General features: G+C 66.9%; 52 protein-coding genes and 1 riboswitch (1 of these 53 only partly in view). Of the genes, 33 read left to right on the forward strand and 19 right to left on the reverse strand.

All coding sequences use genetic code 11. From position 1 onward, the window contains the following. Positions 1–861: 861 nt before the first annotated feature. Entirely contained in the window at positions 862–1,890 is a 1,029-nt protein-coding gene (locus CSC94_RS13660; protein WP_099306916.1) for a LacI family DNA-binding transcriptional regulator, read from the reverse strand. 210 nt (positions 1,891–2,100) lie between these two features. Between CSC94_RS13660 and CSC94_RS13665 the strand changes: the two genes are divergently transcribed. From CSC94_RS13665 to CSC94_RS13710, 10 genes are all read left to right on the forward strand, one after another. After that, positions 2,101–3,336, forward strand: a complete 1,236-nt coding sequence (locus tag CSC94_RS13665) for an ABC transporter substrate-binding protein (RefSeq protein WP_099307076.1) — start codon at positions 2,101–2,103, stop codon at positions 3,334–3,336. Positions 3,337–3,423: 87 nt separating this feature from the next. Next, the gene (locus CSC94_RS13670; protein ID WP_099306917.1) at positions 3,424–4,314 is read left to right on the forward strand and encodes a carbohydrate ABC transporter permease; all 891 of its coding nucleotides are present in this window, start codon (positions 3,424–3,426) and stop codon (positions 4,312–4,314) included. Positions 4,315–4,330: 16 nt separating this feature from the next. After that, a complete protein-coding gene (locus CSC94_RS13675) occupies positions 4,331–5,248 on the forward strand; it encodes a carbohydrate ABC transporter permease (RefSeq protein ID WP_099306918.1) in 918 nt (305 codons plus the stop codon). A gap of 6 nt (positions 5,249–5,254) precedes the next feature. Beyond that, positions 5,255–6,343, forward strand: a complete 1,089-nt coding sequence (locus CSC94_RS13680; RefSeq protein WP_099306919.1) for an ABC transporter ATP-binding protein — start codon at positions 5,255–5,257, stop codon at positions 6,341–6,343. Between the two features lie 40 nt (positions 6,344–6,383). After that, complete coding sequence (locus tag CSC94_RS13685; RefSeq protein ID WP_099306920.1) at positions 6,384–7,139, forward strand: sugar phosphate isomerase/epimerase family protein; 756 nt, start codon at positions 6,384–6,386, stop codon at positions 7,137–7,139. Between the two features lie 5 nt (positions 7,140–7,144). After that, positions 7,145–8,290 carry a Gfo/Idh/MocA family protein gene (locus CSC94_RS13690; protein WP_099306921.1) on the forward strand — a complete coding sequence of 382 codons (1,146 nt, stop codon included), beginning with the start codon at positions 7,145–7,147 and terminating at the stop codon, positions 8,288–8,290. A 28-nt stretch (positions 8,291–8,318) separates the two neighbouring features. Then, on the forward strand, positions 8,319–9,356 hold the full coding sequence (mgrA, locus tag CSC94_RS13695) for an L-glyceraldehyde 3-phosphate reductase (RefSeq protein ID WP_099306922.1): 1,038 nt from the start codon (positions 8,319–8,321) through the stop codon (positions 9,354–9,356). Positions 9,357–9,417: 61 nt separating this feature from the next. Then, complete coding sequence (locus CSC94_RS13700; protein ID WP_099306923.1) at positions 9,418–10,476, forward strand: sugar phosphate isomerase/epimerase family protein; 1,059 nt, start codon at positions 9,418–9,420, stop codon at positions 10,474–10,476. 9 nt (positions 10,477–10,485) lie between these two features. Continuing rightward, positions 10,486–11,673, forward strand: coding sequence for a Gfo/Idh/MocA family protein (locus tag CSC94_RS13705; RefSeq protein ID WP_099306924.1), 1,188 nt, complete (start codon positions 10,486–10,488; stop codon positions 11,671–11,673). A gap of 157 nt (positions 11,674–11,830) precedes the next feature. Further along, positions 11,831–13,003, forward strand: coding sequence for an MFS transporter (locus tag CSC94_RS13710; protein ID WP_099306925.1), 1,173 nt, complete (start codon positions 11,831–11,833; stop codon positions 13,001–13,003). Between the two features lie 23 nt (positions 13,004–13,026). On the opposite strand, the gene CSC94_RS13715 is transcribed toward CSC94_RS13710, so the two are convergent. The 7 genes from CSC94_RS13715 to CSC94_RS13745 all read right to left on the reverse strand — a co-directional run bounded on the left by CSC94_RS13715 (position 13,027) and on the right by CSC94_RS13745 (position 22,252). Next, positions 13,027–15,423 (reverse strand): TRAP transporter permease, encoded by a 2,397-nt coding sequence (locus tag CSC94_RS13715; RefSeq protein WP_099306926.1) that lies wholly within the window; start codon positions 15,421–15,423, stop codon positions 13,027–13,029. Between the two features lie 107 nt (positions 15,424–15,530). Continuing rightward, on the reverse strand, positions 15,531–16,592 hold the full coding sequence (locus CSC94_RS13720) for a TAXI family TRAP transporter solute-binding subunit (protein ID WP_099306927.1): 1,062 nt from the start codon (positions 16,590–16,592) through the stop codon (positions 15,531–15,533). Between the two features lie 47 nt (positions 16,593–16,639). Next, positions 16,640–18,328 (reverse strand): sulfatase-like hydrolase/transferase, encoded by a 1,689-nt coding sequence (locus tag CSC94_RS13725; RefSeq protein WP_099307077.1) that lies wholly within the window; start codon positions 18,326–18,328, stop codon positions 16,640–16,642. A gap of 212 nt (positions 18,329–18,540) precedes the next feature. After that, the gene (locus CSC94_RS13730) at positions 18,541–19,461 is read right to left on the reverse strand and encodes a LysR substrate-binding domain-containing protein (RefSeq protein ID WP_205853309.1); all 921 of its coding nucleotides are present in this window, start codon (positions 19,459–19,461) and stop codon (positions 18,541–18,543) included. Positions 19,462–19,480: 19 nt separating this feature from the next. After that, positions 19,481–20,884, reverse strand: a complete 1,404-nt coding sequence (locus tag CSC94_RS25175; protein ID WP_099306928.1) for an FAD/NAD(P)-dependent oxidoreductase — start codon at positions 20,882–20,884, stop codon at positions 19,481–19,483. Then, a complete protein-coding gene (locus CSC94_RS13740; protein WP_425356520.1) occupies positions 20,881–21,177 on the reverse strand; it encodes a (2Fe-2S)-binding protein in 297 nt (98 codons plus the stop codon). Before CSC94_RS13740 ends, CSC94_RS25175 begins: the two co-directional genes overlap by 4 nt. Next, on the reverse strand, positions 21,152–22,252 hold the full coding sequence (locus CSC94_RS13745) for an NAD(P)/FAD-dependent oxidoreductase (protein ID WP_099306930.1): 1,101 nt from the start codon (positions 22,250–22,252) through the stop codon (positions 21,152–21,154). The genes CSC94_RS13740 and CSC94_RS13745 overlap by 26 nt, the downstream gene beginning before the upstream one ends. Before the next feature lie 209 nt (positions 22,253–22,461). Between CSC94_RS13745 and purU the strand changes: the two genes are divergently transcribed. The 5 genes from purU (at position 22,462) to CSC94_RS13770 (ending at position 27,987) form a co-directional block, all read left to right on the forward strand. Next, positions 22,462–23,310, forward strand: coding sequence for a formyltetrahydrofolate deformylase (gene purU, locus CSC94_RS13750; RefSeq protein ID WP_099306931.1), 849 nt, complete (start codon positions 22,462–22,464; stop codon positions 23,308–23,310). 55 nt (positions 23,311–23,365) lie between these two features. Then, a riboswitch (FMN riboswitch) is annotated at positions 23,366–23,495 on the forward strand. Between the two features lie 88 nt (positions 23,496–23,583). After that, complete coding sequence (locus CSC94_RS13755; RefSeq protein ID WP_205853317.1) at positions 23,584–24,054, forward strand: 6,7-dimethyl-8-ribityllumazine synthase; 471 nt, start codon at positions 23,584–23,586, stop codon at positions 24,052–24,054. Positions 24,055–24,323: 269 nt separating this feature from the next. Next, positions 24,324–25,841: a glycerol-3-phosphate dehydrogenase gene (locus CSC94_RS13760; protein WP_099306933.1), complete on the forward strand. Its 1,518-nt coding sequence runs from the start codon at positions 24,324–24,326 to the stop codon at positions 25,839–25,841. A 13-nt stretch (positions 25,842–25,854) separates the two neighbouring features. Then, a complete protein-coding gene (locus CSC94_RS13765; RefSeq protein ID WP_099306934.1) occupies positions 25,855–26,787 on the forward strand; it encodes a sugar phosphate isomerase/epimerase family protein in 933 nt (310 codons plus the stop codon). A 42-nt stretch (positions 26,788–26,829) separates the two neighbouring features. Then, positions 26,830–27,987: an iron-containing alcohol dehydrogenase gene (locus tag CSC94_RS13770; RefSeq protein WP_099306935.1), complete on the forward strand. Its 1,158-nt coding sequence runs from the start codon at positions 26,830–26,832 to the stop codon at positions 27,985–27,987. A gap of 52 nt (positions 27,988–28,039) precedes the next feature. Here the strand turns inward: CSC94_RS13770 and fsa are convergent, their stop codons facing one another. Beyond that, on the reverse strand, positions 28,040–28,693 hold the full coding sequence (gene fsa, locus CSC94_RS13775) for a fructose-6-phosphate aldolase (RefSeq protein WP_099306936.1): 654 nt from the start codon (positions 28,691–28,693) through the stop codon (positions 28,040–28,042). A 212-nt stretch (positions 28,694–28,905) separates the two neighbouring features. Here fsa and CSC94_RS13780 point away from each other — a divergent pair, with 212 nt between their 5' ends. Genes CSC94_RS13780 through derI form a run of 3 tightly spaced genes read left to right on the forward strand, consistent with a single transcriptional unit; the run spans position 28,906 to position 30,917 of the window. Next, positions 28,906–29,679 (forward strand): DeoR/GlpR family DNA-binding transcription regulator, encoded by a 774-nt coding sequence (locus tag CSC94_RS13780; protein WP_099306937.1) that lies wholly within the window; start codon positions 28,906–28,908, stop codon positions 29,677–29,679. Then, a complete protein-coding gene (locus CSC94_RS13785) occupies positions 29,676–30,446 on the forward strand; it encodes a triose-phosphate isomerase (RefSeq protein WP_099306938.1) in 771 nt (256 codons plus the stop codon). The genes CSC94_RS13780 and CSC94_RS13785 overlap by 4 nt, the downstream gene beginning before the upstream one ends. A gap of 15 nt (positions 30,447–30,461) precedes the next feature. Further along, complete coding sequence (derI, locus tag CSC94_RS13790; RefSeq protein WP_099306939.1) at positions 30,462–30,917, forward strand: D-erythrulose-4-phosphate isomerase; 456 nt, start codon at positions 30,462–30,464, stop codon at positions 30,915–30,917. A gap of 79 nt (positions 30,918–30,996) precedes the next feature. On the opposite strand, the gene CSC94_RS13795 is transcribed toward derI, so the two are convergent. Genes CSC94_RS13795 through CSC94_RS13820 form a run of 6 tightly spaced genes read right to left on the reverse strand, consistent with a single transcriptional unit; the run spans position 30,997 to position 34,830 of the window. Beyond that, positions 30,997–31,821 (reverse strand): IclR family transcriptional regulator, encoded by an 825-nt coding sequence (locus CSC94_RS13795; protein WP_099306940.1) that lies wholly within the window; start codon positions 31,819–31,821, stop codon positions 30,997–30,999. Positions 31,822–31,831: 10 nt separating this feature from the next. Beyond that, positions 31,832–32,788 (reverse strand): PDR/VanB family oxidoreductase, encoded by a 957-nt coding sequence (locus CSC94_RS13800; protein WP_099306941.1) that lies wholly within the window; start codon positions 32,786–32,788, stop codon positions 31,832–31,834. A gap of 5 nt (positions 32,789–32,793) precedes the next feature. Then, positions 32,794–33,204 carry a RidA family protein gene (locus CSC94_RS13805; RefSeq protein ID WP_099306942.1) on the reverse strand — a complete coding sequence of 137 codons (411 nt, stop codon included), beginning with the start codon at positions 33,202–33,204 and terminating at the stop codon, positions 32,794–32,796. After that, a complete protein-coding gene (locus tag CSC94_RS13810) occupies positions 33,204–34,256 on the reverse strand; it encodes an aromatic ring-hydroxylating oxygenase subunit alpha (protein ID WP_099306943.1) in 1,053 nt (350 codons plus the stop codon). The genes CSC94_RS13805 and CSC94_RS13810 overlap by 1 nt, the downstream gene beginning before the upstream one ends. Positions 34,257–34,273: 17 nt before the next feature. Then, entirely contained in the window at positions 34,274–34,492 is a 219-nt protein-coding gene (locus tag CSC94_RS13815) for a recombinase-like helix-turn-helix domain-containing protein (protein ID WP_099306944.1), read from the reverse strand. Beyond that, positions 34,492–34,830, reverse strand: a complete 339-nt coding sequence (locus tag CSC94_RS13820) for a hypothetical protein (protein ID WP_099306945.1) — start codon at positions 34,828–34,830, stop codon at positions 34,492–34,494. Before CSC94_RS13820 ends, CSC94_RS13815 begins: the two co-directional genes overlap by 1 nt. Positions 34,831–35,136: 306 nt before the next feature. On the opposite strand from CSC94_RS13820, the gene CSC94_RS13825 reads away from it, so the two are divergent. From CSC94_RS13825 to CSC94_RS13895, 15 genes are all read left to right on the forward strand, one after another. Beyond that, positions 35,137–35,916 carry an ABC transporter ATP-binding protein gene (locus tag CSC94_RS13825; protein WP_099306946.1) on the forward strand — a complete coding sequence of 260 codons (780 nt, stop codon included), beginning with the start codon at positions 35,137–35,139 and terminating at the stop codon, positions 35,914–35,916. Between the two features lie 32 nt (positions 35,917–35,948). Further along, positions 35,949–36,923: an ABC transporter substrate-binding protein gene (locus tag CSC94_RS13830; RefSeq protein ID WP_099306947.1), complete on the forward strand. Its 975-nt coding sequence runs from the start codon at positions 35,949–35,951 to the stop codon at positions 36,921–36,923. Between the two features lie 86 nt (positions 36,924–37,009). Further along, on the forward strand, positions 37,010–37,771 hold the full coding sequence (locus tag CSC94_RS13835) for an ABC transporter permease (RefSeq protein ID WP_099306948.1): 762 nt from the start codon (positions 37,010–37,012) through the stop codon (positions 37,769–37,771). 3 nt (positions 37,772–37,774) lie between these two features. Further along, positions 37,775–39,037 (forward strand): FAD-dependent monooxygenase, encoded by a 1,263-nt coding sequence (locus CSC94_RS13840; RefSeq protein WP_099306949.1) that lies wholly within the window; start codon positions 37,775–37,777, stop codon positions 39,035–39,037. Beyond that, entirely contained in the window at positions 39,034–39,579 is a 546-nt protein-coding gene (locus CSC94_RS13845) for a cupin domain-containing protein (RefSeq protein WP_342585960.1), read from the forward strand. The genes CSC94_RS13840 and CSC94_RS13845 overlap by 4 nt, the downstream gene beginning before the upstream one ends. 14 nt (positions 39,580–39,593) lie before the next feature. Beyond that, positions 39,594–40,346 (forward strand): SDR family oxidoreductase, encoded by a 753-nt coding sequence (locus CSC94_RS13850; RefSeq protein ID WP_245408348.1) that lies wholly within the window; start codon positions 39,594–39,596, stop codon positions 40,344–40,346. Then, positions 40,343–41,188 carry an alpha/beta fold hydrolase gene (locus tag CSC94_RS13855; protein ID WP_099306952.1) on the forward strand — a complete coding sequence of 282 codons (846 nt, stop codon included), beginning with the start codon at positions 40,343–40,345 and terminating at the stop codon, positions 41,186–41,188. The genes CSC94_RS13850 and CSC94_RS13855 overlap by 4 nt, the downstream gene beginning before the upstream one ends. Next, positions 41,185–42,009 (forward strand): IclR family transcriptional regulator, encoded by an 825-nt coding sequence (locus tag CSC94_RS13860; protein ID WP_099306953.1) that lies wholly within the window; start codon positions 41,185–41,187, stop codon positions 42,007–42,009. The genes CSC94_RS13855 and CSC94_RS13860 overlap by 4 nt, the downstream gene beginning before the upstream one ends. Then, positions 42,002–42,919, forward strand: a complete 918-nt coding sequence (locus CSC94_RS13865) for a VOC family protein (RefSeq protein ID WP_099306954.1) — start codon at positions 42,002–42,004, stop codon at positions 42,917–42,919. Before CSC94_RS13860 ends, CSC94_RS13865 begins: the two co-directional genes overlap by 8 nt. Beyond that, positions 42,920–43,711 (forward strand): SDR family oxidoreductase, encoded by a 792-nt coding sequence (locus tag CSC94_RS13870; RefSeq protein ID WP_099306955.1) that lies wholly within the window; start codon positions 42,920–42,922, stop codon positions 43,709–43,711. A 10-nt stretch (positions 43,712–43,721) separates the two neighbouring features. Beyond that, complete coding sequence (locus tag CSC94_RS13875) at positions 43,722–45,395, forward strand: thiamine pyrophosphate-binding protein (protein WP_099307079.1); 1,674 nt, start codon at positions 43,722–43,724, stop codon at positions 45,393–45,395. After that, positions 45,395–46,225: an aspartate dehydrogenase gene (locus tag CSC94_RS13880; protein WP_099306956.1), complete on the forward strand. Its 831-nt coding sequence runs from the start codon at positions 45,395–45,397 to the stop codon at positions 46,223–46,225. The genes CSC94_RS13875 and CSC94_RS13880 overlap by 1 nt, the downstream gene beginning before the upstream one ends. Positions 46,226–46,236: 11 nt before the next feature. Continuing rightward, on the forward strand, positions 46,237–47,736 hold the full coding sequence (locus CSC94_RS13885; RefSeq protein WP_099306957.1) for an aldehyde dehydrogenase: 1,500 nt from the start codon (positions 46,237–46,239) through the stop codon (positions 47,734–47,736). A gap of 11 nt (positions 47,737–47,747) precedes the next feature. Continuing rightward, positions 47,748–48,878 carry an FAD-dependent monooxygenase gene (locus CSC94_RS13890; RefSeq protein ID WP_099306958.1) on the forward strand — a complete coding sequence of 377 codons (1,131 nt, stop codon included), beginning with the start codon at positions 47,748–47,750 and terminating at the stop codon, positions 48,876–48,878. A 117-nt stretch (positions 48,879–48,995) separates the two neighbouring features. Beyond that, positions 48,996–52,409: an acyl-[ACP]--phospholipid O-acyltransferase gene (locus CSC94_RS13895; protein ID WP_099306959.1), complete on the forward strand. Its 3,414-nt coding sequence runs from the start codon at positions 48,996–48,998 to the stop codon at positions 52,407–52,409. An 18-nt stretch (positions 52,410–52,427) separates the two neighbouring features. On the opposite strand, the gene CSC94_RS13900 is transcribed toward CSC94_RS13895, so the two are convergent. The 4 genes in view from CSC94_RS13900 to CSC94_RS13915 are tightly spaced (at most 25 nt apart) and all read right to left on the reverse strand, a layout consistent with a single transcriptional unit that may run on beyond the window. Then, positions 52,428–53,531 (reverse strand): DUF1513 domain-containing protein, encoded by a 1,104-nt coding sequence (locus CSC94_RS13900; RefSeq protein WP_245408349.1) that lies wholly within the window; start codon positions 53,529–53,531, stop codon positions 52,428–52,430. A 2-nt stretch (positions 53,532–53,533) separates the two neighbouring features. Continuing rightward, positions 53,534–54,622, reverse strand: coding sequence for an imelysin family protein (locus CSC94_RS13905; RefSeq protein ID WP_099306960.1), 1,089 nt, complete (start codon positions 54,620–54,622; stop codon positions 53,534–53,536). After that, on the reverse strand, positions 54,622–56,184 hold the full coding sequence (locus tag CSC94_RS13910; RefSeq protein WP_245408350.1) for a di-heme oxidoreductase family protein: 1,563 nt from the start codon (positions 56,182–56,184) through the stop codon (positions 54,622–54,624). The genes CSC94_RS13905 and CSC94_RS13910 overlap by 1 nt, the downstream gene beginning before the upstream one ends. A gap of 25 nt (positions 56,185–56,209) precedes the next feature. Then, on the reverse strand, positions 56,210–56,667 hold the end of the coding sequence (locus tag CSC94_RS13915; protein WP_425356521.1) for an imelysin family protein. The gene runs 817 nt beyond the window's last position; 458 of the gene's 1,275 nt are visible here — the last part of the coding sequence; its start codon lies beyond the right edge, outside the window; it ends in the stop codon at positions 56,210–56,212.

Genomic DNA, 56,667 nt, shown 5'->3' on the forward strand with positions numbered 1-56,667 from the left:
CTCGTCGTCCTGCGGACCATAACCCGACCGTCGCAGGTTCAAATCCTGCCCCCGCAACCAACCAAAACGCCGCCGCAAGGCGGCTTTTTTGTTGGTCACGGGTCCAGGACGAGACCCTCTCCAGGGGCCCGCAAGCCGGCAAACCCGGCGCAGCGGGACATAAACCGCAAATCCTGCCCCCGCAACCAACCAACTCCCGAGATCCGCACCGTCGCCGGCGCGAAAGCTTCGCTTCCGCTGGCGAGGTCGCTCGTCGTCCTGCGGACCATAACCCGACCGTCGCAGGGTCCAAGCCTGCCCCCGCAACCAACCAACTTCCGACATCCGCACCGTCGCCGGCGCGAAAGCTTCGCTTCCGCTGGCGAGGTCGCTCGTCGTCCCGCGGACCATAACCGGACCGACTCAGGGTCCAAGCCTGCCCCCGCAACCAACCAGAACGCCGCCGCAAGGCGGCATTTTTGTTGGTCACGGGTCCAGGACGAAAATCTCGTCTGGGGCCCGCAAGCCGGCAAACCCGGCGCAGCGGGACATAAACCGCAAATTCTGCTTAATAGGCATAGGCGGCTCGATATCAGGCTACCATGGATCGCCGCCATACCTCGTCGAGCCGGTCGCCTGTCACCAACCTCCCAAAGAAGCGCTCCGGTGATCGATAGGCTGGTCCATGGCGCGGGTTGCCGTGAAACCTGCATCGGTGCCAATTTCAATCATCCGGGGGGCAATATCAGGCGCATTCTTGCCGGAGGGATGAGGATGCCGGGCTGGCCTCGAGGCCGGCTATGGTTCCGCGCACGGGCCGGACCTCTGCGGCTGGAGCCGTGTCCGTGGGAGTGGAACCGCGAATGTCGGCCGAAAGCGGGTTCAGGCTGCCGGCGCGGCGGTGGACGCGCGAACTATGAGGTCGACCGGGAGGGTTTCGATGCCGCTGGACGGGGCCGTGCCGGGGTGCTCCAGGAGACGGAGAAGAAGGTCGGCCGCAGCGGCGCCAAGGTCGGACCGCGGTTGGCGGATGGTGGTCAGCGGCGGGATGTAAAAGCGCGCCGTCTCGATGTCATCGAAGCCAACGACCGATACGTCCTGCGGCACCCTTATCCCGGCTTCATGCAGGCCGGAAATGAAACCGAATGCCAGTTCGTCGCTGGCGCAGAACATGGCGGTCGGGCGGTGCTCCATCGCCAGCCAGGTTTTCGCGGCACGAAGACCGCCGGCAATCGAGAAATCGGCCTGCAGGAACCAGTCCGGATTGACCACCAATCCGCGGGCTTCCAGTTCGCCGATCGCGCCGTTCATGCGCTCTCCGGTCAGCACGTTGTCGCGCGGACCGAGAATGTGCCCGATGCGGACGTGACCCAGGCCGGCCAGGTGCGCGATCGCCTGGGCGGCGCCCGCCCGGTTGTCGACGCGGACGCCGGGCAGGGAGGCGGTCTCGTTCCATTCGCAGGCGTAGATGAGGGGCGGCAGGGCGCGTGTTCCGCCACTATCACCCGGCAAGACCAGCGTGTCGGGCAGGGAGCCATCGAGGGAAATGATCCCGTCGGCGCGTCCGCTGCTGAGATAGTCGACCAACAGGCTGGCGGGAACGTCGGGATGCCTCGTGTCCGCAACAAGCACGCTCAGGCCGGACTTCGCGAGGGTGGCCTCGATGCCCGAGAGGATCTCGGAAAAGAAGGGGTTGCCGAGGTTGGGCACCAGCACCATCGCTGCGCCGGTGCGCCCGCGGCGCAGGTTCTGTGCGGTGAAATTGATGCGGTAGCCGGTGCGGGCCGCCGCTTCCATGACGGCCTGGCGCGTGTCTTCGGCAACCGTATCCGGCCGGTTCAGGGCACGGCTGACCGTCGCGGTCGAAACGCCCGCCACGCGGGCCACATCGGTGATCTTGGCTGAGGCCATGCTTTCAAACGTCTGCCGGGAAACAGCTTTTCGGATCGGTTCTTTTTATCATTGACTCGGAAGAAATTCGGCGTCAACCTTTCATGTAATCGATTTCACAACATTGGGAGTGTTCATGTAATCGATTACATCGGTGGAGGCCGATGGAGAAGGAGAATGGCGCCGGCCGAGGAGATCATCGCCGGCCATTGGATCAAACGGGAGGAACTCATGAAATTCGTCAAGACAATGCTTGCCGGCGCCAGCATGCTCGGCCTTTCCATGGCTGCGGCCCAGGCCGCCGACTGCGAGGTGACGCACTGGTGGACTTCGGGCGGTGAAGCGGCTGCCGTCAGCGAACTCGCCAAGGCCTATGACGCAACGGGCAACCACTGGGTCGACGGTGCGATCGCCGGTTCCGGCAACACCGCGCGACCGATCATGATCAGCCGCATCACCGGCGGCGACCCGATGTGCGCGACGCAGTTCAACCACGGCCGCCAGGCGGAGGAACTGGTCGAGGCCGGGCTGATGCGCGACATCACCGACATCGCGGAAGCGGGCAAGTGGCGCGACGTCATCAACCCGCCGTCCATCCTCGATGCCTGCACGGTGGACGGGAAGGTCTATTGCGCTCCGCTCAACATCCACTCGCAGCAGTGGCTCTGGCTCAGCAACGCTGCCTACGAGAAGGCGGGGATCCCGGTTCCGGCCAACTGGAACGATTTCGTCGAGACAGCGCCCAAGCTGATGGATGCCGGCATCGTGCCGCTGGCGATGGGACAGCAGGGATGGCAGCAGAACCTGGCATTCCAGGTGCTCCTTCTCTCGCTCCTGCCGAACGACGTCTACCTGGAGGTGTTCAAGGACAAGAAGGCGGACGTGGCGGGCGGCGCCGAGGTTGCCAAGGTCTTCCAGGCAGCGAGCACGGCGCGCGACCTGTCGGCCGATTCCAATGTCCAGAACTGGAACGATGCGACCAACATGGTCATCACGGGCAAGGCCGGCGGCCAGATCATGGGCGACTGGGCGCAGGGCGAATTCGCCATCGCCAAGCAGGTGGCCGGCAAGGACTACAGTTGCCTGCCCGGGCTGGGCCTGAAGGACGTCCTGCTGGCTGGCGGCGATGCCTTCTACTTCCCGGTCCTGTCCGATCCGGAAAAGACCAAAGCACAGGGCGACCTGGCGGCCATGCTGCTGCAGCCCGAGGTCCAGGTTGCCTTCAACCTGAAGAAGGGCTCCCTGCCGGTCCGCGGCGACATCGACCTGTCGGCGGCCAACGACTGCATGAAGAAGGGCCTCGAGATCCTCGCCAAGGGGTCGACGGTTCCTGCCGTCAACCAGCTGATCACGTCGGATACGCGCACGCAGATGGAAGACCTCTTCGTGGAGTTCTTCGCCAACAAGGACATGACCCCCGACGCTGCCCAGAAGCGCTTCGCCGACATCATCTCCCAGGCGGAGTGATGCCGCACTGACCGCAAGGCGCCGGCCTGCCCTGGTGCAGGCCGGTGTCCGACAGTCCGTATCCGTTCGAGCGCGAGGGAGGCGACCATGGCAACAGGTCGGCCAAGGCAGCTGTTTCGAAACATCCCGTCGAAGATCGCGGCAATCCCGATGATCCTGACCGCCTCGGTGGTCTTTCTCGGCGGGACACTGTGGACGATTGCCTACAGTTTCACCAATTCCAAGCTGCTGCCGCGATGGAAGCTCGTCGGCCTCGACCAGTACGAGCGGCTCTGGGCCACCAAGCGCTGGATCGTCTCCTTCGAGAACCTGTTCATCTACGGCGTCTGCTCACTCGTCTTCAGCCTGGTGATCGGATTCGTCCTCGCCGCGCTGATGGACCAGAAGATCCGCTTCGAGAACACGTTCCGCACTATCATCCTCTATCCCTTCGCGCTGTCGTTCATCGTGACCGGGCTGGTCTGGCAATGGATCCTCAACCCGGATTTCGGCCTGCAGGGCATCGTGCGCGGGCTCGGCTGGGACAGTTTCAGCTTTGATCCGCTCTATAATCCCGACATCGCCATCTTCGGCATCCTGATTGCCGGGCTGTGGCAGGGAACGGGCCTGGTCATGGTGCTCATGCTGGCCGGTCTTCGCGGCATCGACGAGGACATCTGGAAGGCGGCGCGCGTCGACGGTATCCCGATGTGGAAGACCTATCTCTTCGTCGTCATCCCGATGATGCGGCCGGTGTTCATCACCACGATCGTGCTGATCGCGGCCGGCATCGTGCGCCTCTACGACCTGGTGGTCGCACAGACCGGCGGCGGACCGGGCATCGCCACCGAGATGCCGGCGAAATACGTCTACGACTACATGTTCGGCGGCCAGAATCTGGGCCAGGGCTTCGCGGCATCGACGATGATGCTGCTTTCGGTGCTCGTTGTGCTCATTCCCTGGGCCTACCTGGAATTCGGAGGCAAGAAACGTGTCTGATCCATCGTCTGTCGCCATGGCCGGCGCGGCCGCGGATGCCGTTCGCCCGGTTCTCTCCGGACCCTCGGGCCGCCGCCCGAAACGGGCCATCTCGCCGCGCAACATCGTCATCTACGGGACGCTCGGCCTGATCTCGATCTACTACCTGCTGCCGCTCTACGTGATGGTGGTCACCTCGCTGAAAGGCATGCCCGAGATCCGTCTCGGCAACGTGTTCTCGCCGCCGGTCGAAATCACCTTCCAGCCCTGGGTCAAGGCCTGGGCGGAAGCCTGCACCGGCCTCAACTGCGATGGCCTGTCGCGCGGCTTCTGGAACTCGGTGCGCATCACCGTGCCATCCGTCATCGTCTCGATCGCGATCGCGTCGATCAACGGCTACGCCCTGGCGAACTGGCGGTTCAAGGGCGCCAACTTCTTCTTCTCGGTGCTGATCTTCGGCGCCTTCATTCCCTACCAGGTCATGCTCTACCCGATCGTGATCATGATGCGGGAAATCGGCCTCTACGGTTCGCTCTGGGGCCTCGTCATCGTGCACACGATCTTCGGCATGCCGATCCTGACGCTGCTTTTCCGCAACTATTTCACGTCGCTTCCGGAGGAACTGTTCAAGGCCGCGCGCGTCGACGGGGCCGGGTTCTGGGGCATCTATTTCCGGATCATGGTGCCGATGAGCATGCCGATCTTCGTGGTCGCGATGATCCTGCAGGTCACCGGCATCTGGAACGACTTCCTGTTCGGCGTGATCTACACCAAGCCGGACCTCTACCCGATGACCGTGCAGCTCAACAACATCGTCAATTCGACCCAGGGCGTGAAGGAATACAACGTCAACATGGCCGCGACCATTCTCACCGGGCTGGTGCCGCTGGTCATCTATTTCGTCTCGGGAAAACTGTTCGTGCGCGGCATCGCGGCCGGCGCCGTGAAGGGGTAAGGCACCATGGCATCGGTATCGGTCAAGAATCTCGACCTCGCCTTCGGCAGCGTGAAGGTGCTGCAGGACCTCAACCTCGATATCCAGGAGGGCGAGTTCCTCGTGCTGCTCGGCTCGTCGGGATGCGGCAAGTCGACCCTGCTCAACTGCATCGCGGGCCTGCTGGACATCACCGGGGGGCAGGTCTTCATCAACGACCGCAACGTCACCTGGGAGGAGCCGAAAGACCGCGGCATCGGCATGGTGTTCCAGTCCTACGCGCTCTACCCGCAGATGACGGTGGAAGGAAACCTGTCCTTCGGCCTGAAGAACGCCGGCATGGGCCGGGACGAGATCGCGCGGCGCATCGCGCGGGCTGCCGAAATCCTCCACATCGAGCCGCTGCTCAAACGCAAGCCGGCGCAGCTGTCCGGCGGGCAGCGGCAGCGCGTGGCGATCGGGCGGGCGCTGGTGCGCGACGTCGACGTCTTCCTGTTCGACGAGCCGCTCTCCAACCTGGATGCAAAGCTGCGCGCCGAGCTTCGCGTCGAGATCAAGCGGCTGCATCACCAGCTGAAGAGCACGACGATGATCTATGTCACGCACGACCAGATCGAGGCGCTGACCCTGGCCGACCGGATCGCCATCATGCGCGGCGGCTCGATCCAGCAGCTGGCCGATCCGCTGACGATCTACAACAAGCCGGTCAACAAGTATGTCGCCGGGTTCATCGGGTCGCCGGCGATCAACTTCTTCGAGGGCGACCTCTCCGGCAGTGATGCCCCGCACTTCGGATTCGAGGGCCAGCGCGTGCCGCTGCAGCGCTATGCCTTCGGCACCGGGTCAGCGCGGCCGGAACGCGCCGTTCTCGGCATCCGGCCGGAACACGTGGTCGCCGGCGAAGCCGCCGCGGCGCAAGAGTTCCGCGCCGAGGTCGCTGTCGAGGTGGTGGAACCGATGGGCGCCGACACGCTCGTCTGGTCGCGCCTTGGCGGCAGCGAGTTGCGCTTCCGCGTCGACGGCCATTCAACGCTGCGACCCGGAGACCGGATCCCGATCGGTTTCGACCCGGAACGGGCCTCCCTTTTCGACACGCAGACCGAACTGCGGGTCTGACCCTTTCAGCCCGCCCGCGGGCCACTTCAAGAGGACTACGATGACCATCTCTTTCCAACTCTACAGCGCCCGCAATTTCCAGCCATGGGACGATGTCATCGCGACGCTGTCGGACCTCGGTTACAAGAACGTCGAGGGGTTCGGGGGCAATTACGCTGACGCCCGGGCCTTTCGCGACCTGCTCGACCGGCACGGCATGGCGATGCCGACCGGCCACTTTTTCCCCATCGGCACGTTCGAGGACGGGATCGACGCGACGCTTGCGACCGCCAGGACCCTCGGGATGGAACGCCTGTTCTGCCCGGCGCCGGAAGACGCGTTGCGCGGCCCGGCCAATGCCGCGGACTGGATCGCGCTCGCCCGCCGCCTGGAAGATGCGGCCAAGCGCGTCCAGGACGCGGGTTTCCGGTTCGGATGGCACAATCACCACTGGGAATTCATGACCTGCGCGACCGGCGAAACCCCGATGGCGCTGATCCTGGAACATGCGCCGTCGATCGAATGGGAGGCCGACATCGCCTGGATCGTGCGCGGTGGCGCTGATCCGCTCGACTGGATCGGCCGTCACGGCGACCGCATGACCACGGCCCACGTCAAGGACCTTGCTCCGCAGGGCGAATGCGCCGACGAGGACGGCTGGGCGGACGTCGGCCACGGCGTGCTCGACTGGCCCGCGATCATGGATGCCCTTCGCGGCGCCGGGGTCGATCTCTTCGTGGCCGAGCATGACAATCCCAATGACCTCAAGCGCTTCGCGGGCCGCACGCTGGCGACGCTGCGCGATCTCGGGGAGTGACGGAAATGGCGAAGGAGCTTGGCGTCGGCATCATCGGATGCGGCAACATTTCGGCGGCGTACATGCGGCTTGCCCCGCTGTTCCGCGGAATCGAGGTTCGCGCCTGTGCCGACCTCGACCGACAAGCGGCAGAGGCGCGCGCGAAGGAATTCGGCCTGCGTGCGGAGACGGTGGAGGGGCTGCTTGGCGCCGATGACATCGACATCATCGTCAACCTCACCATTCCGGCAGCGCATTACGCCGTGTCACGGGCGATCCTGGACGCCGGCAAGCACGTCTATTCCGAAAAGCCTTTCGTGCTTTCGCTGGAGGAGGGCAAGGCGCTGGCCGCCCTTGCCGACGCGAAGGGGCTGCGGGTCGGCTCCGCACCCGACACCTTTCTCGGCGGCGCGCACCAGCGTGCGCGTTCGCTGATCGAGAGCGGCGCCATCGGCAAGGTGACGGGCGGCACGGCCCACGTGCTCAGCCACGGCATGGAGCACTGGCATCCCAACCCGGACTTCTTCTTCAAGCCGGGGGCCGGGCCGATGCTGGACCTTGGCCCCTATTACGTGACCAACCTGATCCAGCTTGTCGGTCCGGTGAAGCGGGTCTGCGCGATGACGTCGACGCCCGCACCGGTGCGCACCATCACCTCCGAGCCGCGCAGCGGCGAGACGATCACGGTCGAGACGCCGACCACGATTCACGCGGTCATGGAGTTCGAGAACGGTGCCGTCATCACGCTCGGCACCAGCTGGGACGTCTGGGCACACGGGCACCACAACATGGAACTCTACGGCGAGGGCGGCACGCTTTACGTGCCAGACCCCAATTTCTTCGGCGGCGAACTTCGCATGACACGGCGCGACGAGCCGGTGGACACCCTGCCGGCCTTCGCGCATCCCTTCGCGGTGGAGAATGCAAAGGACGGCCGCGGCCGGCCGATGGCGAACTACCGCACGGCGGGCCTCGCCGACATGGCCCTGGCGATCCTGGAGGGCCGGCCGCACCGCTGTTCGCTGGAACTGGCGCTGCATGCCGTCGACGTGATGACCGCGATCCTGGAATCGGGCGAAAGCGGCCGGTTCATCGAAATCGGGACCCGGTGCGAGCAGCCGGCCCCGCTGGGGATCGATGAGGCCAGTGACCTCATGCGCAAGGCGACGTGAACGGATCCGGCAGGGAAAGGAGTGCGGCATGTACCGCCCGGCACAGGAGCGCTACGAGACGATGGCCTACCGGCGATGCGGCCGGTCCGGCCTGATGCTCCCGGCCATCTCGCTTGGCCTGTGGCACAATTTCGGCCATGACGCGCCGCACGGGACCAAGCGCGCGATCTGCCGCAAGGCCTTCGATCTCGGCGTGACGCATTTCGACCTGGCGAACAACTATGGCCCTCCGCCCGGCGCGGCTGAGGAAGCTTTCGGGGCGATCCTGCGCTCCGACTTCGCCGCCCATCGCGACGAGATGATCATCTCGTCGAAGGCCGGCTACGGCATGTGGCCGGGGCCCTACGGGGAATGGGGCAGCCGGAAATACCTGATCGCCAGTTGTGACCAGAGCCTGAAGCGGCTCGGGGTGGATTACGTCGACATCTTCTATTCGCACCGCTTCGACCCCGACACGCCGCTGGAGGAAACGATGGCGGCGCTCGACCGGATCGTCCGGTCGGGCAGGGCGCTTTACGCGGGTCTCTCGTCCTACAATTCGGCGCAGACCCGTGACGCCGTGGCGATCCTGAAGGAGCTTGGCACGCCCTGTCTCATCCACCAGCCGAGCTACTCGATGATCAACCGGTGGGTGGAGGACGACGGCCTGCTCGACACGCTGGACGATCTCGGCATCGGTTCCATCGTCTTCTCGCCGCTTGCGCAGGGCCTGCTGACCCGCAAGTACATGGACGGAATTCCGCAAGACAGCCGCGCGGCGCAGGGCAAGTCGCTGCGCCCGGAACTGGTCAACCCGCGCAATGCCGCGGCCATTCGCGCGCTTGGTGCCGTAGCGGAAAGCCGGGGCCAGTCCCTGGCGCAGATGGCGATCGCCTGGGTGCTGCGCGGCGGGCGCGTGACCAGCGCCCTTGTCGGGGCTAGCCGGCCCGAGCAGGTCGAGGACGTGGCCGCGGCGCTGTCCGGGCTGGATTTCTCGCCGGAGGAACTGACGGAAATCGACCGGCACGCCAGCTCGGTGGACCTGACCGTGCCGCAGGCCGGGAACGCGGAGGCATCGCGGCGATGATCCGCAAGACACGATCGATTGACACATGCGCCGATGCGCGAAATCCGAGGAGGCAAGACCCGTGGCAAAGACGATGAGAGGGGCCGGAATTTTCCTGGCGCAGTTCGCCGGTGACGAGGCACCGTTCAACTCGCTGCCATCGATCGCCCGGTGGGCGGCGGACCTGGGCTACGAGGGCATCCAGATCCCGACCTGGGACGGCCGCCTGTTCGACCTGAAGAAGGCTGCCGAATCCAAGGACTATGCCGACGAGATCAATGGCATCGCGGCGGATGCAGGCGTGGCCGTCACCGAGTTGTCGACGCACCTGCAGGGGCAGCTCGTCGCGGTGCACCCGGCCTACGATGCGCAGTTCGATGCCTTCGCGCCAAGCGAGGTTCACGGCAATCCGGCGGCCCGCCAGTCCTGGGCGGTCGACCAGGTCAGGCTGGCGGCCCGGGCTTCGCGCAACATGGGGCTCGATGTCACCGTTTCCTTCACCGGGGCGCTGGCCTTTCCTTACCTCTACCCGTGGCCGCAGCGGCCGGCCGGCCTCGTCGAGGAAGCCTTCGACGAACTCGCCAGCCGCTGGCGGCCGATTCTCGACGTCTACGAGGATCAGGGCGTCGACATCGGCTACGAGATCCACCCGGGCGAGGACGTGTTCGACGGTGTCACCTTCGAGATGTTCCTGGAGCGTCTTGGCGGGCACCGGCGCTGCACGATCAACTACGATCCGTCGCACTTCGTCCTGCAGCAGCTCGACTACCTCGACTTCATCGACATCTACCACGAGCGGATATCCGCCTTCCACGTCAAGGATGCCGAGTTCAACCCGACCGGGCGGCAGGGCGTCTACTCGGGATACCAGAACTGGATCGACCGGGCCGGCCGCTTCCGCTCGCTCGGCGACGGGCAGGTGGATTTCGCCGGGATATTCTCGCGGCTGGCCAAGTACGACTATGACAGCTGGGCGGTGCTGGAGTGGGAGTGCTGCCTGAAGCATCCGGAGGACGGTGCGGCGGAAGGGGCGCCCTTCATCAGGGATCACATCATCCGCGTCACCGAGACGGCGTTCGACGATTTCGCCGGCGGCTCGACGGACCGCGCGGCGATCCGCAAGATGATGGGCATCGGCTAGGAGGCGGTCATGGTGCAATCCTCGCAAGGCGGGCCGCAGCGGGCGCCGGTCCGGCTCGGCATGGTGGGCGGCGGCCAGGGTGCCTTCATCGGCGCGGTCCACCGCATGGCCGCGCGGCTCGATGGCCATTTCCAGCTTGCCGCCGGGGCTCTGTCGTCGGACCCGGAAAGGGCGCTGGCCTCGGGGGCCGAACTCGGCCTGGCGCCGGACCGTTGTTACGGCTCCTTCGAGGCGATGGCACGGCGCGAGCGGCGGCTGAAGGACGGCATCGAGGCTGTCGCGATCGTCACGCCGAACCACATGCATTTCCCCGTCGCCCGGGCATTTCTCAAGGCCGGAATCCATGTCATCTGCGACAAGCCGCTGACATCGACGCTTGGCGATGCCCGCAAGCTGGCAAGACTCGCGGAGGATACGGGCAGGCTGTTCGTGCTTACCCACAATTATACCGGCTACCCGATGGTGCGGCAGGCGCGCGCGATGATCGAAGCCGGGGATCTCGGGACCATCCGGGTCGTGCAGGTGGAATATCCGCAGGACTGGCTGGCCGATCCGATCGAGGAAACCGGCCAGAAGCAGGCAAGCTGGCGCACCGACCCTGCGCGGTCCGGCGCGGGAGGCTGCGTCGGCGACATCGGCACCCATGCCTGGAACCTGGTGTCCTTCGTGACCGGACTCGAAACGGAGACGGTCTCGGCCGATCTCGACAGCTTCGTTCCCGGCCGGCGGCTGGATGACAATGCCCACGTCATGCTGCGGTTCGCGCCGCGCGGCGACGGGCCACCGGCCAAGGGCATGCTGTGGGCAAGCCAGGTTTCTCCGGGGAACGAGAACGGGTTGAAGCTCCGCGTCTATGGCACGAAGGCGGGGCTGGAGTGGGCCCAGGAAGAGCCGAATGCCATGTGGTTTTCACCGCTGGGCGAGCCAAGACGGCTGCTGACGCGCGGCGGTGCGGGCGCCAACGATGCCGCGGCCCGCGTGACGCGCATCCCCGGCGGCCACCCGGAGGGCTACCTGGAGGCTTTCGCCACGCTCTACACCGAGGCCGCATCGGCCATCCGGGCAATGCGCGGCGGCGGCGGCCTGCCCGCCGACAGCCTGCTCCCCGGTGTGCGCGACGGACTCGACGGCATGCGGTTCATCGAGGCCTGTGTACGCTCATCGCGTGCGAATGGCCGCTGGACCCGGCTGCCCTAGGCGTTCGTCCACCCTTGCCTGAAGCGGCGGGGCATGGAATTGACGATGGCGGCACCGGTCGCCATCCTCTCCGCCGTCTCGTCCTCTCCGGTTCCCGCCGCCAAACGGGCGGCGTCGCTAGGCTTCGGCCTGCCGCTGCCACCAAGGAAATGAAAGCATGACTGCACCCAGCGCGCCCATGCAGCCCGGCGCGGCGTTTCCCGCCAGCCGTCTTGCCGTCTCGGGCCTGTTCCTGCTGAACGGCTACGTGATGGGCAACTGGGCGCCGAAGATCCCGGAATTTGCCGCCCGGCTCGGTCTGGACGAAGGGGCGCTCGGCGTTTTCATCCTTGTTTTCGGGATCGGCTCTATGGTGGCCATGCCCGTTGCCGGTGCCCTGATGGCGCGCCTTGGCAGCCGCCCCCTCGTCCGCCCGCTGGCTCTGGCCACCGCCTTCGCCATGCTGGCGGTTTCCCTGGCCCCGACACCGGCTGTCGCCGCGGTCGTGGTCTTCTTCCTGGGCATGGCGGTCGGCGGCATGGACGTGACCATGAATGCCAACGCGGTGGCGGTCGAGCGGTCGATGGGGCGATCGATCATGTCGTCGTGCCACGGGTTCTGGTCGCTCGGCGCGCTGGCCGGTTCCTTTTCCGGCGGCTGGCTGATCGCCTCGCTCGGCGTGCTTGGCCATTCCCTGCTGGTCACCGCGGCCGGCGCCGCCGTTCTCGCCGCGATCTGGCGTTCCGTGATGGCCGACGCGCCCGGCCGGGAAACGGAGGGGCATTCCCGGCGGCTGCCATTGTCGCCGCTGCCGTGGCTGGTCGGCCTGATGGCCCTGTTTTCGATGATTCCGGAAGGCGCGATCCTGGACTGGGCGGCCTTCTACCTGCGGCAGGAGCGCGGCGCGTCGCTGACGCAGTCGGGCTTCGCGTTCGGCGCTTTTTCGACCACGATGGCGCTGATGCGCTTTGCCGGCGACGGCGTTCGCGACCGGATCGGCGCGGTGACGACGCTCAGGCTCTGCACCCTGCTGGCGATGGCCGGCATGGTGCTGGCCGGCCTGTCCATGACGCCGGGCCTGGTCATCGCCGGGTTCGCCATTTGCGGGATCGGCATTTCCAACATGGTGCCGATCGCCTTTTCGGCGGCCGGAAACCTGCCCGGCTTCGCCCCCGGCGTCGCACTGTCGGTGGTCACCTTCATGGGCTATTCCGGTATTCTCTTCGCTCCAGCGATCATCGGTTCGGTCGCGGAGCACACCGGGTTTGCCGCGGTGTTCCTGGCGCTGCCGGTTCTGTTTGCCGTGGTCCTCCTGCTGTCGCCGCTGGCCACCCACGCCGACCAGGCCTGACGGCACTGCGGAGGCGGAACGGATCAGCCGGTCCTGGCGGTTGACGGGATCCGTGCTGACAGGGTGTGCCAGGCGACCAGTCCGAGGGCAGCGATGATGGCCGGGACGGCGATGGCGGGATCGCGCATCAGGATGAGCACGGCAATGGCAAGACGCAGGACCGTTTCCACGGAACCGATCCGCCTGCGGTCGAAACGGGTCAGCGCGCTTGCCATGAGATAGAGCGCGAGGGCGAGCCGGACGAGGATCCAGGCGAGGGCCAGCCAGTCGATGCCGGGGCCGTAGCCGTCGATGAACTGCACGGCGGACCCGGCGGCCGGGTCGAGCTTCGCGGCATCGATGAGCAGCAATTCCGGGTAGAAGGCGAAAACGAAGGGCAGGACGAACATGACGATGCCGGACCTGACGGCGGAGAAGCCGGTGGCCATGGGATCGGCCTTGGTGATGGATGCGGCGGCAAAGGCGGCAACGGCGACAGGCGGCGTGATGGCCGATGCGACGGCGAAGAAGAAGATGAACATGTGGGCGGTGAAATTGGCGATGCCGAGGCCGATGATCATCGGACCCATCAGCAGCGCGACGTTGATGTAGGCGGGCACCGTCGGCATGCCCATGCCGAGGAAGATGGCCAGCATCATGGTGACGACCAGCGCCAGGAAGAGGAAGATGCCGCCCGACTGCAGTTCCGGGGCGAACGTGCGCAGCAGGCCGAGCATGTCGCGGGCAATGAAGCCGGACAGGCCTGTGAAGTTGAGGCAGAAGTCGATTACCGAGACGGCGAGGAACATCAGGTAGAGGGTGGAGATCAGGATGCCGGCATCGGCGAGCGCCGAGAACAGGCGCGATGGCCGGGCGCGGAATTCGTGGTCCAGGAACAGCAGAACGCAGAGCAGGGCCGTCGCCCACCAGCCGGCCGATCCGGCGTCACCGGCGGAATTCTGGATCAGCTGGAAAAGCCAGGGCAGCGAGGTGACCGTGCAGGTGCCGCCCTCGAAACTGCGCTCGGCGCCGAACAGGCCGGCGATCGGGCCGCAGCCGACCGCTTCCTTGGGGACCATGAGCAGGGCAATGATGAGCAGGATCGGCAACGCGATCATCAGCAGGTGAATCCAGTCGTCACGGGTCAGGCGCATGTCCTCGGTTGCCTCGCCGACGGCCTCGATGCCCTGCTTTCGGGCCTGGAAGACGACGGCGAGAAACAGGCAGCCGAAATAGGCCAGCGAGGGGATGATGGCGGCGATGACAACGTCCCGGTAGGGAACGATGGTCATGGCCGAGAGGACGAAGGCGGCGACACCCATGACGGGCGGCATGATCTGGCCGCCGGACGAGGCGGCGGCCTCGATGCCGCCGGCGAAGGTGCGGGAGAAGCCGCGCCGGATCATCATCGGGATGGTCAGGACGCCGGTGGACAGGACGTTGACGACGGGCCCGCCGGAAATGGTGCCGAACAGGGCAGAGGACACGATGGCCGCATGGGCCGGCCCGCCGCGCAGGCGCCGGGTCTGCAGGAAGGCGATCTTGATCAGCGAGCGTCCGCCCGCGCTGATGCCGAAGAGCGATCCGAGCACGATGTAGGGAAAGACGGTGTTGAGCAGGATGCCCATGAAACGGCCGAGCAGGCCCTGGCTGTTGTTGACCAGGATGTCCTGGACATTCGGCCGCCCGTCGAGCAGCATTCGCGGTTCGCCGCCGAGCTTGGTGATCAGGTACTTGTTCATGCCGTCGGCGCCGAAAGCATACCAGACAAAGACGGTGATCACGGTATAGGCGGCAATGGCGATGGCGACGGCAACCAGCGGAAAGCCCCAGACCTTCACGTTGTAGGCCAGGAAAATGGCGATCGAGACGCCGACGACGGCGAAGATCCAGACGCCGAGCGTGTTGACGCAGGACGGATCGTCCACGGTCGCGGCGGCGGGCAGGCCATAGAGTTCTGACAGTTCCTTCTGCTCGGCCAGGGCCTTGGCGATCAGCGCCTGGCGGTCGCCGGTCAACTGGTCGACCATGCAGACCGCGTCGATCTCGACCAGGTAGGAGACCGCGATGACGACGGCGGCGGTGACAAGCGCGATATCCATGGCCAGGGCGAGCCGCCGCCGGGCGGGCGAAGCGTCGCCCTGGGAGACCGTGCGCCAGAAGCTGTGGGCCAGGGCGACGATCGTCATCATGAGCACGAAGGCCAGCGGGTAGAGCCATTCGTAGGGGAACTTGCGGATGGTGAAGGACTGCGAGCCGGCGATCTCCTGCGCCAGGTCATCCAGCCCCGGGATGGAGGGGATGGTATTGAGCATGCCGATGAACACGAGCAGCAGGCCAAGGACCGAGGCGAAGCTCAGGCCCCGGTCGTCGCCACTGGCCGAAACCTCCGTGGGGTCGGCGGGAACGGCAGGGCGTGATGCCTCATTCGTCTCGGTCATGGCAGTCTCCATTGGTCACGGGCAGGAACGGCGCCATGCACGGTCCGGCACATGGCGCTCCCGGGCCGCCGGTCAGCCGTTCACGGGCTGCCCGGCAGCCGCGCCGGTCAGCGGGCGCAGTCGGGGATGGTGTACCCGGCCTCTTCCCAGGCCTCGATGGCGCCGGGGTGATACTTGACGCCGGCGGCGCAAAAGCCTGAAGCCTTGCCGTCGAGATTGGCGAGGCCGACATTGCCCATGTAGGGCGCCTTGGTCTTCAGCTCGGGCAGCGCGTCGATGTAGGCCTTGACGATCCGCTTGACGAGATCCTTGTCCATGTCCTTGTTGACGGTATCGGCGAAGGCGGAGCCCATGCCGCGGAACACGCCATCCTCGGAAATCAGGTTCACGCCCTGGTCGGCGCCGTATCCCATCTCCTCGGCCTTGACCTCGTAGGGCGTATTGCCGGGCGCGCTGAGAAGCTTCTGGAATGCGTCGCTCTCGTAGGTCGCCTTGGGCACGGACAGGAGATTGACCTTGCCGGCGGCCAGCGCCGTGGTGATGCGGTCGGACGGGAAAGTGAGCGGAACGGCGAAACCCTGCGCCGAGCCGTCGACAAGAATGCCGGGAAGCTGGCCCCAGTTGGCCTGCATGCCCTTGTAGTCTTCGCCGTCCTTGAAGCCGGTGGCACCCTGGATGAGCAGGCGTGCGCTGACGAGGGCGGCGCCGCGCGGCGGCCCGTTGAAGATGGTCTTGCCCTTGATGTCGTCCCACTTGGCGATGCCCGTGCTCTGGTGGGCAAACAGGCCGTAGGCGCCCGAGTTGTAGGGATAGAGAACCCGGAGGTTCGCGGCGAGGTCCTTGCCCTTCTCGCCCTGGGCGGCATAGGGGCCGGCACCGCGGCGCAGCAGGAAGTGCAGGATCAGGGGCGTGGAGGCGATGTCGGCCTTGCCCTCGGCAACGTTGACGATGGTGTTGGTCGCCGTCTGGCCTTCCTGGACCTGCAGGTTGGCGATGCCGGCGCGGGCCAGGATATCGGCCATGTGGACGATGGAGAGGTGCGGCGAGTTGCCGGGGCTGGACGTTTCCGCCGTCAGGTTTACCGGTTCGGCCATGGCCGCGCCTGAACCGGCCACGAGGGCGGTCGCCGCCACCATTGCCGCCAGGGCGCGTCGTGTGATCTTGAGCATGGGTCTCCTCCGTTTGCTGTTCTGGCGAGCGGGCTGTTCCTCCCGGCTCACTCGCCTGCCTTTCTGAAAAGCGTCCGCCTGTCGGGCGCCTTGCGGCCGACGTAGTGGATGGTGATTTCCGGGGCGACATCGCTTTCATCGACGATGCCGATCAGCACGCCCTTGCCGCCGACCTTGGTGCGCGCGGCAATCAACTGCTGGCGGGACATGGTCGTGCGCTGCGACGGCCGTCTCGCCCAGGCGAACAGGGCCTCGTAGAGCCTGTCGATCTCGCCCTGGTGCGCATCGCTTTCGCCCAGGTCGACCAGTTCCTGCGGGTCGCTGGCCAGGTCGTAGAGCATGGGCCGGTAGCCGCCTTCGAAGTGGATGAGTTTCCAGTTCCGGTCCGCGATCATGAACATGCGGGCATCGGCGGGATCGAGTTCCAGGCGAGCGGCAAGCGGGCTGGCCGAATAGTCGTATTCGCAGATCACGTGGTCGCGCGGGGCCGCGTCCTGCCGGCCATGGAGTCGCGGCAGCAGCGAGCGGCCTTCGAGGACGTGATCGACGGACGCGGTGTCGCCGCCGGCGACATCGAGGAAGGTCGGCAGGAGATCGATGCACTCGACGAGATCATCGCAAACGGTGCCGCGCGTGGCGTCGGCCTCTGCCGACGGATCATAGACGATCAGCGGTACCTTGACCGAGGCGTCCTGGAAGAAGGTCTTCTCGCCAAGCCAGTGGTCGCCGAGGAAATCGCCGTGGTCCGAGGTCACAACGATCATCGTGTCGTCCATGCGGCCGGTCTTCTCCAGCCAGCCGAACAGCACGCCCATCTGGTCGTCGCATTGCTTGATCAGGCCCATGTAGGCCTTCATCACCTTTTCGCGGATGTCGTCGCGCGACATGGCGCGGCCGATCGGGGCATTCATGAAGCCCTTGAAGACCGGGTGGGCGTTGTCGAACTCGGCCTGGCTTCGCACCGGGGGCAGGAAGTGCTCGGGCCCGTACATGTCGTGGTAGGGGGCGGGCACGATATAAGGCCAGTGCGGCTTGATGAAGGAGAGATGGCAGCACCAGGGCCGGTCGCCCTGCGCCTCGATGAACTCCATGCCGCGGCGGGTGAGGTAGGGCGTCTCGCTGTCTTCCTCGGCGATGTTGGCGGGCTGGTCGGCGTTCTTGAGGAACCAGCCGGAGAGCACGTTGCCGTCGTCGTCGACGCCGGAATTGGCATAGTCGTGCCAGGGGTTGTCGCTGTCGTAGCCCTTCGACCGCAGATACTCGTTGTACCGGAGCGCACCGCCCTCGTCGTAGAAGCCGTCCGGACCCTGAGGGCGCATGCCGTCGTCGCGCTCGAAGATGTCGAAGCCGCATTCGGCGACCCGCGCGCCGATGACGCTGTCGGGTTCCAGCCCGAGACGGCGCATGCCCTCGGCATCGGCCGCCATGTGGGTCTTGCCGACCAGCCAGCAGCCCATGCCGGCGTCACGCAGGTAGTCGCCCATGGTGCGTTCGCCGACCTTCAGCGGCACGTTGTTCCATGTGGCGCCGTGGCTGTGGACGTAGCGGCCGGTATAGGTCGACATGCGCGACGGACCGCACAGTGGCGACTGGATGTAGGCACGGTCGAAGCGAACGCCGCGGGCGGCAAGACGGTCGATGTTCGGCGTGTGAAGATGCGGATGGCCATAACAGGACAGGTAATCCCAGCGAAGCTGGTCAAACATGATGAAAAGGATGTTCCTGGCTTTGCGCATCATCGTCCCGCTATCGGCATCCGGCAGGTCAGGGCCGGCCTCGGTTGTTCGGGAGGAAACTGGCAAAAGGTCAACGCCTTGCGCGATCATGCCGCGCAACGGGCTTGCCGAATGGCGTCCTCCCAAACGGCCATCCGGTCACTGCCGCCGGACGATAGCCAGACGCGACTGTTTTGAGAAATAACGATCCAGTTCGCCCTATAGCGGAAATGTTATAGGGTGGCGTAGGCTTTCGCGGCATCGCGGACGAAGTCGCTCATCTGGGAGGCCGCCGGTGAAAGGCCGCGGCCGGCGATGAAGGACATGCCGACGGAGCTGACCAGTTCGTCGCCGGTGACGGGCAGGCGGACGAGGCGGCCGTCGGCGAGTTCCTGCCGGATCGCGCCGACCGGCAGGCAGGCCACGGCATCGCTGCCGGCGAGGTAGGTCCGGGTGAATTCGAAGGACACGGTCTCTATCTTGTTGCGGAACTGCGCCAGTCCGCGCGCGACGGTGAAGCGGTCCATTTCGGTGCGGATGATGGTGTTCGGCAGCGGCACGATCACCAGGTGACGGTCGATGTCGTCGAGCGAGACGTGCGCCTCGTCCAGCAGCGCGTGCTCCTTTCTCACCACGAAGGCCAGTGTCTCGGAGTAAAGATGCTCGAAGCTGATGCCGCTCATGTGGTCGAGCGACAGGAGGCGGCCGACCAGGAAATCGATCTCACCGTGCCGGAGGCGCTCCACCAGTTCCGAGACATTGGCCCAATGGATGCGGACATCGACATCGGAGGCGGTCTCCTTGAAGCGGGAAACCGCGCGGGGGACCAGCGTGCGCGCCACGTTGGGGAGCATGCCGACGGACACGGTGCGGGCTTCGGCGATACCGCAGGCCTCGCTGATGCCGCGCTCGATCTGCGCCATGCCGGTGGCGACGTGCCGGCGGAAGGTTTCGCCGGCACGGCTGAGGACAAGGCCTTGGCCGGTGCGCTCGAACAGCGACTGGCCCAGTTCGGTCTCCAGTTCGCGCAGCGTGCGCGACAGGGCCGGCTGAACGGTATTGAGCGCGGCGGCGGCGCGCGTCATGGACCCAAGCTCGGCCAGGGCGAGGAAGCAGCGGATATGGCGCAGGCGGATGCGGTTGGTGGTTTTCATCCCAGCCAGATGACCCGGTTCACCGGCGGCGGTCAATTTCGTTTTCGTCCGCGGCGGTCAGTGCGGCCAGTTCACCGAGCGTTACGGGCTTGAGCGGCGGACGGATGCGGAAATAGCCGGTCTCCTCCGGCGTCCGGCCATTTTCCCGTGCCAGGATGGCGCTGACGGTGAGGCCGCAGGAGCGGCCCTGGCAGGGTCCCATGCCGACGCGCCCGAATGCCTTTGCCTGGTTGGGGCCGAGGCAGCCCAAGCGGGCAAAGCCGCGGATGGCGCCGGCCGTCACTTCCTCGCAGCGGCAGATGATGGTGTCATCGGCCGGCAGCAGCGCTTCCGCGAAGGGCGGGTAGGCCGCGTCGATGAAGGCTCGCGGCGCGCGTTCCCGCGCCAGCGCGTGGCGCAGCGGCCGCGTGGCGGCGGCCAGGGCCGTGTCGTCGATAGCGCCAAGATCGCGGGCAATGGCAAGTGCCGCCACCCTGCCGGCCAGTTCGGCGGCCTTCGCCCCGCCGATGCCGGCGCCATCGCCAGCGGCAAAGACCGTCCGCAGGCTGGTGCGGCCATCTGCATCGGTGACCGGTTCGAAGGCGTGCTGCCCGGCGTTCCAGCGATGCTCCACACCGATTGCACGGGACGCCTGGGTGTTCGGCACGACGCCGTGATGCAGGTAGACGGTGTCACAAGTGACGCGGTGCCGCCGGCCGCCGCTTTGGAAGCAGACGGCCTCGGCGCGGCCGGTTCCCTCAATGGCGATCGAGCGCGCGGCCCGGTGACGCGGTACACCGGCGCGGCGCAGTTCTGCGAGGAGCCCGATACCCTTGAGCATCAGCCGCCAGCCGCGCAGGGCGCCGGACCCATGGCGGAACGCGGCGGAGAGGTCGCGCGGCGTCTGCGTCTCGACCAGTGCGCGAGGCGGGCTGCCAGCGCGCGCCATCTGCGCGGCGACCAGGTAGAGGAGGGGCCCCGCGCCGACGAGCACGGCATTGCCGGAGACGATGCCGGACTGCTTGAGCAGGATCTGTCCGGCACCGGCGGTCATGACACCGTGCAGGGTCCAGCCGGGCAGGGGCATGGGCCGTTCGAGCGCGCCGGTTGCGAGCAGGAGGCGACGGCCCGCCGCCTGCCTCACCCGGCCTTCGGCGGTCCAGGCAACGCGGGTGCCGTTCTCGATGGACCAGACGGTCGCGCCGGGGACACGGGTGATCCGGTCGCCATCGAGACCGCGGGCGAGAGGCAGGCCGGCGGTATAGTCCTCGCCCAGAAGTGCGCCGCGCACGGGTGCGACGCGCTCGACGTCGCGGTAGATCTGGCCACCGGGCCGGGGCTGCTCGTCGAGGAGGAGAACCGACAGGCCGGCGTCCGCGGCGGTGCGCGCGGCCGCCATGCCCGCCGGACCGGCGCCGATGATGACGAGATCCGCGGCGGTCATTCGCGGTTCTCCACGCGAGGCATCGCGACGGCCATCCCCTCGGCGGCCTCGATCATGCAGGCCTGCCGGTTGACGCCGTCGATCTCGACGAGACAATCGAAACAGGCGCCCATCATGCAGAAGGGGCCGCGTGGCGCAGCGGAGACCGGCGTATGGCGGAAGGGCATGATCCCCGCCACCAGCAGCGCGGCTGCCAGGTTGCCCGCCGGCACCACCAGATCGCGGCCCTGCCAGCGGATCGTGACACGCTGGGCTGCGGGATCGAGCTCACGAAACGGCGAAACGGTCTTCACGGAACACCTCCAGGTCGGGCGCTTCGGCCGTGTCCTCCAGCCAGTCGGGCAGGAAACGGGCATGGGCGGCGGCCAGCGTTATGCCGCTGTGGCAGGTCACGAGGCTCGCGCCGGGCATGGTCGGGCTCTTCTGGTAGATCGGCAGGCCATCGGGCGACATGATGCGCAGGGCAGCCCAGCTGCGGACCAGTTGCGCCCGCTCGAGCGCCGGGAAGACAGCAACCGCGCGGGCGGCGATGGCAGCGGCGGTTTCAAGCGTCACGCCATCGTCAAAGCCGACCTCCTCGTTGCTGTCGCCGATCTGGACGCCGCCCTCGTCGACCTGCCGGATGATCCCGGACGGGCGATTCATCAGTTTCGGCAGCTTCTCGGTGACCAGGACCTGCCCGCGCTGCGGGCGGACGGGGGCGAGGAAGCCGAGCTTCGGCCCGAGCGTCATGGCGCCGAGACCGGCGCTCAGGACCACCCTGGCAGCGCGGACCGTGCCGCCATCGGCAAGGGTGAGCGTGAATCCGTCCCCATGGACGACGTCGATCACCTCGACCCCGGTGCGAACCTCGCCGCCGAGACGGCGCACGTCACCGGCAAGGGCGCGCAGCAGGCGCAGCGGGTTCACGTGGCCGTCTCCGTGGTGAAGGATGGCACCGGCGACCCTCGGGCCGATGTTCGGTTCCTCGCGCTTCAGGGCATTGTGCCCGAGCACCTCGAAGGGATAGTCGCCACCGAGCGCGGCCTTGAGCCCTTCGTATTGCGCGACGCGGCGCTCCAGCGCAGCCTCGTCGAGATGGTAGTCGAAGCCGCCGGCCTGGTTCAGGCCGAGGGGCATGCCGGTGGCATCGGCCAGCTCGGCGGCGAAGCCGGCCCATGCGGCGGCCGAGTTCCGGGTCCAGCGGGCATAGGCAGGCTCGTTCAGGCCCTTCGACTGGACCCAGATGAGCCCGAAGTTGCCGCGGCTGGCACGATAGGTCCGGTCACCGCCATCCAGCACGAGGACCCGAAAGCCGCGCTTGAGCAGGCCCCACGCGACCGACAGGCCAACGACCCCGCCGCCGATAATGGCATAATCCGGTTGCACGCCCTGTTTCTCTCGGCAACGAAAACGTCCGGCCCGGTCTCGTCTTGCCCGGCCTGCCGGTACTCCTTGGCCGCCCGTGCCGTCTTGTCAAGCGCCGGGGCGCCCCGGCGAGTTGACAGGGCGCGGGATCGGTATAAGTCAGCGACGGGAGACCCACGCCTCACGCCGCGGACCCGACCGCCGGCCCGATCTCGAACGGAACATTCCAGATGCATCCCCATATCCTGACGCTGAGCTGCGACGACAAGCCCGGCATCGTTGCCGCCGTGACCACCGAACTGGCCGCCATCGGCGCCAACATCGCCGAGAGCAACCAGTTCTGGGACCGCGAGTCCAACCGCTTTTTCCTGCGCATCGCGATGGATGTGCCGGACGGCCACAACCGTGACGGCATCGAGAAGGCACTGAAGCCGGTTTCCGACCGGTTCGACATGCGCCTTTCGGTGACCGATGCGAAGGCCCGGCCGAAGATCATCATCATGGTCTCGAAGTTCGACCATGCGATGCTGCACCTGCTCTACCAGATCCGGGTCGGCTGGCTGGATGCCGAGGTGGTGGCGATCGTCTCCAACCACGAGGCCAGCCGGGCCACCGCCGAGGCCGAGGCCATTCCCTACCATTGCTGGCCGGTGAACAAGGACAACAAGGGCGAGCAGGAAGAAAAGCTGCTGGCACTGGTGCGCGAGACGGGCGCCGACCTCGTGGTGCTGGCGCGCTACATGCAAGTGCTGTCCGACACGCTGGCCAAGCGGCTCTACGGCAAGGTCATCAACATTCACCATTCCTTCCTGCCGTCCTTCAAGGGCGCCCGTCCGTACCACCAGGCCCATGCGCGCGGCGTGAAGCTGATCGGTGCGACGGCCCATTTCGTGACGCCGGACCTCGACGAGGGGCCGATCATCGAGCAGGAAACCGAGCGGGTGACGCATGCCATGAGCGCGGACGATTTCGTGGCCGTCGGCCGCGACATCGAGAGCCGGGTGCTGGCGCGCGCGGTCAAGCTGCACCTGGAGCGCCGGGTGATGCGGAACGGAAACCGCACGGTGGTCTTCGGCTGACGCCGGTGCCCGACGCCGGAGATTGACCGGGGGGGCGCTGCTGCGCTACGAGTTTTCGCGTTCTCAGGGCGGGGTGAAATTCCCCACCGGCGGTATAGCCCGCGAGCGCTTCCGGCGACGGAAGGTCAGCAGATCCGGTGTAATTCCGGAGCCGACGGTCACAGTCCGGATGGAAGAGAACCGCGGATGGCAGGCCCTTCGGGGCCGGCCGGTCCATGGTCATGCTCTGGGACCTGATGCAACGTTCAACGCAAGGGTTCCGCAATGTCACAGATTTCCCCCTCTCCCCGTATCGCCTTCATCAAGGCCCGCTGGCACGCCGACATCGTCGACCGCGCACACGAGGGCTTCATCGACGTCGCTGCCCGGCTGATGCCCGGCGCGACCGTCGATGCCTTCGACGTGCCGGGCGCGTTCGAAATGCCGCTGCTGGCGCGCAAGCTGGCCGAGACCGGCCGCTTCGACGCCGTGGTCGCCGCTGCCTTCGTGGTCGATGGCGGCATCTACCGGCACGATTTCGTGGCTTCCGCCGTGGTGGACGGCCTGATGCGCGCACAGATGGATACCGGCGTGCCGGTCTTCTCGGTGTCGCTCACGCCGCACAACTACCAGCCGGTCGAGGCGATGACCGCCTTCTTCCGCGATCATTTCGTCGGCAAGGGCGCCGAGGCGGCCGACGCCGTGGCGCAGGTACTGGCCCTGGACGGCCGCCTGGCGGCCGAGAGCCTGGCGCGCTCGGCCTGACGTCGCGGGAGAACGGAGTGAAAGTCGCATGCCGTGGGCGTGCGGCTTTTGCATTCGCCGGCGGCCGCGAGTTCATCCGGATTGAAAAAAATTTCAATCGACGCAAAAAAAATCACAAACACGGCCCATCTTGCGGTATAGGGAAAGCGAGGGAGACCGGCGCGGCTTTCCGGCGGGTGCGGAAGGCGGGAGCGACACATGACCGGTCGCCGCGACGCTTGGCCGGAGGAGCGGCCTCACCGGCCGCGGCACGCCTGAGGGAGTTCAGCATGGGTGACAGTTCGCAGATGATCGACCTGTTCGTGATCGGTGGCGGGATCAACGGGGCCGGCATTGCCCGTGATGCTGCCGGACGTGGCCTGTCGGTCGTTCTTTGCGAGAAGGACGACCTGGCGCAGGGAACCTCGTCGCGATCGGGCAAGCTGGTCCATGGCGGCTTGCGCTACCTCGAATATTACGAGTTCAGGCTGGTTCGCGAGGCGCTGATCGAGCGCGAGGTGCTGATGAACGCGGCGCCGCACATCATCTGGCCGATGCGTTTCGTGCTGCCGCACAGTCCGCAGGACCGCCCCGCCTGGCTGGTTCGCCTGGGCCTGTTTCTCTACGACCATCTCGGCGGGCGCAAGAAACTGCCGGGAACGCGAACGCTTGATCTTCGCCGCGACCCGGAAGGCGCGCCGCTGCTCGACCAGTTCACCAAGGGGTTCGAGTATTCGGACTGCTGGGTGGACGACGCGCGGCTCGTGGTCCTCAACGCGCTCGATGCCGCCGAACGCGGCGCCGAGGTACTGACGCGGACGGCGGCGACCTCGGTACGCCGCGAGGACGGCGCGTGGAGTGTGACGACCCGCAACGAGACGAGCGGCGAAACCCGGAATTTCCGGGCGCGGTGCATCGTCAACGCGGCCGGGCCGTGGGTGATGGACGTCATCGGCCGTGTCGCTGGTGCGAATTCCAGCCGCAACGTGCGCCTCGTCAAGGGCAGCCACATCATCGTGCCGAAGTTCTGGAAAGGCTCGAATGCCTATCTCGTCCAGAACACCGACAAGCGCGTCATCTTCATCAATCCCTACGAGGGCGACAAGGCCCTGATCGGCACGACGGACATCGCCTATGACGGCGAGCCGGAAAACGTGACGGCCGACGAGAACGAGATCGATTACCTGATCGCCGCGGTCAACCGCTATTTCAAGGAGAAGCTGACGCGCGCGGACGTGCTGCATTCCTTCTCCGGCGTGCGGCCGCTGTTCGATGACGGCAAGGGCAACCCGTCTGCCGTGACGCGGGACTACGTCTTCGACCTCGACGAGACCGGCGGCGCACCCCTGCTCAACATCTTCGGCGGCAAGATCACGACGTTCCGGGAACTGGCCGAGCGGGGCATGGCGAAACTCAAGACCGTCTTCCCGCAGATGGGCGGTGACTGGACCGAGCACGCGACGCTGCCCGGCGGCGACATGGCGAACGCGGATTTCGAGAGTTTCGTCAACGGCCTGCGTCAGGAACATTCCTGGCTGCCACGGTCCCTGCTGATGCACTATGCGCGGCTCTATGGTTCGCGGACAGGTGACGTCCTGAATGGTGCGGTATCGCTGGACGGGCTGGGCTGCCACTTCGGCGGGCTGCTCTACGAAGCGGAAGCGCGCTACCTGGTGGCCAGGGAATGGGCGCAGGCGCCCGACGACATTCTTGACCGGCGCACCAAGCACGGCCTGCACATGACCGGCGCAGAGAGGAAAGCCTTCGCCGAATGGTTCGAGGCGCAGCGTTTCGCCGACGCCGCCTGAGGGGGACGCCATCATGGGCCTGACGCTGTCGCTCAACACCAATCCGCTGGTCAACCGCTTCGCCGACCCGGACGACCTGATCGAGACCGTGGCGCGGGACCTGCGGCTGCGCGACCTGCAGCTGACGCACGAGTTCATCAACCCGTCCTGGCCGGCACCGGTGATCCGCCGCCTGACCCGGCAGATGGGTGCCGCCTGCCAGCGTACCGGTGTACGGGTGACCAGCGGCATGACGGGTCCCTATGGCCGGCTCAATCACTTCGGGCACCCGGACCCGGAGGTGCGGCGCTACTATGTCGACTGGTTCAAGACCTTCGCGGATATCATCGGCGATCTCGGCGGGGTGACGGTGGGCACGCAGTTCGCGATCTTCACCTACAAGGACTTCGACGATCCCGCCCGGCGCGAGGATCTGATCCGCATCGCCATCGATTGCTGGGCGGAGGTGGCCGAGCACGCGAAGGCGGCCGGGCTGGACTATGTCTTCTGGGAGCCGATGAGCATCGGCCGCGAGTTCGGCGAGACGATCGAGGCCTGCCTCGCCCTGCAGGACCGGTTGACGGCGGCCGGCATGGCGGTGCCGATGTGGATGATGGCCGACATCGACCACGGCGACGTGACCTCGCCGAACCCGGACGATTTCGATCCCTATGCCTGGGCACGGGCTGTGCCGAAGGTGTCGCCGATCATCCACATCAAGCAGAGCCTGATGGACAAGGGCGGGCACCGCCCGTTCACAGCGGAGTTCAACGCACGCGGGCGCATCCAGCCGGAACCGCTGCTGGCGGCACTGGCCGAAGGCGGGGCGACGGACAACGAGATCTGCCTGGAACTGAGCTTCAAGGAGCGCGAACCGAACGACCGCGAGGTCATTCCGCAGATCGCCGAAAGCGTGGCCTTCTGGGCGCCGCATATCGACACAGGGGCGGAAAGTCTGAAACTCTGACGCCCGATTCGTGAACAGGGAGCGGAACCGGCCGGGCCAGAGATGACAGCAAGCTTTTCCTTTCGCACAGCCACGGAAATCCTGTTCGGCCGCGGCCAGGCCGTTGGCGCGCCGGCCCGCATTGCCGGTTTCGGGACCTCCGTGCTGCTGGTCCACGGGTCGAGCCCGCGCCGCAGCGCACCGCTGGCCAATGCGCTCGTCGCCGAGGGCTGCCGGGTGACGGGCTTCCCGGTCGCCGGCGAACCGGACACGGGCATGATCGAGGCTGGCGTGGCGCTGGCACGCGACAGCGGCGTGGAGGTGGTCGTCTCCTGCGGCGGCGGGGCGGTGATCGATGCCGGCAAGGCCATTGCGGCGCTTGCACCCGCGCCCAGACCGATGATGGATCACCTGGAAGTGGTGGGTAAGGGCCTGCCGCTGGACGTCGCCCCGCTGCCATTCGTCGCCATGCCGACGACGGCAGGCACCGGGGCCGAGGTGACCCGGAACGCGGTGATCGGCGTGCCGGAGCACCGGCGCAAGGTGTCGCTGCGCGATCCGCGGATGCTGCCCGACATTGCCATCGTCGACCCGGCGCTGACCGACGGATGCCCGCGCGCGGTGACGCTGGCTTCCGGGCTGGACGCGATCACGCAGGTCATCGAGCCCTATCTTTGCATGCGGGCAAACCCGATGACCGATGCGCTTTGCCGCGACGCGATCCCGCGCGGGCTTGCCGCTCTCAAGCGGCTCATGGACGGCGAGGATGCCGATGCACGCGACGAGATGGCCTGGGTGAGCCTGTGCGGCGGGCTGGCCTTGGCGAATGCCGGGCTTGGCGCCGTGCATGGGCTGGCGGGACCGCTGGGCGGCCTTGCCGGCGCGGCGCATGGTGCCATCTGCGGCGTGCTGCTGCCGCCGGTTCTCGTCGCCAACCGGGGCGCGGTCAGCAAGCCGGCGCTGGTGCGCCGTTTCGACGAGGTCGCGGGCTGGATCGGGGCTGCCTTCGGGCTGCCGGAGGGCATGTCGCTGGAAACCACGGCATCGGTTCTGGCGGAGTGGTCGCGGGACAACGGCCTGCCGTCGCTTTCCGCCATGGGCGTGGATGAAGGCATCCGGGCCAGCGCGGCGGAGGCGGCCGCCTCGTCGTCTTCGATGAAGGCCAACCCGGCGGCCCTGTCTGCCGACGATCTCGTCGGCGTGATGCTCGCGGCCGGCTGAGCGGGGCGCGACGCCCGCCCGCCGGCGATCCGGCGCGCGGGCATGGCGCGTGTCAGAGGATCGACTGGCCGGTGGCAGCCCAGTCCCTGGCGAACTGGTCGAGGCCCTTGTCGGTCAGCACGTGGCGGGCGAGGCCCTTGATGACGGCGGCGGGAATCGTGGCGACATCGGCACCGGCCAGCGCCGCGTCCTTGACGTGGTTGGCGGAGCGGATGGACGCGGCCAGGATTTCGGTCTGGAAGCCGTAGTTGTCGTAGATCGCGCGGATCTCGCGGATCAGGTCCATGCCGTCGACATGGATATCGTCGAGCCGGCCGACGAAGGGCGAGATGTAGGTGGCGCCGGCCTTGGCGGCGAGAAGCGCCTGGTTGGCCGAGAAGCACAGCGTGACATTGGTGCCGATCCCCTTCTGCGCGAAGTGGCGGCAGGCCTTCAGGCCATCGAGCGTCAGAGGCAGCTTGATGACGACGTTGCCGGCGATGGCGGCGAGATGCTCGCCCTCGGCGACCATGCCGTCAAAGTCCATGGCGGCGACCTCGGCCGACACCGGCCCTTCAACGAGCGAGGCGATCTCGGCGATCACTTCCTTGAAGTCGCGGCCGGACTTGGCGATGAGCGACGGGTTGGTCGTCACGCCGTCGAGCAGGCCGTAGTCGTTCAGTTCCTTGATCTCGTCCACGATGGCGGTATCGACGAAAAACTTCATGGGGTCCTCACTTGGAAACCGGGCTCGTCCCGTTTGTGACGGGCGTTGCGCTTGACGCGCCGCCGGTCGGTCCGGCAGCGAATGGCGACGACCGGATAGGGCAAAATGTGATAATTCGCAATATTAAATCACAAAATCCCAAAAATATTGTTTGAATTTGTGATTAAATGATCTAGGGAGATGGCGAACACGCTACGGCGGGAGGCAATGTCGTGAAGCGAGAGGAGCGCAGGCAGGCCATCATGGACCTGCTGATCGAGAACCGGGCGGTCGACCTCGACGCGCTGGCCGAGCGCTTCGCCGTTTCGCGCATGACGATCCACCGCGATCTCGACGACCTGGAACAGGCCGGCCTGCTGCGCAAGGTGCGGGGCGGGGCGACAATCGAGGCGGGTACGCAGTTCGAGAGCGATTTCCGGGTGCGCGAGCGCCAGGACGGCGATGCCAAGGCGCGCATGGCCCGCGCGGCGCTGGAACTGGTCGAGCCGGGCATGACCGTCATGGTCAACGACGGATCGATGGCCGGTCTGCTCGGCAGCCTGCTGCCCGAGAAGCGGCCGCTGACGGTGATTTCGAACAATGCCGCCGTCATCGACCGCTTGCGCGGCGAGGCCGGCATCACGCTGATCGCGCTTGGCGGCGTCTACTCGGCCAAGTTCAACGCGTTTTTCGGCATCATCACCGAGGAAGCGCTGGCCCGGCTGCGCGCCGACATCGCCTTCATTTCCTCGCCCGCCGTTTCAGGCCTGCAGGCCTTTCACATGGACGAGTCCGTTGTTCGCGCCAAGCGGGCGATGATGGAGGCGGCCACGACGCGCTGCCTTCTCGTCAACCACAGCCGCTTCGGGCGGTCCGCGTTGCACGTGCTGGCCGATCTTGCCGCCTTCGACGCGGTGATCACCGACGATGCGCCCGATGCCAATTCCCGTGCCACGCTCGAGCGGGCAGGGGTCACTCTCACGCTTGCCAAGGACGACATGCCATGACCGACAGCCCGCACTTCTGGATCGGCACGAGCTGGAAGATGAACAAGACGCTGGACCAGGCGCTCGCCTTCGCCGAGGCGCTCGCGGCCGCCGATGGTGCCCGCGACCCGCGCATCCAGCGCTTCGTCATCCCGCCTTTCACGGCTGTGCGCGAGGTCAAGCGCGTGCTGGCCGGCACGTCCGTGAAGGTCGGGGCGCAGAACATGCACTGGGCCGACGAAGGTGCCTGGACGGGCGAGATCTCGCCGGTCATGCTGACCGATTGCGGCCTCGACCTCGTCGAACTCGGCCACTCGGAGCGGCGCGAGCATTTCGGAGAAACCGACGAGACGGTGGGCCTGAAGGTGGCGGCCGCGGTGCGTCACGGCCTGATCCCGCTGATCTGCATCGGCGAGACGCTGGCCGAGCGCGAAGGCGGCCGGGCACAGGAGGTACTCGAAACCCAGGTGCGCGGCGCGCTGGGCAAGCTCGACGGGATCCGGAAACAGGCGCCGGTGCTGCTGGCCTACGAGCCGGTCTGGGCGATCGGCGTCAACGGCATTCCGGCAACCAGCGACTATGCCGACGCGCGCCAGGGCGAGATCATCGCGGTAGCGCAGGATGTTCTCGGCCGGCGCGTGCCGTGCCTCTACGGCGGCTCGGTCAACCCCGGCAATTGCGAGGAACTCATCGCCTGTCCGCACGTGGACGGGCTTTTCATCGGCCGTTCGGCCTGGACCGTCGAGGGTTACCTCGACATCCTGGCGAAATGCGCCGCCACGATCTGACAAGGAGAGACGATCATGAAGATTGCCGTTGCAGGAGACAGCGCGGGCGAAGGCCTGGCCAAGATTCTCGCCGATTACCTGAAGGACAAGCACGAGGTTTCGGAGATCTCGCGCACCGATGCCGGGCCGGATGCCTATTACGCCAACCTGTCGGACCGGGTGGCGAGCGCCGTGCTCGACGGGACCTATGACCGGGCCATCCTGATCTGCGGAACCGGGATCGGCGTGGCCATGTCGGCCAACAAGGTGCCGGGCATCCGGGCAGCGCAGTGCCACGACACCTATTCGGCGGAGCGGGCCGCGCTGTCGAACAATGCGCAGATCATCACCATGGGTGCGCGCGTCATCGGCGAGGAACTGGCAAAGGCGATCGCCGATGCCTATCTGAAGGAAACCTTCGACCCGAATGGCCGGTCCGCGGGCAACGTGGACGCGATCAACGCGGTCGACCAGAAATACAACGCGCGCTGACGCGCGTCCGTCATCCCCTCCCGGGACCTGACCGGGCCGCCGGTATCCTCGCGATGCCGGCGGCCATCAGCGAGGGGTTTCAGTCGATCTGGACGCCGGCGCCGCCAGGGCTCAGCCAGAGGCCGATCATGCGTGCGGCTTCCAGCACCGCGTCCTTCAGTTCGCCATGCAGGCGGGTCTCGTCGACATAGGAATCGACTGCGGTCACGTTGATCGAGGCGACTGTCTGGCCGAAGCCGTCGCGCACGGGGGCGGCCACCGTGCACACACCCTTTTCGAAGAACGACTGGCTGACGGCGTAGCCGCGCTCGCGGTCCTCGCGCAGCATGAAGGCCAGTTCGCTGACCGTCTTCGGCGTCTGCGGCGAGAAGGCCGGCAGGCGCTCGTCGGGGAACATGGCGCGCAGTTCCGCCTGGGTCATGTCGCTGATCAGCATCCGCCCCATCACCGTGGCGTGGACCGGAAAGCGCGTGCCGACGCTGACGCTGCTGGCAATGGTGGAGCGGGCGGCATGGCGGATGACGTAGACCACTTCCTTGCCGTCGAGCACGGCCATGTGGCTGGAAAGGCCGGTCTGGTCGCGCAGGCGGCGCAGGATCGGCTGGGCGATGTCCACGAGGTCGTCGGAGACGAGGTAGCCGAAACCGAGGCCCAGCACCGCGGGGCCGAGGCGGAACTTGCGATCGCCATCGGCAACGAGGAAGTTCATCTGCTCCAGCGTGTGCAGCAGGCGGAAGGCGGAGGCGCGCGGCAGGGAGAGCTGGCGGACGATATCGGGCGCACCCAGCAGCGGCTGCTCGCGCGAGAAGAGCATCAGGATTTTCAGGCCGTGCTGGAGGGCCGGAACGAGATAGGGATCCTTCTCTTCAGGCCGGTCTTCCGCGATGTGCGCCGTGTCGCTCATGCCGGTGCCGTCAAATGTCGAGGACCAGGCGGCCGCCCTTGCAGCGGGACACGCAGATCATCATGGTCTTGCCGGCTTCCTGTTCGGATTTCGTGAGCACCGAATCGCGATGGTCCGGGATGCCGTCGAGGACGCGGGTTTCGCAGGTGCCGCAAATCCCGTCCTCGCAGGAGGTGTCCACCGAAACGCCGGCCTGCTGGATGGCATTGGCGATGCTCTGGTCGGGCGCGACCTCGATGGTCTTTCCGGACCTGTTGAGCACGACGGTGATGGGCCGGTCCTCACCCTCGATCTCGATCACCTTGGGCGTGAAATACTCGACGTGGACATGATCCTCCGGCAAGTGTGCGGTTGCCGCCTCGAAGGCGGCCAGCATTCCGGCCGGGCCGCAGCAGTAGAAATGGGTGCCCTCCGGCTGGCCGGCGATGGCCGTGGCGATATCCATCGGGCCGACGGCTGTTTCATCGACATGCAGGGCCGGGCCCTCGCCCAGGGTGCGCAACTCGTCGAGGAAGGCGGCGCGGTCGGCGGACCGCACCGCGTAGTGGAAAGCGAAGCCGCGGCCAAGCGCGGCGAGGCGCCGGGCCATGCAGACCATGGGCGTGACGCCGATGCCGCCGGCGATCAGCACCACCTTCGGGGCGTCCTCGACAAGCGGGAAATGGTTGCGGGGGCCGGCGACGGGAAGGATGTCGCCGACGCGCAGCGTACGGTGAATGAAAGAGGAGCCGCCACGGCTGGCCGCGTCGAGGCCGACGCCGACGACGATCCGGTCGCGCAGGTCCGGGTTGCCCTTGATCGAATAGGAGCGGGTGATGCCGTTGGGCAATGTCAGGTCGATATGCGCGCCGGGTTCGTAGGCGGGTACCTCGCCGCCCTCGGGCAGTCGCAGCTCGATTTCCAGGACGTCGCGGGCGGCCCATTCCATGCGGTGGATGCGCATGTTGCGCGCGGTGTGGTCGGTCATGGCGATCAGTCCTGTTGCAGGGAGACGTCGAGATTGGCGAAGGCATCGACCTCGACGAGAAGGTCCGGGAAGACGAGGCCGGACACTTCCACAAGGGTGGAGACCGGGTAGGTTTCCCGGAAAGCAGCCTTGCGCGCGGCGTTCACCTCGTCCTTGCGGGCAATGTCGGTGACGTAAATGACGAGACGGTAGATGTTGCCGGCATGGCCGCCGGCGGCCTTCACCTGTGCGAAAATCTTGTCGAAACAGGCCAGCGTCTGGCCTTCCATGCTGGCGCCGCCGACCGGTACGCCGTCGCGGCTGCGGGCGGTGACGCCTGAGAGCACGATCTCGCGGCCGATGACGAGGCCGTTCGACCAGGAGGCGCCGGGCGGGGCCGGCACCTCCGGACAGTCGATCTTCGCAAAGCCGGCCATCAGGCGCCGGCTCCCAGTTCTGCTTCGAGCTGTTCGCGGGCGAGCGACGCCATGCGACGGCGCACGCGCACCAGGCCGAGGTCGTGCTGGTAGAGGATCTCGCGGCCGCGCGGGTCGACGAGAATGTCCTCCAGCATGACGCGGTCCTGCTCGAGCACGTGATGGTGACGCTCTTCCAGGCGGTTCTTGTAGAGGAAGCGCCAGGCGTCACGCTGCCAGCCGTCCACCTGGCGGCAGCGCCAGTGGAAGATGGCTGCCATGCGATCGTTGATCGGCGTGTACATGCCGACAATGTGGAAGTTGCCGCCGGGGCCGCCGGTCTTCGGGTAGGGGATTTCGAGGCGCAGCCAGTGGATGCCGGTCTCGCCCCACTCGGAGAAGTCGAAGTTGACGCCGCGCTGGCCGTCCTTCTCGAAGACGAAGCCGTGGTCGGTGTCGTTGATGACGAACTTGGCCCGGGTGTCGCCGAAATTCATGGAGTGCGACTGCTTGTGCAGGAAGGTGCCGTGCATCGGATCCATGACGTTGTCGATGACGAAGCGGTAATCGCCCTGCCACTCGGCATAGTTCAGGAAGCTGCTGTATTCCGGCGAGGTGAGCTGTTCGGGAGCGACGAAGGGCGCCGGCTCGGGATTCGGGTTCGCGTCGTCGGAGACATAGGCGAAGATGACGCCGAACTGCTCGATGATGGGGAACGTGCGCACGCAGCGCATGCCCTCGAGCTTGCAGCCCGGGCTGCCGGGCACCGAGACGGCGGTTCCGGTCTCGTCGACCTGGACGCCGTGGTAGCCGCAGGCAATGCGGTCATCGACGGCAATGCCGCGCGACAGCGGCGCGCCGCGATGGGGGCAGAAGTCCTCGAGGCAGGCGACCGAGCCATCGTACTTGCGCCAGAGAACCATCCGGTAGCCGAGGCGGAAGAGCGACACCGGCTTGTCCTTGACGAAGTGGGACGGGCAGATGGCCCACCACTGGTTCCTGAGCCCGACCTTCAGGCGCTGCTCGATCATCTCGTCGGTGACGGTGACATCGGTCTTGGGGGCGTCCAGCATGGCGATGCTCCTGCGGTTCACGCGCCGAGGCGCTTGAGTTCGGAAAGGACGAGCTCGTTCGTCCAGGTACGGCCGCCCGGCGAGGGCACGGCGTCGGCGACGAGACCGGCCACGATGCCCTCGACATCGGTCACGCCGGCCGCGAACGCCTTTTCCAGCGCATCGGCGAGCAGGTTTTCATACTCGGTGGGGTCCCGGTCCCTTGACTGATGGACCACGATGTATTGTTCAGCCATCATTTTCCTCCGTTGCGAACGCGTTCGCGGATCATTTCCCGGACGGGCACGAAATCGTAGGCCGGGAAGCACTGGGTTTCGAAGACGCCCCAGGCGGAGCGCTCCAGTTCGACGTTGACGACATTGAGCTTCGATGCGGGCAGGCGCAGCGTGACGATCTGGCCGAACCCCATGGCAACGACCCAGGAAACGATCTCCACGCCCTCGGGCGGGAAGCGCTCCCACCAGTCGGCATCCTTCAGCCTGGTCTGGATGGCGTCGAGATTGTTCGACTGGTCGTGTTTCAGGAACACGGTCATCAGCATGGTTTCAGGTGCTGCGATCAAAAATCCCTCCATGGGCGATTGTTCCAAATATGAAACAACTTATCATTATTGAAACAATGCTATGGCGAAAACCGGATCGTGTAAAGCGAGAAATCGCGAATCTACCGGGCCAAAAGCGATGATATTCGCCCATTTCTAGTGCTTTTGCTCGTCCATAAATTAACGCTTGCCAGAAAGAAATTCTCTGCGTAGCATTTCAATGGCGAACAAGAAGTTCAAATATGAACAATCTAATGAGGGACGGCGTCTTGTTTTTCTCGATCGGACAGGCAGCGGGAGCGCAGGGGGAGCCGGGAGACGGTGCCCGGCGGAACAGCCATGGCGCTTGAATACCGCAATGTAACCAAGGCGTTCGGCTCCGAGGCCGAGGGGACGCTGCTGACGGCGCTCAAGGATGTGTCCTTCAAGGCGGACGAGGGCGAGTTCGTTGCCATCGTCGGCCCGTCGGGCTGCGGCAAGAGCACGATGCTCAACATGACGGCGGGCCTCTACCAGCCGACCCGCGGCGAGGTCTACGTTTCCGGCGAACTGGTGACGCGGCCGAATTCGCATGTCGGCTTCATGCTTCAGAAGGACCTGCTGCTGCCCTGGCGGACCATCGAGCAGAACGTCTGCTTCGGGCTGGAGGCTCGCGGAGTCGGGCGTTCGGAGTGCCGCGAGCGGGCGACGGCGATGCTCGACCGGTGCCACCTGCACGGTTTCGGCGACTACTACCCGCACCAGCTTTCCGGCGGCATGCGCCAGCGCGCGGCGCTGGCGCGCACGCTGGCCATCGAGCCGGACGTGATCCTCCTCGACGAGCCGTTTTCGGCCCTGGATGCCCAGACGAAGATCATCATCCAGCGCAATTTCGCGGCGACCATCGAGCAGGAAAACATCACCACGCTGCTGATTACCCACGACCTGGCGGAAGCGGCCTTCATGGCCGACCGCATCCTGGTGCTCTCGGAGCGGCCGGGGACGGTGGTGGAGGAAATCAGGGTCGACCTGCCGGACCGCGGCAATCCGACCGCGCGGCGGCAGAATCCCAAGGCCCAGGTCTACATCAACCGGATGTTCGAGATCCTGAAGCTGAAGGACCAGGAAGAAATCGCGTGAACCGAAACTTCGTGAGAACAAAGAGGGTGAACATGAAAAAACTACTCAGAACCATCGTGACGGCCGTCTCGCTCGTGGCCATGGCCGGGGCCGCATCGGCGGCGGAGAAGATGACCTATCTCTTCCCGGCACCGGACTTCCTGCCGGCCTTCGCGCCGTTCAAGCTGGCGATGTCCAAGGGCTATTACACCGACGCGGGCCTGGACGTGACCTTCCAGGTCGGCAAGGGCGGCGCCGACGTCGCCAAGCAGGTGGGTGTCGGCAACGCGGAACTGGGCGGCGGCATCGGCGATACCGCGATCATCGTGCGCGCCAACGGCCTGCCGATCCGTGGCGTCGCGGTGCTTGGTGCCAAGGCCCTGACCCAGATCTACTGGCGCAAGGACAGCGGCGTGACCCAGCTCGCCGACCTGAAGGGCAAGTCCATTGGCGTGCTCTCCTTCCAGGACACGACCTATTACAACCTGCTGGCAGCGCTCGCCAGCGTCGGCCTTTCCAAGGATGACGTCGACATCCAGGCCGTTGGCCCGGCCGGCATCATCCAGCTGATGATCTCCGGCGACACGCAGGCGATGTCGGGCACGGTCGAATGGGCCGGTGCGGTTCGTGCCGCGGGCGTCGACGTGCAGATGCTGCCGATCAACGACATCTTCCCGGCGATGGCGCAGGCGATCATCGCCTCCGACAAGATCATCGCCGAGAAGCCGGAACTGGTGAAGGCCTTCGTGCAGGCCACGATCAAGGGCTATATCGACGTGATCAAGGATCCGGAGCAGGCGGCCAAGGACTATGTCGCCGCCGTTCCGCAGCACGCCGGCAAGGAAAAGGTGATGGAAGCCATCATGCGCGGCTACATCGACCTGGTCTATGGCACGGACACGGAGAATTTCGGCACGTTCGACGAGGCCCGGATGAAGGCTGTCCAGGACTTCTACCTCAAGAACGACATCGTGCGCGAAGCCGTTCCGATCGCCGACACCTACACCAACCAGTTCGTCGCCAAGTGACGGCCTGACGCCGGCCGGGCGCGGACCGACATGGTCCGTGCCCGCGCCCCATATCCCAAGCACATGGACTTGCTGGACCGGGACCGATGAAAAACACCGTTCTCCTGACGACACTCGTGGTGGCGCTTCTCTTCATTCTGGCCTGGGAGTTCATCCCGCCGGCGATGGGCGTGCCGCGCTACATCATCCCGACGCCGAGCCAGTGCCTGGACGAGTTCATCCGCAACATCCGTCTCGACAATCTCGTCGGCCACACGGTCTCGACCTTCGTCATGACGCTGATCGGCTTTGCCATCGGCAGTTTCCTGGGCGCCCTGATCGGCTACCTGCTCGGCATGTCGACCTTCTGGGAACGCGTGTTGTCACCCTATATCCTGGCGCTGCAGATCGCGCCGAAGGTGGCCTTCGCGCCGCTGTTCATCATGTGGTTCGGCTTCACGTTCTGGCCGAAGCTGCTGGTGACCATCCTGATCGTCTTCTTCCCGATCCTCGTCAACGTGCTGCAGTCGATGAAGACAGTCGACCGCGACATCATCAACCTGGCGCGGGCCTACAACCTGACGCGCTGGCAGATCTTCCGGAAGGTGGAGTTTCCCTCCACGCTGCCGTCGCTGCTGGCCGGCCTGCGGATCGGTTCGACGCTCGCCGTCATCGGCGTGACCGTCGGCGAACTGGTCGGCGGCAACACCGGCCTCGGCTTCCTGATTTCCTATGGCGAGGGCCAGGCCAACGCAGCCATGGTGTTCAACGCCATCCTCCTGCTGACGCTCATCGGCATCGTGCTCTACACGGCCGTGACCTGGGTGGAAAAGCGGATGCTGCATTACATCCCGAAGGCGGAGCACTGAGCCATGGCCGCCGCCCGTCCCGAAACCCGATACAGCGTGCTGATCGCAGGCGCCGGCATTGCCGGCTGTGCCGCGGCCATCGCGCTGGCGCGTGCCGGCCACGCGGTGCGGGTGGTCGAAAAGCAGGGCGAGTGGCGGTTCCTGAGTTCCGGCATCTTTGTCTATTCGAACGGGCTTGAATGCCTGCGCGACCTGGGCGTGCTGGACGAGATCCTCGACGCGGGATTTGCGATCCCGGGCGGACGCAACGCCTATTTCGACCATCACGGCGCGCCGATCGTCGACGTGACCTACCCGCCAGGCGAGACGCCGGGCGTTCCTGCCATCCTCGGGATCAAGCGGGCGGAACTGCACCGCATCCTGGCAGCGAGGATGGCCCAACTCGGTGTGCCGGTGGACCTCGGCACGACGATCGAGGCGATCGAGCCGGGCGCGGACGGCGTGACCGCGCGCCTGAGCGACGGCCGCAGCGAGACCGCCGATCTCCTGCTCGGTGCCGACGGCATCCGCAGCGCCACGCGCACGATGATCGGCATCGATATCGAACCGCGTTACACCGGTTTCGGCGTCTGGCGCGCGGTGCACGCCCGGCCGGCGTCGCTGACGGACAAGATCATGGTCATGGGGCCGGGGAAGCGCTTCGGCATCATGCCGATCAGCGACGACAGGCTCTATACCTTCGGCACGGTGGCCGAGCCACGCGATGCCCGCTTCGATCCCGCCGAATGGCCGGACACCATGCGCGCGCGTTTCGCCGAGTTCGACGGCCCGGCGCGGCCGTTCCTCGACGAGGTCGGGCCGGACAGCGAGGTGTTCTACACGGCGGTCGAGGAAGTTTCGCTGCCCTTGCCCTGGCATCGTGGCCGGGTGCTGCTGATCGGCGATGCCGCCCATGCCTCGACGCCCTTCATGGGGCAGGGCGGGGCCATGGCCATGGAAGACGGCGTGGTCCTCGCCCGCCTGCTGGATGCGAGCGGCAATCCCGACGATGCACTGGAGCGTTTCGGTCGATTGCGCGCACCGGTCTGTTCATTCGTGCAGTCGGTGTCGCGGGCCGTCGGCGAGGCCGGTGCTCGCGAGGATGCCGGCGCGCTGGCCGGACGGAACGCCCGGATGCAACGCGAGGCGCAGGGCGCCGTCGACGATTTCTATTCCCGGCTCGCCGCCTTCCGGCGCGAGACCGACCAAGCCATTCGCGCCCTTCAGGAGAAGGCCGCGAACCGCGCACAACCCCGCGTCTGCGAAACCCCAGGAGGTGTATCATGACTGCAGCCCCCACGATGCCGACCATCAATCCCGACGACGTGCAGATCCCCGAGGGCATGAGCCTCGGCGACTGGATCGAGAGCCGCGTCGCGCGCTACGAAACCCGCAAGCTCGACTGGAACGCGCTCAAGTTCCAGGCCGACTACGACCCGAAGTACCGCCGGGCGCAGATGCGCTACATCGGCACGGGCGCGACCGGCGTGAAGAGCGACAGCAACGTCATCCCGGCGGAGCATTTCACTTTTTCCACCATGGTGCTGCCGGCCGGCTGCGAAGGCCCGCTGCACATCCACACCGATGCCGAGGAAGTGTTCTTCATTCTTCGCGGCCACAAGATCCGCCTGATGATCGAGCACAAGGGCGAGATGGTCGAGACGGTGCTGACCGAGCGCGACATCATCTCCGTGCCGCCCGGCGTCTATCGCGGCCTGGTCAACGAGGGCATCGAGGAAGCACTGATGTGCGTGATCATCGGCAATCCCAAGCCGGTGACGCCGACCTATCCGCCGGAGCATCCGCTGGCCAAGGTGAAGCGGTCCTGAGGAGACGGATGGTCATGATGCTCGAGAACCGGACGATCCTGATCACGGGTGCAGCACGCGGGCTGGGGCGCGAGATCGCGCTGGCCTGCGGGCGGGCCGGTGCGCGCCTGGTTCTCGCCGACATCGACGAGGCGGGCGCGGGCGAGACCGCGCGCCTCGTCGCGCAGGATGGCGGCACGGCGCGTGCGGTTCATGTCGATCTGGCCTCGCCGGAGAGCATCAAGGCGCTCGCCTCCAATATCGTCGCCGGCGAAGGCCGGCTCGACGGCCTGGTGAACAATGGCGCCATCGCCACCGGCATCGGCGGCAAGACGCTGGACGAGATCGACATCGAGACCTGGGACCGGGTGATGACGGTCAACGTGCGCGGCCTGTGGCTGATGACGCGGGCGGCCGCGCCGCTGATGGAACGGAGCGGTGGCGGGCGGATCGTCAACATCGCGTCCGATACCGCCATCTGGGGCGCGCCGCGCCTGCTGTCCTACGTCGCCAGCAAGGGCGCGGTGATGTCGATGACGCATTCGCTGGCCCGTGAACTGGGGCCGAAAGGGATCGGCGTGACCGCCGTCGCCCCCGGCATTCTGACGACGGAATCCACCGAATACGTGCCTGAAGAACGCCACAAGATGTACCAGCTCGGCCGCGCCGTGCCGGGACCGCAGGGTCCCGACGACGTGACGGGCACGATCGTGTTCCTGCTCGGTCCCGATGCCCTGACGCTGACGGGGCAGGTGCTGCCGGTCAACCGGGGGTTCGTCTTCAAATGAGCCGCAGCTTCGACACCCTGAGCGTGGACGGGATCGACATCCGGCTGTCGCAAGGCAGCGGCGGCCCGGCTCTCGTCATGCTGCACGGGATCGGCTCCAACGCGTCCTCCTTCGACGGCCTGAGCGCGGCGCTGCCGGAGGACTGGACGCTGGTCGCCTGGAACGCACCCGGTTACGGCGGTTCCCGCCCGCTTGAAACCGGCTGGCCGACGGCGGGCGCCTATGCCGACCGGCTGGCGGAGGTGGCGGCAGCGCTGAACCTGCCGCCGTTCCTTCTTGCCGGCCATTCGCTTGGCACGCTGATGGCGACGGCCTTCGCAAAGCGCCATCCGGCCCTGGTGCAGGGCCTCGTCCTGCTCGCCTGTGCGCAGGGCCATGGCGCCGCAGCCGGAGCGCTGGGCGACAAGGCGCAGAAGCGGCTCGATGACCTCGCGGCGCGCGGGACCACCGAGTTTGCCCGCACGCGGGCACCGCGGCTGATGTTCCGCCCCGAGACCATGCCGGAGGTCCGCGACCGGGCCATTGCGGCGATGGCGGCGATCAATCCCGACGGCTATGCGCAGGCTGTGCGGATGCTGGCGACCGGCGACCAGGCGTCGGATGCGGCCGGGGTCCGCGTGCCTTCTCTGGTGATGGTCGGTGACAAGGACGTGATCACCCCGCCGGCGCAGAGCCGCGGCGTACATGATGCCCTGGCCGAGGCCTCGCCGGACCAGCCGCACCTGTTTCAAACCGTGCCGGACGCCGGCCATATCCTGCACCAGGAGTATCCGGCTGCCGTGGCCGATCCCGTGGTTTCTTTTGCGCAGCAGATCGCCGCTGCCGGGGAGGCTGTCCGATGAGCGACGACAAGGCCGTCTATTCGGTTCCGCCCGTCGAGCGCGCCTTTCGCGTGCTGCGCTACATCGCCGACGGCAATTCCTGCGCCAACATTTCCAGGGCGGCGAAGGATACCGGCGTCAACCGCACCACGCTCATCCGCCTGCTGCACACGCTGGAGCAGGAAGCGATGATCGAAAAGGCCGATCATGCGCAGGGCTACAGCCTGGGAACGGGGCTGTTGAACCTGGCCGCCAGCGCGCTCTATTCGCGCGACGTGGTGCAGGTGGCCCACCCGGAACTGCGGCGGCTGGTGCGCGAACTGGGGCTTTCGGCGCACCTGGGCATTCTCGACGGACGCGAGATCACCTACCTCCTGCGCGAGACGCCAAACCTGCACCTGGTATCCAACGTGCGCGTGGGCAGCCGCCTGCCTGCCCATGCGACGACGATCGGGCGGATCATTCTCGCCCACCGGGATTTTGCCGAGGTGGAAGCGCTTTTCGCCACGGCCGGCATGGAACCGGCCACCGACAAGACCGCGACGACGCTCGCCGCGCTGCGCGAGCAGCTTGCCGGGGACCGGCGCGCCGGCATCGCCTGGAGCGTGTCGAACTTCGAAGCGGGGATCGGCTCGGCCGCCGTGGCGGTCTTCGATGCCCAGGGAAAGGCCATCGGCGCCATCAACGTGACCGGGCCAGACCATGAGTTCGCCGAAGGTGCCGGCCGGCGCGACGAGATCGGCCGCGCCCTGTCATCGGCGGCTCACCGGATTTCGCATCAACTCGGGCACATTCCTTCATCGGCCCGAATTCGCCATTCATCAGGAGGCAATCATGACTGACCGTATGCGTGTCGACTTCCTGCGCGGCATTGCCATGCGCGCGCCCGGCATGGCGGAGACCGCCGATTTCTACGAGGCGATCTGGGGCCTCAAGCGCGTGCCGTCGAACGATGGCACGGTCTACCTGCGCGGCACCGGGCCGGAGCCGTATATCTACTCGCTGACCGACGGGGCCGACTTCGGCATCGAATACATCCATTTTGGCATGTCCAGCCGGGCGCGACTGGAAGCGCTCTACGACCACCTGTCGAAAGCCGGCGCGCCGCTGATCGACGAGCCAACGGAGCTGACCACGCCGGGCGGCGGTATCGGCTTCCGGCTGCGGGATCCGGACAACCGCGTCCTGCGGATCGTCGCGGACATGACCGACAACACCGACAGCGAAAGCCATTTCGCCATGCCGGTGAAGGTGTCGCACGTCGTGGTCAACACGCCCGACCTGAAGACGACCGAGGCCTTCTACACCGACATGCTCGGCTTCCGGCTGTCGGACTTTTACGTCGACCGCATGTCCTTCCTGCGCTGCAGCAGCGACCACCATTCGATCGGCCTGTTCCAGAATGCCCACGCGAGCGCCAACCACGTCGCCTTCGAGATGCGCGACATGGATTCCTTCATGCGCGGTATCGGCCGGATGAAGCAGAACGGGCACGTGCCGAGCTGGGGGCCGGGACGGCACGGGCCGGGCAACAACCCGTTCGCCTATTTCGTCTCGCCGTCCGGGTTCGTGATCGAGTTCACCACCGAACTGCAGCAGATCGACGAGACGACACACGTTGCGCAGGAATGGCCGTGGGGTGATCCGGAGCTTTCCGACCGCTGGATGACGGCGGGTCCGCCCACGCCGGCGATGCGCGCGGTCATGCTGGGCCGGCCGGACCGCGGCTTTCCGGCAGCGGGAGCACGCTGAATGGACCTTCAGCTAAAGGACAGGGTGGCGGTCGTCACCGGCGGGTCTTCGGGCATCGGGCTGGCAACCGTGCGCCAGTTCCTCGTCGAGGGCGCGAAAGTCGCCTTCTGTGCCCGAGACGCGGGCCGGGTGGAAACCGTGGCCGACGGTCTGAAGGCGGAGTTCGGCGACGACCGCGTGCTGGGCATCGCGGCCTCGGTTCTGGACGCAGAGGCGACGCGCGATTTCGCCGCCCGCGTCCGCGACCATTTCGGCGGCGTCGACATGCTGGTCAACAACGCCGGACAGGGCCGCGTCTCGACCTTCGCCGGGACCGATGACGATGCCTGGCGCGACGAGCTGGAGCTGAAGTTCTTCAGCCAGATCCACCCGGTGCGGGCCTTCCAGGCGATGCTGAAGGGGAGCGAGTGCGGTGCCATCGTCGGCGTCAACTCGCTGCTCGCCTACCAGCCGGAGCCGCACATGGTGTGCACGTCGGCGGCGCGGGCGGGCGTGCAGAACCTGCTGAAGTCGCTGGCAAACGAACTGGCGCCGGAAGTGCGGGTCAACTCCATCCTGCTCGGCATCGTCGTCTCGGGCCAGTGGATGCGCCGTTTCGAGGCACGCGAGGACAAGTCCATCGGGCTGGAGGACTGGCTGCGCGGCGAGGCGGCAAAGCGGCACATCCCGCTTGCCCGTTTCGGCGAACCGCACGAGCCGGCCAATGCCATCGTTTTCCTGGCCTCCCCGGCGGCCAGTTACATCACCGGTGCCCGGCTGGAAATCTCCGGCGGGACCTCAAGATTCGTGTGACGCCATGCTGATGAAAACCGACGCGACAACCAGGACCGAAACCGTGGGCGAGGCCATTGCCCGCCATCTTGCCGATATCGGCGTGACGCGCGTCTTCGGCGTGATCTCGATCCATAACATGCCAATCCTCGACGCCATCGCGCGCCAGGGCCGGATCCGCTTCGTACCGGCGCGCGGCGAGGCCGGCGCGATGAACATGGCGGATGCCTATGCCCGCGTCTCGCGGTCACTTGGCGTCGTCATCACGTCCACGGGGACGGGGGCCGGCAATACCGCCGGAGCGCAGGTGGAAGCGCTGACGGCCGGATCGCCCGTGCTGCACATCACCACGCAGGTCGACCGGCAATTCATGGACCGCGACCGCGCGGCGATCCACGACGTGCCGCGCCAGACCGAGATGCTCAAGGGCATTTCCAAGACCTGCCTGCGGATGTGGGAAGCCCGCTCGGTGCACACCGTGCTTTCGGCTGCGGTTTCGGCGGCAATGAGCCCGCCCGCCGGTCCGGTCAGCCTGGAAATCCCGGTCGACGTGCAACGCGAATCCGTGCCGGTGCAGGAGACCATCACCAGGCCGCTCGTGGTGCGGCCGAACGCATCGCAGGAAGCCATCGCCGTGCTCGCCGAACAGGTGAAGACGGCGCGCCGGCCGATGCTTTGGCTGGGTGGCGGCGCGCGCCATGCCAGCGCGGAAGCCAACGACCTGGTGGCGCGCGGCTTCTGCGCGGTGACCAGTACCAATGGCCGCGCCGTTGTGGACGAGGCCAGCCCCTACACGCTCGGCGCCTTCAACATGACGCCGGAGGCCGAGGCCATCTACACGACATGCGATCTGATGATCGTGGTCGGCTCCCGCCTGCGCGGCAACGAGACACGCAACAATGCGCTGCCGCTTCCCGCGCCGCTGGTGCAGATCGATGCGGAAGCGACCCAGGGCGCGCGCAACTACCCGGTCGACCTGTTCATCCACGGCGATGCGAAGGACGCGCTCGCGCGCCTGCTCGCCCTCCTGCCGGAGACACTGGAAACCGATGCCGAATTCCGCCATTCCATCGCGGTGGCGCGGGTCAAGGCGGAAGGGCGGCTGCGCGACCAGCTCGGCGTCTACCGGGTGATCGCCGACGCGCTGCAGGAGCGGATCGCCGACGGCCGCCATCCTTTCGTGCGCGACGTCACTATTTCCAATTCCACCTTCGGCAACCGCTACGTCCAGTTCGCCGAGCCGCATCACGGCGTGCACGCCCTGGGCGGCGGCATCGGCCAGGGGCTCGCCATGGGTATCGGCGCCGGCCTCGTCGAAGGCGAGGCCAGGTCGGTGGTCCTGGTCGGCGACGGCGGGGCGCAGCTCGGTATCGCCGAACTGATCACCGCGGTGGAGGAGAACGCCAACCTCGTCTACGTGCTGATGAACGACCAGGCCTATGGCGTCATCAAGAACATCCAGGACGCGCAATATGGCAGCCGCCACCATTACTCGGCATTGCGCACGCCCGACTTCTCGCTGCTGTGCCAGGCGGTGGGCATGGCGCATGTGAAGGTCTCGCACGAAAGCGCCTTCGCCGAGACGCTTGATTCGGCGCTCGCGGCCGAGGGGCCGGTGCTGATCGAGGTCGACATGTGCGCCATCGGCCCCTTCGCTCAGGCCTTTGCCGGCCCGCCGGCAGGCGCGGCAGGGAAAGGCCAGTGATGCTCACGCGGCTGGCCATCATCGGCGCCGGGGCGATTACCGGCGAAATGCTGGCGGTGCTCGGGCGCGCCCTCGCGGGGCCGCTGGATTGCCTGGCGGTGCTGGCCCGGCCGGGCAAGGGCGACGCGGTGGCGCAGGCGCTGGGACCGGCGGCGGGAACCGTGGCGGCGGATTTCCGCGTCGTCGAATGCGTGACCGCGCTGATCGCCACGAAGCCCGACCTGGCGGTCGAGGCGGCCGGTCACGGCGCGGTGCGCGATCATGTGCCGGCATTGCTGGAGGCGGGCGTCGAGACCGCCATCGCCTCGACCGGCGCGCTCAGCGATCCGGACCTTGCGATGCGGCTGGAGGCGGCGGCGCGGGCCGGCGGCACCCGGCTTGTCCTTTCCTCCGGTGCGGTGGGTGGCATGGACATCCTTGCGGCTCTGAGCCGGTCCGACATCCGTTCGGTCACCTATACCTCGCGCAAGCCGCCGAAAGCCTGGGCTGGTACGAAGGCGGAGACCCTGGTCGACCTGGACGGTCTGGCCGCCGAGACCGTGTTCTTCGAGGGAACCGCGCGGCAGGCGTCTGCGGATTATCCGAAGAATGCCAATGTCGCGGCCACCATCGCCCTGGCCGGGGCCGGCCTCGAACGCACCACGGTGCGGATGATCGCCGACCCGGGTGTCAACGCCAACGTCCACGTGTTCGACGTGGTGTCGGATGCCGCGGAAGTGTCGGTGCGCATCGTCGGCAAGCCGTCGCCCGCCAATCCCAAGACCTCGCTGCCCACGGTCTACAGCCTCGTGCGCGAGGTCATGAACCGCGTCAGCCCCATCGTTTCCTGAAGGCCATTGCCATGAGCATCCAGCCCTGCGCCCTGCCTGAAAACCTGCTCTACATCGCCGGCACCTGGCGAAAGGGGCAAGGCGCGCCGATCGAATCGCGCTTTTCGGCCGACGGCAGCCTGAACCGGGTGATCGACGGGGCATCCCGCGAGGACGGTTTCGCGGCCATCGAGGCGGCCGTCGCCGCGCAGGCTGACCCTGCCTGGCGCGACCTGAAACCGCACCAGCGGGCGCGCTACCTTTACCGGATCGCCGATGGCATCGAGGCCAGCGCCGACCGGATCGCCTGGATCCAGAGCCGCGATACCGGCAAGACGCTGCGCGAGACGGGCGCGCTGGCGGCGTCGGCGGCCGGCACGTTCCGCTATTACGCCGGTGTCTGCGAGACGTTCGACAGCGACATGACCGCCCAGCGCGGCGATGCCCTGACGCTGTCGCTGCACGAGCCGCTCGGCGCCGTCGCCGCGATCACGCCATGGAACTCGCCCATCGCCTCCGACGCGCAGAAGATCGCGCCGGCGCTGGCGGCGGGCAACGCGGTGATCCTGAAGCCGGCGTCGTGGAGCCCGCTGGTGGCGCTGGAACTGGCACGCATCGTTGATGACAGCGGCCTGCCCAAGGGGCTGTTCTCGGTGCTGCCGGGCTCGGGTGCGGAAATCGGCAACCTGCTGGTCGAGCATCCCGCCATCTCCCGGGTGTCGTTCACCGGCGGTACGGCCACCGGCCGGCGCATCGCGCTGAAGGCAGCGGAAAAGCTGATGCCGGTGTCGCTGGAACTGGGCGGCAAGTCGCCGACCATCGTGTTCGCCGATTGCGACGTGGACCTTGCCATCGCGGGGATCCTGTTCGGCATCTTCTCCTCGTCGGGCCAGTCCTGCATTGCCGGGTCGCGGCTGTTCGTGGAGCGGCCGATCTTCGATGCCTTCGTGGCCCGCCTTGTCGAAGCCACGGAAGGGCTCGTCACGGGCCATCCGCACGATCCGGCGACCCAGGTGGCACCGCTGGTGCATCCGGACCATCGTGCCAGCGTCGAGGACTTCGTGGCCCGCGCGGTCGCCGACGGGGGCAGGGTGCTGACCGGGGGCAAGCGGCCGGACGACCCGGCGCTGGCCGAGGGCGCCTATTACCTGCCGACGATCATCACCGGCCTGCCCAACGACGCGGAACTGTGCCGCGAAGAGGTGTTCGGCCCGGTGCTCGCCGTTCTGCCTTTCGACGACGAGGCCGACGTCATCGCGCAGGGCAATGACAACCAGTACGGGCTGGCCTGCGGCATCTGGACCCGCGATTTTCCCAAGGGATGGCGCGTGGCCCAGGCCATCCAGGCCGGCACCGTGTGGATCAACACCTACAAGCAGTTCTCGATTTCGACGCCCTTCGGCGGCGACAAGGAAAGCGGCATCGGGCGTGAAAAGGGACGGGCCGGCATGCTGGCCTACATGCGCCAGAAATCGCTCTACCAGGATCTGACCGGACAACCGCACCCCTGGGCCCGCTGGCCGGGTGCTTGAGGAGAAAAGCCATGGGAAGCAAGCTCTCAATCGGTATCGTCGGCGCCGGGATGGGCGGTCTGACGGCGGCGATCGCGCTAATCGACATGGGCCATGACGTGACCATCTTCGAGCAAGCGCGCGTCTTCGGCCGAGTCGGTGCCGACATCAACCTGACGCCCAATGCCGTTCACGTGCTCGACCGTCTCGGCATCGGGGACCGGTTGCGGGCCACGGCCGCGCGGCCGACGCACCGCATCAGCCGGACGTGGGACACGGGCGAGGAAACCTCGCGGCTGGAGATGAGCGATATGGCGGAGGAGAAATACGGCGCGCCGCAGCTGACCATCCACCGTGCCGACCTGCTCAGCGCGCTGGAAGAGAAGATCGATTCCAGCCGCTTCCGCATGGGCTGCAAGGCGGTTTCCGTCGAGGAGGCCGCAGATGGCGTCACGCTCACCTTCGACAATGGCGATACGGCCACCTTCGACGTGGTGATCGGTGCTGACGGAATCCACTCCGCCGTTCGCGGCGCGGTCTTCGGTCCGGAAAATCCGCAATTCACCGGGCTCGTCTCCTGGCGCGCGACCTTCCCGCGGGAAAAGGCGGCCGACCTGCCCAATCTCGACGCCTTCACCAAGTGGTGGGGGCCGGAACCGACCCGCCAGATCGTGACGTTCCCGCTGACGGCAGGGCAGGAAATCTTCGTCTTCGCCACCACGCCGCAGGACGACTGGCGGGAGGAAAGCTGGACGACGCCGGGCGACATCGAGGAATTGCGGGAGGCCTATGCCGATTTCAACCCGGAGGCCCGCCGCCTGCTGGCGGCCTGCGAGAGCGTGACGAAATCGGCCCTGCACGTGCGCGACCCGCTGCCGCAATGGTCGACAGGACGCGTGACCCTGCTCGGCGACGCGGCGCACCCGATGACCCCCTTCATGGCGCAGGGGGCCTGCCAGGCCATCGAGGATGCCATCGTGCTGGCGCGGGCGCTGGAAACGACCGGTCCGGCCGGTGTTCCCGAGGCCTTGCAGCGCTACGAGGCGGCGCGCAAGGAGCGCACGGCGAAAATCCAGATCGCCTCGCGCGGCAACGAATGGCTCAAGAAGGGCGGCAATGCCGACTGGGTCTACGGCTACGACGCCTGGCAAGTCGCCGTCTGACTGCGGCGGGCGGCGCGACCGGTCGTGGACCGATCGCGTTTGCAACGGAATTGCAACCTCCGGTTAAAGTCTTTCCTGTATAAGCGGGAAAGGTTTAGCCGGGGGGGGGGGTAATACATGTCGAACCATCTGATGGCGTCGCGGCGCTTCGCGCCGTTGTTCTGGACGCAATTCCTGTCCGCATTCAACGACAATTTTCTCAAGAACACGCTGGTCTTTCTGATCCTGTTCAAACTTGGCGAGGCGGAGGCCGCTTCGCTGATCACGGCGGCTGGCGCGATCTTCATTGCCCCGTTCCTGCTGCTGTCGGCCCTGGGCGGCGAACTGGCCGACCGTTTCGACAAGGCGCTGGTCGCCCGCCGGCTGAAACTGGCCGAAGTCGGGGCCGCCGTGGTCGCGGTATCGGGTCTCGCGCTCGGTTCCATCCCGGTCCTGCTGGGGGCGCTGTTCCTGTTCGGCGTTGTGTCCGCGCTGTTCGGCCCGGTCAAGTACGGCATCCTTCCCGATCACCTGGAACAGCGCGAACTGCCGCGGGCCAATGCCTGGGTGGAAGGCGCGACGTTCGCGGCCATTCTCGGCGGCACGATCGTTGCCGGACTCGTTGCCGCGAGCGGTGGCGTTTCAGTGACGGTCTTCGCACCGATGATGATCGGCCTGGCGCTCGCCTGCTACGGTGCCAGCCGGTTGATCCCGGCCACGGGTGCCGCCGCGCCGGACCTGGCCGTCGACCGCAATTTCCTGCGCTCGACCTGGCGGCTGGTGCGCGAATTGCGCGGCACGCCCCGTCTCTGGCGGGCCGGCCTGTTCAATGCCTGGTTCTGGTTCGCCGGCGCGATCGTGCTGTCGGTGCTGCCGCCCCTGGTCAAGCAAGGGCTGGGCGGCAGCGAGATCGCGGTCACCGCCTATCTCGCCGTCTTCGCCGTTGCCATCGGCACCGGGTCGGCCATGGCTGCCTGGATGAGCGCCGGGCGCATCATCCTTCTGCCGGCACCGCTCGGCACGGCGCTGATGACTGTCATTTCGCTCGACCTGGTTCGCCTGACCTGGGGGCTTGAAGCCACGGGCGCCGCGGACACGCTGCCGGCGTTCTTCGCGCAGCCGGGCACTGTCCGCATCGCCATCGACCTGGCCCTGCTTGCCATTGCCGGGGCCTTCGTGGCGGTCCCGACCTTCGCGGCCCTGCAGGCCTGGGCGCCTGAGAGCCGGCGGGCGCGGGTGATCGCTGCCGCCAACGTGCTGTCGGCCGGCTTCATGACGGTGGGCGGCGCGGCCATCGCCGCGGCGCAGGCCGCCGGCGTCTCCATCGCCGCGGTGATGGCGCTGCTCGCGATCGCGAACGCGGCGGCCGCATTCTTGATGTTGCAATTCCTGCCGACCAGCGGTTTCCGCGATTTCGTGTCGATCCTGTTCCGTGCCTTTCACCGGCTGGAAGTCGAAGGCCTGGAGAACATTGCCAAGGCGGGGCCCGCGCCGGTGCTGGCGCTCAACCATGTCAGCTTCCTGGACGGCCCGCTGGCCCTGACGCTGACAGACGAGGAGCCGGTTTTCGCGATCGACTACAAGATTGCCCGGGCGTTGTGGGTTCGTCCGTTCCTCAAGCTGACCCGGGCGATGCCGCTCGACCCGACGCGGCCCATGGCGACCCGTTCGCTGATCCGGGCCGTCCGAGAGGGCAATCCGCTGGTCATCTTCCCGGAAGGACGCATCACCGTGACGGGGAGCCTGATGAAGGTCTACGACGGTGCGGCCATAGTGGCCGACAAGACCGGGTCGATGGTGGTGCCGATCCGCATCCGGGGGCTGGAACAGAGCCCGTTCTCGCGCCTGACGCCTCTGTTCATCCGCAAGCGCCTGTTCCCGAAGGTCAAGGTGACGATCCTGGAGCCGGTCCGGCTGTCGGTCGATCCGGCCCTGCGCGGCCGGAAGCGGCGCGAGGCAGCGGGTGCAGCGCTTTACGCCATCATGACGGATCTCGTCTTCCGCACCAGCCTGACCGAGGAGACGGTCCCGGAGCGGCTGATCCGGACCGCGCACGAACGTGGCATGGGCGCGGTGGCGACGGAAGATCCGCTGACCGGTACGCTGACCTACGGCCGGCTGCTGACGGCGGCCGCCGCGCTGGGCGCCGACTTCGCCGGGCGCTTCCCGGAGGAGCGGACCATCGGCGTCATGCTGCCCAATGCCAACGGGACGATCGCCACGGTGCTGGGCCTGATGAGCGCCGGCAAGGTGCCGGCCATGCTCAATTTCTCCGCCGGCCTGGCGTCGCTTCGCGCGGCCTGCAAGGCAGCAGAGGTCAGGACCGTGCTGTGCTCACGCGCCTTCGTCGACCAGGCCAAGCTCGGCGAGATCGCCGTCGGGCTTGCGGCGGATGTCCGTTTCATCTGGATGGAGGACGTCCGCCAGGGGATCGGCACCGGCGGCAAGCTGCGCGGGTGGATGGAGCGCGAGCGAACGGTCGCGAAAAGCCGGGCCGACGACCCGGCGGTGATCCTGTTCACCTCCGGTTCGGAGGGGACGCCGAAGGGCGTGGTGCTGACCCATCGCAACATCCTGGCCAACACGATGCAGGCGGCCAGCCGGATCGATTTCACCGTGCGCGACAAGGTGTTCAACGCGCTGCCGATGTTCCATTCCTTCGGCCTGACGGCGGGGGCGCTGCTGCCGCTGACGGCTGGCGTGCCGGTCTATTTCTATCCCTCGCCGCTGCACTACCGGATCGTGCCGGAACTGGTCTACGCGACCAATGCCACGATCCTCTTCGGCACGGACACCTTCCTTGCCGGGTATGCCCGCATGGCGCATCCCTACGACTTCCGCTCGGTGCGCTATGTCTTCGCCGGCGCCGAGCCGGTGAAAGCGGCGACACGCCAGCTTTGGTCGGAACGTTTCGGCCTGCGCCTGCTGGAGGGCTACGGCGTGACGGAAACGGCCCCGGTCATCTCGCTCAACACGCCGATGTTCAACCGGCTCGGCACGGTGGGCAAGATCATGCCCGGCATGGAGTGGAAGCTTCAGCCGGTTCCCGGTGTCGAGGATGGCGGACGGCTTTGCGTCCGCGGGCCGAACGTGATGGCGGGCTACCTGCGAGCCGAGAATCCCGGCGTGCTGGAAGCGCCGGCTGACGGCTGGCACGACACAGGCGATATCGTCACCGTGGACGCCGACGGCTTCATCGTCATCCGGGGGCGTGCCAAGCGCTTTGCCAAGATCGGTGGCGAGATGGTCTCGCTGGCGGCCGTCGAGGCGATTGCCGCGGAAGTCTGGCGGAGCCATGCCAGCGCTGTCGCGGCCGTCAAGGATCCGCGCAAGGGTGAACGGCTTATCCTGCTGACCGAGGCGCCGGACGCCGACCGGGACGCGTTCATGGCCTTCGCGCGGCGCATGGGGGCACCGGACCTGATGCTCCCCGCGGCCGTGATGAACGTTCACAGGCTTCCCATCCTGGGAAGCGGCAAGGTGGATTTCGCCGCGGTCCAACGCATGGCCGAGCAGGCGGGCGCGGAGACCGGCGGGCGAAAGGTCGCCTGACGACGCCACAGCGGCGGGTCAGCCGGTCCGCGGCGCAGCCACGGCCAGGTGGTTGTCAAAGGCAAAGCCGCAGGTGCGGTCGAGCGACCCGCGGTGAAAGGTGCCGTCGCCCGACGAGGAAACCAGGCCGGCGTCGAGAAAGGCTATGCCGCAGCCATCGTGCAGCGTTTCGCTTTTCAGGATGCGGCCATCGGCGGGCGATGCCCAGGCGACCAGATTGCCACGCGGCGAGGACAGGGCGAGCGTGCTGCCATCGGCGGAGAGCGCGACCGAGCCGACATAGTTGCGAAAGGCGGCGACTTCGCCTGCGGGGCGCTCGAAGAGCCGCATCGTCTCGCCCGGCGCGGCGGTTCCCCACAGCGGCGGCAGGTCGGTGGCCGGCCCCTCGTACTGGCAGCCGAACAGCACCCGGCCGTCGGGTGCGGCCGCCATGTGGCGGATCGACAGCTGGTGCAGGGCGGCCGGCGGTTCATGGCGCTCGATCAGCCGGCCGGTCGCCGCATCGATGAAGACGAGCGAAGGTTTCATGCGATCGATGTTCAGCTTGGCGCGGCCGAAATCGGGATGGGTCTCGATGCCGCCGTTGCAGACAGCAAGCGTCCTGCCGTCCGGCAGCAGCAGGATTTCGTGCGGGCCGGTGCCGTGGCTGTCGAACTCGCCGATGCGGCGGAAGCGGCTGCCCGCATCATAGACACCGACAACGCCGCTGGCCGTCTCGTAGTCGTTCTCGGTGGCATAGAGCAGGCGTCCGTTGCGGGAGAAGGCGCCGTGGCCGAAGAAGTGCCGCCCTTCCGGCGCGTGGAAGGCAACCGGCTCCACCCCGCCCGCGGGGTGAAAGGCAAGGGCGAAATTGCCCGGCCGGCGGGCGAAGGCGACGAAGAGCCCGCCATCGGGATGGACGGCAACGTCATGGCCGCGCGCGGGCAGGTCGACCCGCGTGACAGTTTCGCCCCGTTCGTTCAGCAGGACCGCGCCGTAGGCCCCGTCGGCGAAGCGGCAGGCGGAGGCGATCAGCGCATCGCCGGTCATCGCGGCTTCAGCGCCGCGTGGCGCCAGAGCGGACAGGAAGGCGTATCCCGCACCGGCGAGGAAAGCCCTGCGGTCGATGACATGGCCGTTCACGATCAGTCTCCATCCAGCGATGAGAACCCGGCAGCAAGCCCGTAGCCGCCGAGAATGCCGGTCTTGGCCAGCTTGTTGAGGTGGCTCGCGCCCTGCTCGGCGAGGACCAGCAGGTCATGGCCCTGGCGCGTCGCGGCAGCCTCGTGCGCCGGGCGGTCGAGCTTGTCGAGAAAACCGACGGCCGACTGCGTTTCGAAGTCGAGATTGCGCACCGCGTAGCGCTCCTCGTAGTCGAGGTGGCGGAGCGCATCGCTGTTCCCAGCCAGTGCTTCCAGCCCCAGGAAATCCTGGCGCAGGGCCGCGGCGGTGAGGCCGGACCGCCACCAGATGGCGGCCTTGGGGCGGGCGTCCGCCGGCGTCTCGCCAAGGAACGGCGCAATGCGCGTCTCGGCGATCAGTTCGTAGCCGTTTGGCATGACCTTCAGGATGGCGGCGACGGCCTCGTCCTGGCTGGCATAGAGCGGATTGCCGTCGCCTGGATGGGTGAGCAGGCGCACGGTCTCGCTTCCGGCGGCCCAGCCGGCGACGAGATCGCCGGCCATGCGGTGCAGGTTGGCGGCGATCGCCGCGCCGACCCGGCAGCGCCAGTCTCCAGCGGGCTCGCCCGCCAGGTCGCTGGCGCCGGACCCGAACAACACGAATTCCAGCGCGGGCAGGCCCTGCAGCGCGGCGCTCTTCTGCGCCATGGCGCCTCCATCCAGCGCGCCGGGAGCGGGTTTCGCCAGCAGGCCCTGGATCTGGCGCAGGCCGATGCCGCGGCGGTCCGGATAGAAAAGGATCTTCTCGAGCCGGTTGTCCTCGCGCACCGGGCCGAACTGGACGAACTCGATGAAGCTCCACGCTTCGACGGTTCCGGCAAAGGCATCGCGCGCCGCCTGGAGCGGCGGCTCACCAGGGGCCTTGCAGAGTGCCGTCATGGCGGTCTCCAGCGTCCCGGTGGCGTCCCGGAATGCCGTGTAGGCCGGGCGGATATGGTTCTCGATGGCCGCCCGGACCACGGCTGCCTTGTCGGCCGTGCTGGCCGCACAGGCCGGCAGGGCGAGCAGCGCTGTGGCCGTCACAAGGGCGAGCACGTGGGTTGTCAAGCGCATCAAAGAGACTCCAGGAACGTGATGAGGGCGTTGCGATCGGCCTTGTCCATGGCGGCGAAACGGTCGCGGGATGCCTCGGCTTCTCCCCCGTGCCAGAGGATGGCCTCGGACAGGCTGCGGGCCCGTCCGTCATGCAGAAAGAAAGTATGGCCGCTGACCACTTCTGTCAGGCCGATGCCCCAAAGCGGCGGCGTGCGCCACTCCCTGCCCGTGGCGACCCCGACCGGCTGGCCATCGGCGAGGCCGTCGCCCATGTCGTGCAGCAGGAAATCGGAATAGGGCCAGATCAGCTGGAAGGCCTGTGCCTTGTTGGCGGCATCGCGGCGGGTGACGAATTTCGGCCGGTGGCATGCGGTGCAGCCGCTGTCATAGAACAGCTGCTTGCCGCGAAGCACCTGCGGGCTGTCGACATCGCGGCGGGCCGGAACGGCGAGGTTCTCGGAATAGAAGGTGACGAGATCGAGCACCGGGTCCGGCGCCTCGGTATCGCCGAGCCGGTCCTGCACCCCGGTCGGCATGCCCAGGCAGGCAGCTTCGGCCTCCGTGCAATCGCCGTGGCTTCGCCGCACGTCCGGCGTGGAAATGCCGATGTCGCCGGCGAAGGCCTCGGCGCTCTGTTCGCGAACCGAGGCATTCTGCGCCTTCCAGCCGAAACGGCCGAGCACGGGGGCGTCCCGCGTCGTGCCGCGTGCCAGGGCCACGCGGCCGGAGATGCCATCGCCGTCAGCGTCCTTCGGATCGGCTCCGGCGGCAATGTCGGCCGGGTGGATGGCCTGGATCAGGCCCATGCCGATCATCGGGTTGGCGACGCGGGGCGAGAGGGTGGTTCCCGGCGCCAGCGGGCCATAGGCGAGATCGGCGACGGCGTAGCGGGGATGGCGCAGGGTGACGACGGTTCCGTCCCCCAGGGTCACCGGTTTTTCAGCGTAGTCGATGACCATCCGCCCCTCGGCCTTCAGGCCGGGAACCGCCTGGTCCTGCAACTGCCCGCCATAGACCGGGTCGGGCATGTTGGGAGCGACGAAATTCTCCAGTTCGGCGCGCTCCTGCGCGCTTACGGGGCCGCGGGCGAGGCGAAGGAACATGGACGTGGCATCGCTGCTGCCTTCGGGCGGATGGCCGCGGCCGTCCTTCAGGTGGCAGGTCTGGCAGGCGCGGGCATTGAACAGGGGGCCGAGGCCATCGGAGGCCTGGGTGGAGGAGGGAGAGGAGACCCAGAGCTTGCGGAACAGGGCATTGCCGAGCTTGAAGGTCTCTTCCTCCCTGAACGTCAGGTTGGCCGAGGGATGGGAGAAGGCATCGTGATTGACGAGCTTCGTCGAGGTGGCCGCGCCACCGGACATGGTCTCGAACCGTTCTGCCCTGGAAAAATCGGTGGCGGGCCGGGTCACTGCCTCCACCCGCCGGCTGTCGCTTGCGGACAGATCACTCCGCGCCGGCGGGAAGCGGAAACCGTCGGCGGGCGGTTCCGCGCCTGCCGGACCGGCAAGGCTTGCCAGGAAGACGGTTGCCGCCGCCATGGTGTGGCGGCGGCGCTCTCGCAGGACCGGAAGGGCTCTCATGCGTGGTGTCAGCATGGTCCGACCGTCACTGGAAAACCGCGTTCGGACTGTCGAGGCTGTCGGAGCCTTCCAGCCTGACGCCGTCGAGACCGAGAGCGGCGATGACCCGCTCGATGGACCGGGTCTGGTCGATCAGTGCGTCGATGGCGGCCTGAACGGTTGCATTTCCTTCGTCATTGCCCTCGGCGATCATCTGGTCGTAGGCTTCGCCGGACTCCGCACGGTCCGCCATCGCGCGCATGGCCGCGACCGTCGCGTCGAGCTTGCCGCGCAACTCTGCGTCGAGCTCCGGGTCTTTCGCGGCCACGACGCCGGAGATGGAGGGACCCTCGACAACCGAACCATCCACGCGTTCATAGCGTCCGAGATAGACATTGCGGATGCCGATCGCGTCGTAGAGGTGCGACTTGTCGGTATTGTCGGAGAAGCAATCGTGCTCCTCCTCCGGATCGTGCAGCAGCAGGCCGAGTTTCATACGCTCGC

It is taken from the genome of Zhengella mangrovi, assembly GCF_002727065.1.
Taxonomy (GTDB): Bacteria; Pseudomonadota; Alphaproteobacteria; order Rhizobiales; family Rhizobiaceae; genus Zhengella; species Zhengella mangrovi.

Excerpts from the sequence above, each read along its gene's own strand:
- CSC94_RS13660 (WP_099306916.1), bottom strand. The coding sequence starts at position 1,890 with ATGGCCTCAGCCAAGATCACCGATGTGGCCCGCGTGGCGGGCGTTTCG.
- CSC94_RS13665 (WP_099307076.1), top strand. The coding sequence starts at position 2,101 with ATGAAATTCGTCAAGACAATGCTTGCCGGCGCCAGCATGCTCGGCCTT.
- CSC94_RS13670 (WP_099306917.1), top strand. The coding sequence starts at position 3,424 with ATGGCAACAGGTCGGCCAAGGCAGCTGTTTCGAAACATCCCGTCGAAG.
- CSC94_RS13675 (WP_099306918.1), top strand. The coding sequence starts at position 4,331 with ATGGCCGGCGCGGCCGCGGATGCCGTTCGCCCGGTTCTCTCCGGACCC.
- CSC94_RS13680 (WP_099306919.1), top strand. The coding sequence starts at position 5,255 with ATGGCATCGGTATCGGTCAAGAATCTCGACCTCGCCTTCGGCAGCGTG.
- CSC94_RS13685 (WP_099306920.1), top strand. The coding sequence starts at position 6,384 with ATGACCATCTCTTTCCAACTCTACAGCGCCCGCAATTTCCAGCCATGG.
- CSC94_RS13690 (WP_099306921.1), top strand. The coding sequence starts at position 7,145 with ATGGCGAAGGAGCTTGGCGTCGGCATCATCGGATGCGGCAACATTTCG.
- mgrA (WP_099306922.1), top strand. The coding sequence starts at position 8,319 with ATGTACCGCCCGGCACAGGAGCGCTACGAGACGATGGCCTACCGGCGA.
- CSC94_RS13705 (WP_099306924.1), top strand. The coding sequence starts at position 10,486 with ATGGTGCAATCCTCGCAAGGCGGGCCGCAGCGGGCGCCGGTCCGGCTC.
- CSC94_RS13710 (WP_099306925.1), top strand. The coding sequence starts at position 11,831 with ATGACTGCACCCAGCGCGCCCATGCAGCCCGGCGCGGCGTTTCCCGCC.
- CSC94_RS13715 (WP_099306926.1), bottom strand. The coding sequence starts at position 15,423 with ATGACCGAGACGAATGAGGCATCACGCCCTGCCGTTCCCGCCGACCCC.
- CSC94_RS13720 (WP_099306927.1), bottom strand. The coding sequence starts at position 16,592 with ATGCTCAAGATCACACGACGCGCCCTGGCGGCAATGGTGGCGGCGACC.
- CSC94_RS13725 (WP_099307077.1), bottom strand. The coding sequence starts at position 18,328 with ATGCGCAAAGCCAGGAACATCCTTTTCATCATGTTTGACCAGCTTCGC.
- CSC94_RS13730 (WP_205853309.1), bottom strand. The coding sequence starts at position 19,461 with ATGAAAACCACCAACCGCATCCGCCTGCGCCATATCCGCTGCTTCCTC.
- CSC94_RS25175 (WP_099306928.1), bottom strand. The coding sequence starts at position 20,884 with ATGACCGCCGCGGATCTCGTCATCATCGGCGCCGGTCCGGCGGGCATG.
- purU (WP_099306931.1), top strand. The coding sequence starts at position 22,462 with ATGCATCCCCATATCCTGACGCTGAGCTGCGACGACAAGCCCGGCATC.
- CSC94_RS13760 (WP_099306933.1), top strand. The coding sequence starts at position 24,324 with ATGGGTGACAGTTCGCAGATGATCGACCTGTTCGTGATCGGTGGCGGG.
- CSC94_RS13765 (WP_099306934.1), top strand. The coding sequence starts at position 25,855 with ATGGGCCTGACGCTGTCGCTCAACACCAATCCGCTGGTCAACCGCTTC.
- CSC94_RS13770 (WP_099306935.1), top strand. The coding sequence starts at position 26,830 with ATGACAGCAAGCTTTTCCTTTCGCACAGCCACGGAAATCCTGTTCGGC.
- fsa (WP_099306936.1), bottom strand. The coding sequence starts at position 28,693 with ATGAAGTTTTTCGTCGATACCGCCATCGTGGACGAGATCAAGGAACTG.
- CSC94_RS13785 (WP_099306938.1), top strand. The coding sequence starts at position 29,676 with ATGACCGACAGCCCGCACTTCTGGATCGGCACGAGCTGGAAGATGAAC.
- derI (WP_099306939.1), top strand. The coding sequence starts at position 30,462 with ATGAAGATTGCCGTTGCAGGAGACAGCGCGGGCGAAGGCCTGGCCAAG.
- CSC94_RS13795 (WP_099306940.1), bottom strand. The coding sequence starts at position 31,821 with ATGAGCGACACGGCGCACATCGCGGAAGACCGGCCTGAAGAGAAGGAT.
- CSC94_RS13800 (WP_099306941.1), bottom strand. The coding sequence starts at position 32,788 with ATGACCGACCACACCGCGCGCAACATGCGCATCCACCGCATGGAATGG.
- CSC94_RS13805 (WP_099306942.1), bottom strand. The coding sequence starts at position 33,204 with ATGGCCGGCTTTGCGAAGATCGACTGTCCGGAGGTGCCGGCCCCGCCC.
- CSC94_RS13810 (WP_099306943.1), bottom strand. The coding sequence starts at position 34,256 with ATGCTGGACGCCCCCAAGACCGATGTCACCGTCACCGACGAGATGATC.
- CSC94_RS13815 (WP_099306944.1), bottom strand. The coding sequence starts at position 34,492 with ATGGCTGAACAATACATCGTGGTCCATCAGTCAAGGGACCGGGACCCC.
- CSC94_RS13820 (WP_099306945.1), bottom strand. The coding sequence starts at position 34,830 with ATGGAGGGATTTTTGATCGCAGCACCTGAAACCATGCTGATGACCGTG.
- CSC94_RS13825 (WP_099306946.1), top strand. The coding sequence starts at position 35,137 with ATGGCGCTTGAATACCGCAATGTAACCAAGGCGTTCGGCTCCGAGGCC.
- CSC94_RS13830 (WP_099306947.1), top strand. The coding sequence starts at position 35,949 with ATGAAAAAACTACTCAGAACCATCGTGACGGCCGTCTCGCTCGTGGCC.
- CSC94_RS13835 (WP_099306948.1), top strand. The coding sequence starts at position 37,010 with ATGAAAAACACCGTTCTCCTGACGACACTCGTGGTGGCGCTTCTCTTC.
- CSC94_RS13840 (WP_099306949.1), top strand. The coding sequence starts at position 37,775 with ATGGCCGCCGCCCGTCCCGAAACCCGATACAGCGTGCTGATCGCAGGC.
- CSC94_RS13845 (WP_342585960.1), top strand. The coding sequence starts at position 39,034 with ATGACTGCAGCCCCCACGATGCCGACCATCAATCCCGACGACGTGCAG.
- CSC94_RS13850 (WP_245408348.1), top strand. The coding sequence starts at position 39,594 with ATGATGCTCGAGAACCGGACGATCCTGATCACGGGTGCAGCACGCGGG.
- CSC94_RS13855 (WP_099306952.1), top strand. The coding sequence starts at position 40,343 with ATGAGCCGCAGCTTCGACACCCTGAGCGTGGACGGGATCGACATCCGG.
- CSC94_RS13860 (WP_099306953.1), top strand. The coding sequence starts at position 41,185 with ATGAGCGACGACAAGGCCGTCTATTCGGTTCCGCCCGTCGAGCGCGCC.
- CSC94_RS13865 (WP_099306954.1), top strand. The coding sequence starts at position 42,002 with ATGACTGACCGTATGCGTGTCGACTTCCTGCGCGGCATTGCCATGCGC.
- CSC94_RS13870 (WP_099306955.1), top strand. The coding sequence starts at position 42,920 with ATGGACCTTCAGCTAAAGGACAGGGTGGCGGTCGTCACCGGCGGGTCT.
- CSC94_RS13875 (WP_099307079.1), top strand. The coding sequence starts at position 43,722 with ATGAAAACCGACGCGACAACCAGGACCGAAACCGTGGGCGAGGCCATT.
- CSC94_RS13880 (WP_099306956.1), top strand. The coding sequence starts at position 45,395 with ATGCTCACGCGGCTGGCCATCATCGGCGCCGGGGCGATTACCGGCGAA.
- CSC94_RS13885 (WP_099306957.1), top strand. The coding sequence starts at position 46,237 with ATGAGCATCCAGCCCTGCGCCCTGCCTGAAAACCTGCTCTACATCGCC.
- CSC94_RS13890 (WP_099306958.1), top strand. The coding sequence starts at position 47,748 with ATGGGAAGCAAGCTCTCAATCGGTATCGTCGGCGCCGGGATGGGCGGT.
- CSC94_RS13895 (WP_099306959.1), top strand. The coding sequence starts at position 48,996 with ATGTCGAACCATCTGATGGCGTCGCGGCGCTTCGCGCCGTTGTTCTGG.
- CSC94_RS13905 (WP_099306960.1), bottom strand. The coding sequence starts at position 54,622 with ATGCGCTTGACAACCCACGTGCTCGCCCTTGTGACGGCCACAGCGCTG.
- CSC94_RS13910 (WP_245408350.1), bottom strand. The coding sequence starts at position 56,184 with ATGAGAGCCCTTCCGGTCCTGCGAGAGCGCCGCCGCCACACCATGGCG.